Genomic DNA, 56929 nt, shown 5'->3' on the forward strand with positions numbered 1-56929 from the left:
ACTGGACGTGGGACTCCGAGGCCAAAGCCTACTACTGGCATCGTTTCTATCGCCACCAACCGGAGCTGAACTTCGAGAACCCCGAGGTGCAGTTGGAGATGATCAAGATTGTGGACTTCTGGATGAAGATCGGCGTGGATGGTTTCCGCCTTCCGTCTGTGCCCTTTCTCTTCGAAGAAGACGGCACCAGCTGCGAGAATCTTCCCCAGACCCACGTGTTTCTGAAACGCCTTCGGGCGCACATCGACAAACACTATAAAAACCGCATACTCATTGCCGAAGCCAACCTCTGGCCCGAAGACGCCGCCACTTATTTTGGCGACAACGACGAGTGCCACATGAACTTCCACTATCCGCTGATGCCACGCATGTTTCTGGCGCTGCGCACAGAAGATAGCTATCCTATCATCGACATCATTGAACAAACACCGGCAACCCCTGTGAGCAGTCAATGGGCGGTGTTTCTCCGGAACCACGACGAGCTTGGTTTGGAAATGGTGACGGAGGAAGAGAAGGATTATCTCTTCAAAGCCTACGCCAATGACGCAAACACAAAATTCAACGTAGGCATTCGCCGCAGGCTAGCGCCACTGCTGAACAACGACCGGCGCAAGTCGGAGCTGTTGCACTCGATACTCTTCTCGCTGCCGGGTACACCGGTGCTCTACTACGGCGACGAGATTGGAATGGGCGACAACGTGTATCTGGGCGACCGCTTTGGCGTGCGCACACCCATGCAGTGGAACATGAACCTGAATGCAGGCTTCTCCACAGCAAACCCGCAGCGTCTTTATCTCCCCATCATCACCGACCCGTCATACCGCCACGAATCGGTTAACGTGGCTACGCAGGAAGAAAATCCATCGTCGTTTTTGTGGTGGATGAAAAACATCATGGCCATGCGCAAGCGCCTGAACATTTTTGGCCGCGGCGAAATGAAATTTATCGAGAGCACCAACGCCAAAGTGCTTTCGTTTGTGCGCACCTTCGAAAAAAACAGGATCATCGTGGTGGCCAACCTCTCGCAGTTCTCGCAGGCCACAACGCTCAACCTGGGCGAATACAAAGGCTGCGACATCACCGAGGTGTTCAGTCAGAACCGTTTCATGAGTGTTGACGAAGGCGACTATTCCATCACCATCGGCCCCTATGGCTACTTCTGGTTTCAGGTGGACACTGCCGAGAAGAAAGAAAAATCGGAAGCCAGCGGTGAACTGCCATTGGTGAAAACCGAAGTGTCGTGGGAAAAACTTTTCGACAACTACAACGAAGTGCGGGTGCTGGAGCGCAAGATTCTGCCGCCGTTCATGAAGAAATGTCGCTGGTTTGGAGGCAAGGCCAAAGTGGTGAGCAAAGTGAGCATCAACAAAACCATTGCCCTGAAAGTGGAAGGCGACACACACTTCCTCACCGTGCTGGAAGTGCACTATGTGCAACGCCTGCCCGAGTTCTACTTCCTGCCGTTGACCTTCCTGCCATCCGACAGTATCCTGGAACGTGTGGAGTACACCGTGCAAAGTGTAGTGTGTCGTGCCGAAATTCAAGGCAAGGCCGGCTTCATCATGGACAGCAGCTACGACAAGGTGTTCCGCGACTTCCTGTTTGTGAGCATGGAGAAAGAAACCAAAGTGCGCGACGACGAAGGCGGAACGTTGGAATTCAATTCGAGCGTGTTTGCAAAAATCGATGTCAGCAAAGACGTTGACTCGAAGATCCTGAAGTCTGACCAGAGCAACACAGCCATCATTTATAACGACCAGTACTTCTTCAAATTCTATCGCAAGCTGGAGAAGGAAATGAATCCCGAGCTGGAAATTGTGCGCTTCCTTTCCGAGCACACCACCTTCCAGAATTCGCCGCGCTATGCGGGAAGCATTGAATATCACGACAGCGACAACAACGTGACGGTGTTTGGCCTGTTGCAGGAGAAAGTAGAAAACCAGGGTGAAGCGTGGACCATGTCCGTCGATTCGGTAGGACGTTTCTATGAACGTGTGATGGCCAAAGCCAAGTCGGTGAAATTGCCGAAGCTGGAAAATCGCTCGTCCATCAAGTTTGAAGAAGCACCGGAAGTGATACAGGAATTTATCGGCCGCGGATTCTACGAGCGCATCGTCCGTCTGGGACAACGCACGGCGGAGATGCACATTGCGCTGGCATCCGATCAATCGAACCCCGCCTTTGCACCCGAAACGTTCACACCCAACTATCAGCGTTCTATGTATTCGTCGCTGCGCAAGCTGGTGCGCGATCGTTTCAACCTGTTGGAAACAACACTGTCGAAACTGCCTCCCGAAGTGCAGGACATTGCTAAAAAGGTATTGGCGCTGGAAGACAAGATACTCGAGTGCTTCAGCGAAGTGTATCAGATAAAAATCAAAGCCATCAAAACCCGTATCCACGGCGACTTCCACATGGGGCAGGTGTTGTTCACCGGCAAAGATTTTGTGATCATCGACTTTGAAGGAGAGCCCGGATTTTCGTTTAGCGAACGTCGTCTCAAGAAGAACCCGTTGAAGGATGTGGCGGGCATGATGCGTTCCATACACTATGCCGCTTTTGGAAAAATATTGCTCAACGAAAACTACCGCGACCGCGACCTGGAGTTCCTCGAATCGTGGGCCGAGCAATGGCAGCACTATGTGGGCCGCTTCTACCTGGGCGCCTACATGGAGCGCATGGGCATGGGCACCACGCTGTCGCAGGAAGATGACGTGCTTATTCGTACCTTCCTGCTAGAGAAGGCGGTCTATGAACTGGGCTATGAGTTGAACGGCCGTCCCGACTGGACCATCATACCGCTGCGCGGAATTTATTATCACATGAAACGCTACCAGGAAGAGAAAGAAGAACGGAAGAAGAAAGGATAAAACAACCACCACGACGTCTGAACCCAACCCATCATGTCAAAAAAAACAAAGACCCCTGACCCTATACCCGCAAGCTTTTCACTGCTCACCGAGTTCGATGTGCACCTGTTTAAAACCGGCAAGCACTACAAGCTCTACGACAAGCTGGGCGCACATCGCGTCAGCCACGAAGGGCAGGAGGGAACCTACTTTGCCGTGTGGGCACCAAACGCCGTAGCCATCTCGGTCATCGGCAACTTCAACGCCTGGAAAGACGGACAACACAAATTGTTTGCACGTTGGGATGAGTCAGGCATTTGGGAAGGATTCTTCAGCGACATCAGTCACGGCGAGGCCTACAAGTATGCCATTCATTCCAACAGTGGCGAGTATCTGGAAAAGGCCGATCCCTTCGCCACGTTTGCCGAGATGCCACCCATGACGGCCAGCATTGTGTGGGCACCCAAGTTTGAGTGGAAAGACGAAACCTGGCTGAACGAACGCAAAGCCAGCGCAGGAAAACCAAAGCCTTATTCGGTCTATGAAGTTCACTATGGATCGTGGCGCCGAAAAATTGAAGAAGGCGACCGTTCGCTCACATACCCCGAGATGGCCATAGAACTGGTGAACTATGTGAAGGACATGCAATTCACACACGTTGAATTTCTGCCGTTGATGGAGCACCCGTTCTATGGCTCGTGGGGCTACCAACTGACGGGCTACTTCGCGCCAACGAGCCGCTATGGAAGCCCCGAAGATTTTATGTACCTCATTGACAGTTTTCACCGAGCCGACATCGGCGTGTTGCTCGACTGGGTACCCTCGCATTTTCCGGGCGACGCACACGGCCTTTTCAACTTCGACGGCACACACCTCTACGAACATGCCGATCCGCGCAAAGGCTTTCACCCCGATTGGAAGAGCTATATTTTTAACTATGGCCGCAGCGAAGTGCGTTCGTTTCTCATCAGCAACGCCGTGTACTGGCTCGACAAATTTCACATCGACGGTCTGCGTGTAGACGCCGTGGCGTCGATGCTTTACCTGGACTATTCGCGCAAAGCCGGCGAGTGGATCCCCAACGATCATGGTGGCAACGAAAACATTGAAGCCATCACGTTCCTGAAAGAAATGAACGAAGTGGTGTATGCCGCTTTCCCCGACGCTGTGACCATCGCCGAAGAATCGACCTCCTGGACCGGCGTGTCGCGTCCCACCTACATTGGCGGATTGGGCTTTGGCCAGAAGTGGATGATGGGCTGGATGCACGACACGTTGCAGTATTTCAAACACGAACCCATTCACCGGAAATATCACCAGAACGAGATCACGTTCAGCATCATGTATGCGTTCACCGAAAACTTTATGCTGCCCCTGTCGCACGACGAGGTGGTGCACGGCAAGGGATCGCTCATTGGCCGCATGCCCGGCGACGAATGGCAACGGTTTGCCAACCTGCGTCTGATGTTCACCTACATGTTTGCCCACCCGGGAACAAAGCTATTGTTCATGGGCGGCGAGTTCGCGCAATCGTCGGAATGGAATCACGAGAAAAGCCTCGACTGGCATTTACTGGCCTATGACGTGCACAAAGGAATCCAGCAATTGGTGCGCGATCTGAACCAGTTCTACCGAAACGAGCCGGCGCTCTACCAGCATCAATTCGAGCAAAAGGGATTTTCGTGGGTCGACTACGACGATCGCGAAAACAGCGTGATGGTGTTTCAACGGCAGGGCGAAGGCAAAGAAAACGTTCTCATTATCGTTTGCAATTTCACACCCGAGACACGCCGACACTATCGCGTAGGTGTTCCGTATCGCGGCAACTGGAAAGAAGTGTTTAATTCCGATCAGAAAAAGTATGCCGGTAGCGGAGTGCTCAACGAAGGTACATTGCTGACTTCTCCCGTAAAATATCATGGTAGGGATTATTCGATTTCATTAACTTTACCTCCGCTGGGAATTTCTATATTGCGATTGGAGAAAGAAATTTCAGAATTTGATCTGAACGATCTGGGAACCTAGCAGTCGTCCGTCTATACCAAATTTGAACCTGTTTGGAAAAGTATATATGCATCCATGGGCATTTCTATCAGCCGCCGCGCGAGAATGCCTGGCTTGAAGTAATTGAAGTTCAAGACTCGGCCCATCCGTATCACGATTGGAACGAGCGCATCACGGCCGAGTGTTATGCCCCCAACACGGCATCGCGCATTCTCAACGAGAAGGCCGTCATCAAGAACATCATCAACAACTACTCGCGGCTCAGTTTCAACTATGGCCCCACGCTGCTCTCGTGGATGCAAACCAGCGATCCGGAAACGTATGCGGCCATCATTGACGCCGACAAGGAGAGTGTAAAACATTTCAGTGGACACGGATCTGCCATCGCGCAAGTCTACAACCACATGATCCTGCCGCTCGCCAACACCCGCGACAAGGAAACACAAATCATCTGGGGCATCCGCGATTTTGAATATCGTTTTCACCGGAAACCCGAAGGCATGTGGCTGGCCGAAACAGCAGTCGACATCGAGTCGCTGGAACTGCTGGCCAAGCACGACATCAAATTCACCATCCTGGCCCCACGACAGGCAAAGGCCATCCGCAAAATAAAAGACGTTGAGTGGACTTCGGTCGACAACTCAACACTGGACACACGCCGTCCCTACAAATGCAATTTGCCCTCGGGAAAAAGCATCGCGCTGTTTTTCTACGACGGCGACATCGCCCAGGGCGTGGCCTTCAACGGCCTGCTGAACGACGGCAAAAAATTCGCACACCGCCTTCTCGACGGCTTCGATCAGGCCCCAGAAGAACCTCAGCTGGTGCACGTGGCCACCGACGGAGAAACCTATGGTCACCACCACAAGCATGGTGAAATGGCCCTGGCGTTTTGCCTCGACTACATTGAGCGCCACAAACATTCGCACCTCACTAACTATGCTGAATTCCTTGCGAAATTTCCGCCGACCTATGAGGCCGAGATTCACGAGAACAGTTCGTGGAGCTGTGTGCACGGCATCGAGCGCTGGCGCAACAACTGCGGTTGCAGCGGCGGCACACCCGATTGGCACCAGCAGTGGCGCAAGCCCCTTCGCGAAACACTCGACTGGCTTCGCGACGAGTTGGCCAAAGTATATGAAGCCGAAGCGTCCAAAATTCTGAAAGATCCCTGGAAGGCGCGGGAAGACTACATCGGCGTGATTCTCCGCCGCACCGACGACACGATTCTGAAATTTCTGAAAGACCATTGCATCCAGGATGTGGAGCACAATCGTGTGTTCCGCATGATGGAAGTGCAACGCAACGCCATGCTGATGTATACCAGCTGTGGTTGGTTCTTCGACGAGATATCGGGCATTGAAACGACGCAGATCATGCAGTACGCCTGTCGTGCCATGCAGCTGGTGAGCCAGATTGTGGAAGTGAATCTGGAAAAAGAATTTTTGCAACGCATGCAAGCTGCGCCCAGCAACCTGCCTGCGCTGGAGAATGGAGCGGAGGTCTATCGAAAGTTTGTGTTGCCCTCCAAAACCAACCTGCAACGCGTGGGCATGCACTATGCCGTGGCATCTATTTTTGAAGAAGATCCAGAGTCGTTTCCGGTATTTAACTACACCACGCACAACGACGTGTTTATCCGCAAGGAAGCGGGCGAGCAGAAACTTGTGCTGGGCATCACCAAAGTGCGCTCGAATGTGACGCGCTCGGAAAAGAAATTTGCCTTCGCCGTAATCTACATGGGCCAGCACAACATCATTGGCAACATCTCCATCGACATGGAAGAAGACAAGTTTGCCAGCATGCAGGTGCGCATGATCGATGCTTTTGAAGAAGCCCGCCTGGGCGACATCATTGGCTTGATGCAAACCTACTTTGGTCCCGACAAATACACCATCTGGCAACTCTTCCAGGACGAAAAACGCAAGGTGTTCAACCTCATCACGTATCAAAGCATGCGTGATCTTGAGAACTCCCTGCGACGCATCTACAACCGCGACTATCCGCTGGTGATGGCGCTGGCCAACAACGACGCGCCTATACCCAATGCCTATCGCACCACGTTTGAATACATCCTCAACGCCGACCTCACACGCAGCTTCGAATCCGAACGCATCAACGTGCGCCAGGTAGAGCGCATCATGAACGAGCTGGTGCAATGGAAACTTCACATCGAAGACACCGGAAAGGTGGAGCGTCTGGCGGGCGAGAGCGTGTTCAAGGAAGTGAAACGCATCAGCGCCGAGGGCGACAACTACAAACGCATCGAGAAGCTAAACCGGTTGTTCCCGCTCTTGCGGAAATTCGACCTCAAGCCCAACCTGTATAAGAGCCAGAACCTTTACTTCGAGATCTCCGTCCGCAATCGTGAACACGACGGGCATTCGGCAGAGTGGATCAAACAATTCAATTTGCTGGGCGAAAACCTCAGCGTGAAGCTGGAATAAGAAACCGCCGTCAAATCGGGGTGTCGGCGTAAACACAATCCAACATGGGAAACCCGCCGGAAAAAAGTGCACAACAAAAACGAAGCCTGGGCTTGGTTGTGCTGTTGCTGCTGGGCGTTCATGTGTTGCTTTCGGCTATCGCATTTTGGGGGCCACCATCGCTGGTCTATTCCAATCCTATCACATCACGCTATCGCCAATTGGTGGTGATCGGTCCGTTCTTCCGCACATCGGCTATCCAAACCTCGGCCCACCTGGCCGTGCGTTTCAAGACGGCAGGTACATGGTCGGCCTTCAAAGACTATTCAGGCGAAGCCCTCCTGGAATACAACCGTCATCCATGGCGCTACGACAAGCTGAAGCTCATGGACTATGAACACTATCTGCTCCGCAGCATCGGCAAAATCAACAACAGACAACTGACACCGGCGGCGGCCGCGTCCCGAGTATTTCAGGAGCTGAACCAGCTGGTGTTACAGGAATACATTCAACAGCCCATCGACTCGATTGAACTGGTGAACACCCAGGCCACATATCAACCCGAAACCAACACACACCTACGCGACACCATTTTTATGCACCGCTATAACCCCAACGCCGTTGCACGCCCTAAGAACTAAAATAGCGATCTGGGGCGAAGCGCTGACGGGAAGCATACGCGAGCCGAAAGCCACGATGTGGTTTGTGAAGTCACTGGTGGGCTATGCGCTTCTCAAACTCATTTTTCTCTGGCCCGCGGCAGCGGTCATGCTCCGCTATCACACGCTCACATTGCCACGGTCATGGGCGGGAAAGCTAATACTCGCTCCGGCGGTGGTGGCCAACCTAAACGTGCACGTGTTCTTTGCGTCGGTAATCGCCTTTCTGGCTGTGATGCTTTTTGTGCGGGTAAACTTCCGGCTCAACCTGGTGTTCTTCTGGCTCATGGTGAACCTCTATGTGGTGAACCTGCCCAGCGGCAACGGCTCCGACCTGGTGCTACTCATGCTGAGCTTCTGGTGCATCCTCATCGACGACCTGCGGCAGGGTAGAGGCGACGACGCGTTGGCCACTACCGCGCACAACGTCGGGCGTTTGCTTTGCCAGTTGCAAATCGTGATGCTCTACGCTGTTTCGGGGTGGGACAAACTGATGAGCGAAAGCTGGCGAACCGGCGAGGCCTGGGCCTACATCCGAAACCTGGATGTATTGGCCAACACATACCTGCACGGACTGCTGCAAGGGCCTACACTGAACGTTCTGTTTGCGTGGAGCACCATTGCCTTCGAATGCCTGTTCGTGGTGCTGGTGTGGTTTAAACGCACGCGCTTGCCCATGCTGTTTGTGGGCACGGTTATTCACCTCGGGATATGGATTCTCCTGAGCCTGCCCGACTTCGGGCTGGTGATGATTGTGAGTTACGTTGTCTTCTTAAAAGACGAAGATGTTGCCCGCTTGCGCGGATGGATCAGGCGATAGCTTCTTCGGTCAGCTGCGTGTTGTTGTGCGCGTTGTCGAGGTAGTTCCACACCAGGCTGCTGGCCCCAATGATGGGGGCGGCCTGATTCTGAAGTCCCGACGGGAGCACTTTCACTTTGCCTCTGAACAAGGGCATCAGGTTCGCCTCCATGTGTTTGATGGTAGGCTTAAAGATGAGGTCGCCGGCCAGTGACAAACCGCCAAACAGGAAGATGGCTTCCGGGTCGGTGTGCACTACGGTTTCGGCAAGTTTCATTCCGAGTATTCTTCCGGTGTATTCAAAAGCAGCCAGGGCAACAACGTCGCCACGAACAGCCGCTTCCGTAATCATTTTAGTAGTGAGGTTGTCGAAGCTGATGCCGCGCAGTTCGCTGGGCTCAAGGTGATCGGCCAACAGTTTATAGACGGTGCGCTTAATGCCGGTAGCCGACACGTAGGTTTCGAGACAGCCGCGTTTGCCACAGTTGCAGAAACGTCCGGCAGGGTTCACCGAGGTGTGACCCACTTCGCCGGCAATGCCGTGCTTGCCATTGAGCAATTGTCCATTGGCAACAAAGCCGCTGCCCAAACCGGTGCCCAGGGTGATCACCACAAAATCTTTCATGCCTTTGGCGGCGCCGTATACCATTTCGCCCACAGCCGCAGCGTTGGCGTCGTTGGTCACAATGGCGGGAAGATCAAATTCTTCACGGAACATATCGGCCAACGGAATGATGCCCTTCCACGGAAGGTTGGTGGCGCGTTCGATCGTGCCTTTATAGTAGTTGCCGTTCGCAGCGCCGACACCCACACCCAGCACTTTGTGTTCGCCGGGTATGGCCGCGATTTCTTTCCGCAGCGCTTCTGCAAGCCCGAGAAAATAGTCTTTGAATTCTTTATACTGTGTGGTGGAAATGCTTCCCTGGGAAATCACGTTTCCGGTTCTGTCCACGATACCGTATTTGGTGTTGGTTCCCCCGATATCGATGCCGATAGTAAGCTCTCTCATAAATAACTGTTTTAGAAGATAAAGAAACTATATGGAAAGAATTTTAGCGATGCGAAGCGACTCACTGTCGATTTCATGAATCTTCGACATGATGTCGTCAAACTTATTGTAGACGATCTTCCGGTCGCGTGTGCCCACCATCACATCGTTTTTGCCATTCAGCAATCCTTCAACAGCACCCACACCCATGTGTGAGGCGAGTACACGATCAAAGTAGGTTGGCGCTCCACCACGTTGCAGGTGGCCCAGCACAGTCACTTTGATGTCGAAGTAAGATGAACGCTCTTTCACGAGTTTTGCAAGCGTGTGCGCGTCGCCAATTTTCGATCCTTCTGCTACAACAACAAGATTTGATTTTTTATTCGTTTTGCCGCCTTCTTCGAGAAGCGCATAGAGCTCGTCGAAAGACGTTTCTTCTTCGGGGATGATAACCGCAGCAGCGCCGCCGGCAATGCCACTGTTGATGGCGATGTAGCCGGAATGTCGGCCCATCACTTCGATGAAGAAAAGACGGTTATGAGAGAGGGCTGTGTCGCGAATTCTGTCGATGGCTTCCACGGCGGTGTTGGTGGCCGTGTCGTAGCCAATCGTGTAGTCTGTGCCGGCCAAATCGTTGTCGATCGTGCCGGGGATGCAGATGGAAGGAACGCCAAACTCTTCAAAGAACTTGTGAAGACCGGTGAACGTACCATCTCCTCCAATGGCAATGAGCGCGTCAATGCCTTGTTTCTTTATCTGGTCGTAGGCCTTCTTTCTGCCTTCGGGAGTTCTGAATTCCTTGCTGCGTGCCGATTTGAGAATGGTGCCGCCGCGCTGAAGAATGTTTCCTACGGAGCGAGCGTCGAGTTTAATAAAATCTCCCTCAATCATCCCCTCATACCCGCGCATAACGCCCAGGCAACTCTTATTGTAATACGTACACGTTCTCACGACGGCACGGATGGCTGCATTCATACCTGGAGCATCGCCACCCGATGTAAACACTCCAATTTTCGAAATTTTATTCTCCATTCAAGTTTAAAATCCAACAAAAATAATGGACAGACTGTACTTTACAATCAACAATTTAATCAAATGGACTTCAACCGTTTGAAATAGTTAATTAGGCCGTTTGTGGATGAATCGTGCGACGTAATTTCTTCTTTCGCGGTGAGTTCCGGCAAAATTTTCTTGGCGAGTACTTTGCCAAGCTCCACACCCCACTGATCGAAACTGAAAATGTTCCAGATCACACCTTGTGTGAAGATCTTATGCTCATACATGGCAATGAGGCTTCCCAGGGTCCGTGGCGTGAGTTGTTTGAAGAGGATGGAATTGGTTGGACGGTTGCCATCAAACACCCTGAAGGGTGTGTGGAAGGCTATGGCGTCCTTGCTCTGGCCTGCTGCCGTGAGTTCTTTCACCACCTCTTCTTCCGTCTTTCCTTTCATGAGCGCTTCGGTCTGCGCAAAGAAGTTAGACAACAGCTTGTCGTGATGATCGCCCAGCGGATTGTGGCTGATGGCCGGCGCAATAAAGTCGCAAGGCACAATTTTAGTGCCCTGGTGAATGAGTTGATAGAACGCGTGCTGTCCGTTTGTGCCGGGCTCACCCCAGATGAGGGGACCGGTTTGATACGTCACCGGATCGCCATCGCGGTCAATCGACTTTCCGTTGCTCTCCATATTGCCTTGCTGGAAATAGGCCGCAAAGCGATGCAGGTATTGATCGTAGGGGAGAATTGCTTCGGAGGCAGCACCAAAGAAGTTGTTGTGCCACACGCCGATCAGGGCCAGCAACACCGGGATATTTTTTTCGAACGGTTCGTTCTTGAAGTGATTGTCCATGGCATGCGCGCCATCCAGCAATTGCTCAAAATTTTCGAAGCCTATGGTGCAGATGATCGACAGGCCGATGGAAGACCACAGCGAGTAACGTCCGCCAACCCAATCCCAGAACACAAACATGTTTTCGGGAGCAATACCGAATTTGGTTACTTCGGTTGTGTTGGTCGACACGGCCACAAAGTGTTTGGCCACTTCGCCCTTGCCACCTGTTTTGTCGAGGAACCATGCACGCGCCGACTCGGCGTTGGTCATGGTTTCTTGTGTGGTGAATGTTTTAGAAGCAATGATGAACAACGTCGTTTCCGGATTCAGATGCTTCACGGTTTCCGCGATGTGTGTACCGTCTACGTTGGATACGAAGTGTGGTGTGATGGATTTCCAATAGGGGCGGAGTGCTTCCGTTACCATATAAGGACCAAGGTCGGAACCGCCGATGCCGATGTTCACGATGTCAGTGATGACCTTGCCCGAAAAACCTTTCCATTGGCCGCTCAGCAATTTGTCTGAGAAGCCTTTCATTTGCTGCAGCACGCGGTTCACTTCCGGCATCACATCTTCGCCGTCTACTAACACTGGCTTATTCGAGCGGTTACGCAACGCCACGTGAAGCACCGAACGGTCTTCGGTCTGATTGATCTTGTCGCCCCGGAACATCGCGTCGATAGCGTCGCGCAGTTCCACTTCGTTGGCCAGTTCGATGAGATCTTTGATGGTCTCACCAATCACAAGATTTTTGGAATAGTCCACCAGGATGTCTTCAAACTTCGCGTGAAGCGTTTCGAATCGTTGGGGATCTTCGGCAAACAGTTCGCGCAGGTGAGAGGCCTGCAGGGTCATGAATTGCATTTCCAGTTTTTGCCAGGCGGATGTTTGTGTCGGGTTGTGTTTGGGTAGCATAAGCCAATGTGTTCGTAAGTACTGCGAAGATAAAAATAATTGGTCCCCTTGCGGGGACCTTTGTGTTTTACTTTTTGAATTTGCTCACCAGCATGGCCAGCTTTTCTTCCATGCTCAACTCAGGCTCCTTGTCTTTTGGTTTTGCCTGTGGCCGGTCGTTGCCGGGACTGTTCCGTTTTCCTTTCGGCGCCGAAGACGATCCCGACGCTTTGGGCGCAGGTTCAGGTTGGCCAAACGGATCGCTCTTCATCGACAAGCCGATGCGCTTGCGCGGAACATCCACTTCCACCACGGTCACCATCACTTTTTGCTGAACGGTCACCACTTCCTTCGGGTCCTTCACAAACTTGTCGGCCAGGTGGCTGATGTGCACAAGACCATCCTGGTGAACGCCCACGTCCACAAATGCGCCAAAGGCTGTCACGTTGGTGACGATGCCCGGCAGGCGCATGCCCAGTTTCAGATCGCCGATGGAATTTACGCCGTCGGTGAAGCTGAACACTTCAAACTCTTTGCGCGGATCGCGTCCGGGTTTCTCAAGTTCTTTAATGATGTCGGTGAGGGTAGGGAGGCCCACTTTGTCCGTCACATATTTCTGTAGATCAAGTTGCTTGCGCAGGGCAGCACTTGTCATGAGGTCTTTCACACCACAGCCCAGGTCGGTGGCCATTTGTTGCACGATGGCATAACTCTCCGGGTGAACCGCGCTGGCATCGAGTGGGTTCTCGGCTTGTTGAATGCGCAAGAAGCCCGCCGCTTGTTCATATACTTTTTCGCCCAGTCGCGACACCTTCAGCAACGACTCGCGATCTTTGAACGGGCCATTCTGGTTTCGGAACTCTACAATATTTTTGGCCAGCGAAGAACTCAATCCGGAAACATACGACAGCAGCTCTTTGCTGGCCGTGTTCACTTCCACACCCACGGAGTTCACGCAGCTCATCACGGTGTCGTCAAGTCCGTTCTTCAATTTAGTCTGATCTACGTCGTGCTGGTATTGGCCAACGCCGATCGACTTGGCGTCGATCTTCACCAGCTCGGCCAACGGGTCCATTAGGCGCCGCCCGATAGAAACCGCGCCACGCACGGTCACATCCTTGTCGGGAAATTCTTCCCGCGCCACATCGGAAGCCGAATACACCGAGGCACCGCTTTCGTTCACCATCACAATGAGAATCTTGTTGTTGAGCCCGATGCCTTTCACAAATGCTTCGGTCTCTCTTCCGGCCGTGCCGTTGCCAATGGAGATGGCTTCAATATCAAACTTTTCGCACAGCGACTTGATGAGCGCCGCCGACTTCGCGCTTTCGCGTTGGGGTTCGTGCGGGTAGATCACATCGTTGTGCAACAATTTTCCCTGACGATCGAGGCACACCACTTTACATCCCGTTCTGAAACCGGGGTCGAGTGCGAGCACATTTTTTTGTCCGAGCGGGGCAGCCAGCAAAAGTTCTTTCAGGTTGTCGGCAAACACACGGATCGCTTCTTCGTCGGCCTTCATCTTTGATTCCATCCGGATTTCGGTTTCCAGCGAGGGGCGAAGCAGTCGCTTGTAGCTGTCTTTAACGGCAAGCTTCATCTGTTCGCCGGCAGCATTCTCGCTCTTCACAAACTGACGTTCGATGGAGGCGATTGCCATTTCTTCTTCGGGGAAAATATCAAGCGCCAGAATGCCTTCCTTCTCGCCGCGGCGCATAGCCAGCAGGCGGTGGGAGGGAGTTTTGGCAATGGGCTCTTTCCATTCGAAATAGTCTTTGTATTTCTGTCCTTCGTTTTCCTTGCCTTTCAGCAGGCGCGACTCCACAACGCCTTCGCTCCAGAACAATTCGCGAACACGTTTCCGTGTATCAGGGTTTTCACTGACCCATTCTGCAATGATGTCGCGCGCGCCATCCAGGGCTTCCTGAAAATCGGCCACACCTTTCTCGCTGTCCACAAACGTCTTGGCAAACTCGCTGACGTCGAACTTGTCTTGCTCCAGAATTTTCTGGGCCAACGGTTCGAGTCCTTTTTCCTTCGCCACACTGGCGCGTGTTTTTCGTTTTGGTTTGAACGGCAGGTAAATATCTTCCAGCTCCGCCAGGGTTTCTGCCGCCACAATGGACTGCATCAACTCAATGGTGAGTTTGCCTTGTTTCTCAATAGAGCTGATGATGGCTTCGCGTCGCTTGTCAAGTTCCTGCAACTGCTCCATCCGGTCGCGCACGTTGGCGATCATCACTTCATCCATACTACCGGTCATTTCCTTACGGTAGCGGGAGATGAATGGGATGGTCGCGCCCTCTTGCAAAAGCGTGGCCAACGCTTTCACGTATTTAAATTCCAGGGAAAATTCCTTGGCAATTTGTTCAACCCATCGGGTTATATTTTCTTGCTCCATAATTTTAAAGACAGGGTGGCAAAAATAGGATAAGGTTTAGAACCTGCAATAGTGTATTTTTAGAAAGCGACGAAATCACATGAGTATAAAAAGTATCGCGCTGATCGCGCACGACAACCGGAAGAAAGAGCTGGTTGAATGGGTTAAACAATATAAAGAAAGTATGTTGAAGTGCGAGGTATTTGCCACAGGCACTACCGGCAAACTTCTGGCAGCTGAAGCGAATCTTGAAGTGAAAGCCCTCCAAAGCGGTCCACTCGGAGGCGATCAGCAGATCGGCGCGTTGATCGCCGAAAACCGGATCGACATGTTAATCTTTTTTTGGGATCCACTGGAGCCATTGCCTCACGATCAGGACATTAAAGCCTTGCTCAGACTTGCCGTGGTCTGGAACATTCCCGTGGCTTGCAACCGCGCCACAGCCGACTTCCTCTTCACCTCACCGCTGCTCTTCAGCACCTATGAACGCACCCACCCCGACTTCACCGACTATCGAAACCGAAAGATCTAGAGAATAGATTTCGGAACTGCTTGTGAAAATTGAATACAACTTGTAAGTTTGCGCTCCCAAATTTTAGAGAAGGCGCCCAAAACGCTGACTTTAAGAGCGGGACAATGGCGCGGTAGCTCAGGTGGTTAGAGCGTTGGATTCATATCCGCCAGCGGGCGGACGGGGGGCAGGGAAAACTAAAGTACGTTGACGAAAAGAAATAAGAAAAAGAAATAAGAAAATAGATGGCGCGGTAGCTCAGGTGGTTAGAGCGTTGGATTCATAACCCAAAGGTCGGGGGTTCAACTCCCCCCCGCGCTACGACATAGAATGGTGAACTTAACGGTTCACCATTTTTTTTGTCTTGACCTGACCAGTAGTTCTGGTGGTTAGGTGTTGAAGTCATATCCGCCAGTGGGCGGACGGGGGTTCAACTCCCCCCCGCGCTACGAGATAGAATGGTGAACTTAACGGTTCACCATTTTTTTTGTCTTGACCTGACCAGTAGTTCTGGTGGTTAGGTGTTGGAGTCATATCCGCCAGTGGGCGGACGGGGGTTCAACTCCCCCCGCGCTACGAGATAGAATGGTGAACTTAACGGTTCACCATTTTTTTGTCTTGACCTGAACGGTAGTTCTGGTGGTTAGGGTGTTGGAGTCATATCCGCCAGTGGGCGGACGGGGTTCAACTCCCCCCCGCGCTACGAGATAGAATGGTGAACTTAACGGTTCACCATTTTTTTTGCCCAAAACTCTGCTGTGCTAAAGTTGGTTAAGAGCGTTGAAATTCATATTCGACCCAGCATAAACTCCCTGTGCATCTCATCGGAATTCCTTTCTTTCAGCAAAACAAACGTCCCCAGACGCCCCATTCTGCCTTCTGATTTAATATTTGTCATAATCCCCAAAATGGTATAAATTCAATCGCACGAACGATTTATCATGGCAACCCTCAGCATGTCCAATAAAAAGTTATTCACGGCCGACTATGAGATACACGCCTCAATTAAGATGCTGTATCCCTACATTCAAACCGCCAGTGGATTATCGGAGTGGTTTGCCGATGATGTGACCATCAACAACGAAGACAAATCGTTCACCTTCTTCTGGGACAACGAAGCACACAAAGCAAAGCTCGCCGCTTTTCGCACCAACCACTTTGCACGCTTCGAGTTTCTACCCGAGAACAAAGACGATGAAAAAGATCCTTCCTATTTCGAGCTCCGCCTCGAGTTCAATGAACTGACCCAATCCGTTTACATTAAGATAATTGACTACTCCGACTTCGATGACCAGAAGGAACTTAACGACCTCTGGCATGGCCTGGTGGAAGCGCTGCGCAAAACCGTTGGCGGATAAGCGAACACCCCCGTAATTATTTTCAAATTCGTGCATGCCCTTCAACGGGTTGGCCTTATTTTTGACCCTGCATGAAGCGAAAACCGCGAGGCACGACATGAAAAAAATAGACAAACTCGTATTAGACGCATTCCTCGGTCCCTTTGTCATCACCTTCCTCGTCGTGGTCTTCATCCTGCTGAACATCAACATGCTGAAGTACTTCGACGACATCATCGGAAAGGGGCTCGACGGCCTTGTGCTGGGGCAGTTGTTCTTCTATTTCGCCGTCTTCACCGTGCCCACCGCCATGCCGTTGGCGGTGCTACTGTCGTCGCTCATCGCGTTCGGCAACCTGGGCGAACACTTCGAGCTCACGGCCATCAAGAGCGCCGGCATCTCGCTGGTGCGCGCCTTGCTGCCCATCTTTGCGTTTGTTATCCTGCTCACCGTCATCGCGTTCTACATCAACAACAACCTCGTTCCCAAAGCCGCCCTCGAAGCCTACAGTCTCCTCTACGACATCAAACAAAAGAAGCCCGCCCTCGAACTGCGCGAAGGTGTGTTCTATCACGGCATCGACAACATCAGCATCAAGGTGAACAAGAAATTTCCGAAAGACGATCAGGCCCTGAAAGAAGTGATTGTCTACGATCACCGGAAGAACGACGGCAACAAGGAAGTGATGATCGCCGACTCAGGCCGGATGTATACGATCCTGAACGAACGCTACCTGAAGTTCGAACTGTTCAACGGCTATCGCTACACCGAAGGCACCAGCAACGAACGCGAAATGACAGGGCAGCGCACCACCAATCCCGAAGCACTCACGCGAAGCAAATTCGCGAAGTCACAAGTGGTGTTCGACCTGTCGTCGTTTCAGCTTCAGAACACCGACAAAAAATGGTTTCAGGGAAACCGGATCATGCGCAATCTCACCGAGTTGGGTTCCGACATGGACTCCATCAACATCGAGATCCTGAACCAGCAACTCAACTACTACCAGAACAAGGTGTCCTTCTTTTCATACTATATGAAACGCGACTCCCTCATTCTGCCCGACGACATCTACGACTATAAAGTATATCGCGACTCCATCAACCGCATTCCCTACCTGAGCAAGGGCAGCCCCGCCAGCCTGCCGCTCGACACCGTGAAGAAAAAGATGCATCGCGACTCCACCAACTCGGAGACCGAAAAGCTGGAGCGCATCAAAGCCCGGAACGAAAAACGCCGCGCCCTGCTGGCCGCCAGCAAGAAGCGAAAAGACGACAGCAATCCGCCACCCACCATGGCCTCGTCCAGACTGCCGGCCATGAAGTTCGACTCTGCCGGCCTGGCCAAAATCGACAGCGTCTTCAACAAGGAAACCACCCGCGACGTCATTCAGGGCGCTACCAACATGGCCCGCCAGGTGAAAAGCCAGGTGCAGAACGCCAACTCCAGCATCGAGAACTACAAGAAAGAACTGAAGGAATTCGATATCCAGTGGCATAAGATCTTCTCCAGTTCGTTTGCCTGCATTGCCATGTTCCTGATCGGGGCACCGCTGGGCGCCATCATCAAAAGGGGAGGGCTGGGGGTGCCGTTTCTGGTGTCGATTCTGTTCTTCATTGTCTACTACGTGCTGAGCATGCAGGGCGAGAAATTGGCCAAGCAGGGAGCCATAGACGTGTGGGTAGGGGTGTGGATGGCCGATTTGGCCCTATTGGTGATTGGGGTGCTGTTTTTGCGGCAAGCACGGGCGGATGCACGCTTGTTTGAAGCTGATTTCTATTCAGTTGCTATCGACAAGGTGAAGCGATGGTTCGCCCAGCGCAGGCAACTTAAGATGGAAAAGGCCTGACATCTGTTTGGAATATTTTACCTAAATGTTGCAAAATTGAGCTGATTTGGCTTACCTTTGCCCCCTGAAATAAAGGAAAAAAAACATTTTTTGAAATGTATCTGACTACAGCAATTAAACAAGACCTGTTCGCGAAACACGGCTTCTCTAAGAAAAAGGAAGAAACTGGTTCTCCGGAATCACAGATTGCTCTCTTCACGCATAGAATCAACCACCTCACCGCGCACCTCAAGGAAAACAAGAAAGACTTTTCCACGCAGCAAGGCCTGATGAAACTGGTAGGTAAGCGCAAAAAGCTTCTGAACTACCTTCAAAGCACCAACATCGATAGATACCGCGCAATTCTGGCAGACTTAGATCTGAGAAAGTAATTGAACGACATTCCCCAAAGGGAACCCAACCAAAGGTTCCCTTTTTGCATTTTATATTGATGATAAGTCCGCTCCGGGCTTGAAAGACTCATCGCGAAGAGCCACGTAAATCTTACCGATAACCGGTTGATTACCTGGCTTTTCACGTGTGTCTCCAGACGTAAATAAACAACACATGAAACCTACTGCAATCACAAAAACCTGTAAGCTGCCCGATGGCCGCGAAATAACTGTTGAAACCGGAAAACTGGCCCGCCAGGCCGACGGATCGGTAGTGCTCAAAATGGGCAACACCATGATCCTGGCCTCTGTGGTGTCGTCGCAGACTGCCAAAGAAGGCACCGACTTCCTTCCTCTTTCGGTTGACTACCAGGAAAAATTCGCATCCACAGGTAAAGTGCCCGGTGGATTCTTGAAACGCGAAAGCAAACTCTCCGACTACGAAGTCCTCATCAGCCGCCTGGTTGACCGCGCCATCCGCCCGCTCTTCCCCAGCGACTATCACGCCGATACCCAGGTGATGCTCTACCTCATTTCGGGCGACGAGAACGCATTGCCCGATGCCCTGGCAGCGTTTGCCGCATCGGCAGCATTGTCGGTATCCGACATCCCTTTCCAAGGCCCCATTTCCGAAGTGCGAGTGGCCCGCGTGGAAGGTAAATTTGTGATTAACCCCACCATGGCGCAAAAGAAACTCGCCGACATCGACCTGATGGTGGGTGCCTCTATCGAAAATATTTTGATGGTGGAGGGTGAGATGAAAGAAGTGAGCGAAGACGATATGCTCGAAGCGCTGAAACTCGCCCACGAAGCCATCAAAGATCAGTGCCGCCTCCAGATTGAATTGACGCAAGCCGTTAACAAAACCGAGAAGCGTACCTATAGCCACGAAGACAAAGACGAAGCCCTCCGCGAAGAACTGTGGAAACTCATGTACGACAAAGCCTACGCTGCAGCGCGCAAGCTTATCGCCAACAAGAGCGAACGTTCCGAGGCCTTCTCGAGCATACTCGACGAATACCTGGAAGCGCTCCCCGAAGACTCTACCGTCAACAAGCTGTTGGTGAAGCAGTACTACAAAGAAATTCAGAAGAAAGCCGCCCGCGACCTCGTACTTAATGAAGGAGTTCGCCTGGATGGTCGTAAGACACGGGAAATCAGAGAGATATGGAGCGAGGTTGACTACCTTCCTTCTCCCCACGGATCGGCCGTGTTCACCCGTGGTGAAACACAGTCGCTTACCACCGTAACGCTTGGAACAAAGCTGGACGAGCAGATGATAGATGGCGCCATGATTGAAGGTTCCAGCAAGTTCATTCTGCACTACAACTTCCCCGGCTTCTCGACTGGCGAAGTGAAACCTAACCGTGGCCCTGGCCGCCGCGAAGTAGGACACGGCAACCTGGCGTTCCGCGCCCTGAAGCAAGTGCTTCCTCCCGATGAAAAAAATCCTTATACCATTCGCATCGTGTCCGACATTCTGGAATCCAATGGATCGTCTTCGATGGCGACCGTGTGCGCAGGCTCGCTTGCGCTGATGGATGCCGGCGTGCCCGTGAAGAGTTCTGTATCCGGCATTGCCATGGGTATGATCTCCGATCCCGTGACTGGTAAATATGCAATTCTCTCCGACATCCTGGGCGATGAAGATCACCTGGGTGACATGGACTTCAAAGTGACCGGAACCGAAAACGGAATCACGGCTTGCCAGATGGACTTGAAAGTGGATGGCCTGACCTACGACGTATTGCGCGAAGCGTTGCTTCAGGCAAAAGAAGGAAGACTTCACATCCTCAACGAGATGAAGAAAACCATCAGCCAGCCCAGACCAGATCTGAAGCCACAAACACCGAGAGCCGAAACCGTCATCATCGAAAAAGACATGATCGGCGCGGTAATCGGCCCAGGCGGAAAAGTAGTGCAAGACATTCAGAACACCACGGGTGCCACTGTCGTTATCGAAGAGGTTGGCAACAAAGGTGTGGTGAATGTGTTCGCCAGCAACAAGGATGTGATGGAAGCCGCCCTGCGCCGCATCAAGGGCATCGTAGCGATCCCCGAAGTGGGAGAGGTATACGACGGCAAAGTGAAATCGATCATGCCGTTTGGCGCGTTCGTAGAGTTCATGCCGGGCAAAGACGGTCTCTTGCACATCTCTGAAATCAAGTGGGAACGCCTCGAGAACATGGAAGGCGTGCTTGAAGTAGGCGAAGAAGTGAAAGTGAAACTGATCGAAGTAGACAAAAAGACGGGCAAATACCGTCTCTCCAGGAAAGTGCTTTTGCCGAGACCTCCACGTCCGGAAACCACACCCGCTTAATTATCGTTAAGAACTGGATTGACAGGAACTATAATTTGACCGTATATTGTTAAACAAACGAATTGGAATTAGCGCATGAGACAGCTTAAGATCAGTAAACAAATTACCAACCGCGAAAGCCAATCCCTGGATAAGTACCTCCAGGAAATTGGCAAGGTTGACCTGCTTACGCCCGACGAAGAAGTGGAGTTGGCTAAGCGTATCAAAGAAGGTGATCAAATAGCATTAGAAAAACTGACTAAAGCAAACCTCCGTTTCGTAGTGTCGGTAGCCAAGCAATATCAAAACCAGGGTCTTTCTCTGGGTGACCTTATCAACGAAGGAAACTTAGGCCTGATCAAAGCCGCACAACGTTTTGATGAAACCCGTGGTTTCAAATTCATTTCGTATGCCGTATGGTGGATCCGTCAATCGATTCTCCAGGCGTTGGCCGAGCAGTCGCGCATTGTGCGCTTGCCGCTGAACCGCGTAGGCTCGCTGAACAAAATCTCCAAAACATTTTCTGAACTGGAACAAAAGTATGAACGCGAGCCTTCTCCCGAAGAACTTGCCGAAGTGCTTGATGTGACCACGGCAGAAGTGGTGGACACGATGAAGATCTCTGGTCGTCACGTGTCAATGGATGCCCCCTTCGTGCAAGGTGAGGAGAACAGCCTGCTGGACGTGTTGGAAAACGATAGCGAAGAAACGCCTGACTCGGGACTGATGAACGACTCGTTGCGCCGCGAAGTGCAACGTGCCTTGTCTACCCTGACCCAGCGCGAAGCCGACGTGATCACGCTCTATTTCGGACTGAACGGCGAACACTCCATGACACTGGAAGAAATTGGCGAGAAGTTCAACCTGACCCGGGAACGCGTTCGCCAGATTAAAGAAAAGGCTATCAGACGGTTAAGACATACCTCCAGAAGCAAGGCTTTAAAGCCTTACCTCGGTTAAAAAAGGTTAATTTAAGATATTCAAAGGGTCTCGCATGCCGAGACCTTTTGTTTTCGTATACTTTATCATAAGACGTTAAGACGCTCATACACATGGCAAAAGAAGAAGTTAAAGTCCTCATCATCGGTTCAGGCCCCGCCGGATATACCGCCGCTATTTACGCCGCCCGTGCCGGCCTGAAGCCCGTTCTCTACACCGGTGGCCAGCCGGGAGGACAGCTGACCATTACTAACGACGTGGAGAATTTTCCAGGCTACCCCGACGGCGTGAACGGCCCCCAGATGATGATCGACCTGCAGAAGCAAGCCGAACGCTTCGGAACAAAAGTTCACTATGGCCTGGTGACCTCCGTTGACTTTTCCGGCTATCCTCACAAAGTGGTGGTGGACGAGAAAGACGAGATCATTGCACACAGCATCATCATTGCCACCGGAGCCTCGGCAAAATACCTTGGACTTCCGTCGGAGGCGAAATACAATAACAACGGGGTGTCTGCCTGCGCCGTGTGCGACGGATACTTCTACCGTGGCAAAGAAGTGGCCGTGGTGGGCGCCGGCGACTCGGCAGCGGAAGAAGCAACCTATCTCGCCAACCTTTGCACAAAGGTGCACCTCATTGTGCGCCGCGACGAAATGCGCGCCTCGAAGATCATGCAACAACGCGTGAAGAACACCGCCAACATCGAGATCCACTGGAACGCAGAGACCGAAGAAATTCTGGGTAACGAAACCGGTGTGACCGGCGTGCGACTGCTCGACAACAAGACTGGCGCCAAGAAGATATTAGACGTGCAGGGATTCTTTTTGGCCATTGGCCACAAACCCAACACCGACATCTTTAAAGGCTGGCTCGACATGGACGATACCGGCTACATTCAGGTACTGCCCGGCACAACCAAGACCAACATCGAAGGGGTGTTTGCCGTGGGCGACGCTGCCGACAGAATCTACCGCCAGGCCATCACGGCTGCAGGCACCGGATGTATGGGTGCACTGGATGCCGAGAAATTTCTGGTCGCCAAAGAGATGGAAGCCGTGCATTGAGCGGCTTCCGTAACCACTATCCACCACAATCACTATTCAAAAGTTGAAGCTCGATATACTTGTTCTTTCCGCGCATCCTGACGACGCCGAAATCAGCTCCGGGGGAACCATCGCCAAACACATTTCGCTAGGCTATAAGGTTGGCATTGTTGACTTTACACGGGGCGAACTGGGCACGCGCGGCACCCCCGAAACCCGCGCGCAGGAGGCTGCCGACGCGGCGGCCATCCAACGCGTTTCGGTGCGCGAAAACCTGGGGTTGAAAGACGGCTTTTTCCAAAACGACCCGGAGCATCAACTTAAGGTGGTGCGTGCCATCCGTAAATTCCGGCCCGACATCATCCTGGCAAATGCCACCTATGACCGTCACATCGACCACGGCAAGGGCGCATCGCTGGCCTATGACGCTTCCTTTCTGTCGGGCCTGGTCAAGATCCAGACCCACGACGAACAGGGGCAGGAACAGGCGCCATGGCGTCCGAAGGCCTTCTATCATTCCATTCAAAGCCTCTTCATCGAGCCCGATTTCATCGTCGATATTTCCGCGTTCTGGGACATCAAGCTGAGGGCGCTACAGGCCTTTAAAACACAGTTCTACGATCCCAACAGCAACGAGCCGGAAACGTATATCTCCAATCCACAATTCATGAAAATGATTGAGGCGCGGGCCACAGAATTTGGTCACGCCATTGGCACGAAGTATGGCGAAGGGTTCACCGTACGGCGGTATCCAGGGGTAAATTCATTGTTCGACTTGCTCTAGGGTGCGAGACGACGCACCTTCCAGGCGCCGTCTACTTTCACAAATTCCATGCGATCGTGCAGGCGGCTTTGCCGGCCTTGCCAGAATTCGATGAGCAACGGCTCAATCTGAAAACCACCCCATTGGTGGGGCTTGGGCAACACGGTTTGGCCTTCGAATTTTTTCTCCACCTGACGAACACGCTCTTCCAGTATTTCGCGATTCTCCAGCACCGAGCTCTGGGGTGACGACCATGCCCCGATCTGCGAGGCGCGTGGTCGGCTTTGAAAATATTCCTGCGCCTTACGTTCGTCTACACGGGTTGCTGTGCCTTCGATGCGCACCTGGCGTTCCAGCTCCGGCCAGAAGAATGTTGCCGCACAAGCGGGGTTATTTTCAAGTTCCCGGCCTTTGTCGCTTTGAAGATTGGTGTAGAAAACAAACTTGCCGTTGTCGATGCCCTTTAGCAAAACAATGCGCGACGACGGACGATGATCGGCGTTGACCGTAGCCAGACTCATGGCGTTTGGTTCCAGCACTTCGGCGCGCAACGCTTCGTTGAACCACTTCTCGAATTGCAGAATTGGGTTGGTCTCTAAAGACGAAACGTCGAGCGATTCCTTCGAATAGTCTTTGCGCAGGTCGGCGAGTGTATGCATAGGGTGAAATTTGACGTTACAAGTTTAGAAAGAAATAAAATTTGCACAGGTGCAAATGAAGTATTTTATTCAAGTATTGAAACCAGAAGGAGTGGGTGCGAAATTTCAACAACCTGAACATGTGGTATGGAGTTTTTTAAGTACAAAAATAAACTGAAGCCGGAAAAGGGAAGGTTGCTGATCTCTGAACCTTTTTTGCCCGATCCAAATTTCGAGCGCACCGTAGTGCTGTTGTGTGAACACAATGAAGAAGGATCGTTTGGCTTCGTGGTGAACAAGCCATCCATTTTGAAAATAAACGAGGTGATGGAAGATATTCGTATCTTGGACGACACGGTGTTTGTAGGCGGTCCCGTGCAGCAGGATACACTTCACTTTCTGCATCGAAACACCTCCATAGCCAACGCTGTTAAGATACGGAACGAGATCTATTGGGGCGGCGATTTTGAAAGCCTGCTCGCGCAGTTGGACACGGCCACGGTGAAGCCCACCGACATCCGGTTTTATCTGGGCTACAGCGGGTGGGGGCAAGGACAACTGGAGTCCGAACTTCAGGAAGACAGCTGGATCGTTTGCGACTTCGTGGATGACGAGCTGCTGTTTGACACGGACCCAACTGTGATCTGGAAAAAGGCGTTAGACAATATGGGTGGTCGTTTTTCGGTTTATTCCAACTATCCGGTCGACCCAAGGTTGAATTGAGGTGAATTGAGCAATTTTAGTAAATTTACGTTAAAGCGTAGCATCCGATACCGACTATGGAAATGGAAAGAGACAAAACCGAAGAGCAAGAGCATGTACATCCGGCAAACGTGACCGTGAACGGAAGTACATTACAGTCAGAAATTGATCTTTCCGATCGCGATGAATCGCACGACGATCATCACGAAGAAGAACATGTAGACTACAGTCACTTCACCAAGCAACAGTTTGCCGACCTCATCAAAGAACTGTCGAAGGACGAGAACTATAAAAAGGTTGACAACACCCTGCGCGAAATCAAGCCGCTCTACGACGAGATCCGCGATAAGGAAAGAGCCGAAGCCCTGCAACGCTTCACTGCCGGCGGCGGCGTAGAAGAAGACTTCGACTTCAAGGGCGACGAACACGACATGGTGTTTGAAGCCACCTACAAACTCATCCGCGACCGCAGGGCGCAATACTTCAAGCAACAGGAAGAACAAAAGGTAGACAACCTCAAGAAAAAGCAGGACATCCTGGAGAAACTTCGCGTGTTGTCCGACTCTCAAGACACGTCAGAACAATTCGACAGCTTCAAAACCTTGCAGAAGGAATGGAAGTCTATCGGCGCGGTGCCTGGCCCTCAGGCCAAAACACTGTGGGCAAACTATCACGCCCTGCTTGATCGCTTCTACGACAACCAGAGCATCTACTTCGAGCTGAAAGAACTTGACCGCCGGAAAAACCTGGAGGCCAAAATAGAATTGTGCGTGCGCGCAGAGAAGCTCGCCGAAGTGGAGATCATTAAAGATGCCATCCGCGAGCTAAACGAACTGCATCACGAATTCAAACACCTTGGCCCTGTGCCTAAGGAAGATAAAGAATCGGTATGGCAACGCTTCAAGGCTGCGTCAGACGCCGTGTATGCCAAACGGGATGCCTACCTGCAGAACCTGCAACAAGAGTTGCAAGTGAACCTGGGCGGCAAAGCGAACCTGAGCGACGAAGTGCAGCAGTTTATCACGTTCCAATCCGATCGCATCAAGGAGTGGAACCAGAAGACAAAAGAAATTCTGGATCTTCAAAAACGTTGGGAAGTGATTGGAGGCCTGCCCCGCGCCAAGGCCAAAGAAGTGAACAAGAAATTCTGGTCGGCCTTCAAGACCTTCTTCAATAACAAAAATGCATTCTTCAAAAAACTGGATGAAGAGCGTGAGCAAAATCTTCAGCTGAAAAACGACCTGGTGAAAAAAGCCCAGGAGCTGAAAGAAAGCAACGACTGGGAACGCACCTCCAACGAACTGAAAACACTTCAGCAAAAATGGAAAGACGTTGGTCCGGTGCCCGAGAAATTCAGAGAGAAGGTGTTCAAGGAATTTAAAGATGCCTGCGACCACTTCTTCGAACAACGCCGCACACAGCACGGCAAGGTAGAGAACGAGCAAGCCGAAAACCTGCGTCTGAAAGAAGACGTTTGCACGGATCTGGAAGCCCACATCGCCGCCAACACCGCCACGGAAGACATTCTGCACGAACTGCAGGCCAAGTTCAATTCCATCGGCTTTGTGCCCAAGAAAGACATCAACACGATCCGCACGCGCTACCACGAAGCCGTGGAGCGATTCATCAACACCATACCGGGCATCACCGAAGACGAGAAGGGAAAAATCTCGCTCGAAAACCAACTGAACGACCTGCGCAACGACCCCATGGCCGACCGTAAGATCTACCAGAAGGAGCAAGTGATCCGCAAAAAGATCAGCAAAGTGGAAAACGACATCGCTGTCTGGAAAAACAACCTCGAATTTTTTGGCCGCTCCAAAAACGCCGACAAATTCAAGGACGAGTTCAACGACAAAATCAAGGAAGCCACAGACCACCTGAAGCAACTAAAAGAGCAATTGAAACTCTTGAAAACGGTTTGATGCCCCAAAGGGCAGCCGCAGGAAAAAAAATTTGAAAAATGTTGAAGTAATTTTGAGCAAGTGTTTGCTAAAACCCATTCTTGCTCTATTTTTGCACCTCCATTTTGCCTCCTTAGCTCAGCTGGTAGAGCAACTGACTTGTAATCAGTAGGTCGTTGGTTCGATTCCGACAGGGGGCTCACAGAAAATAAGACCTCATCCGAAAAACGGGTGAGGTTTTTTTATGCCTTCTTAGCTCATCCGCCAACCGGCGGAAACTGACTTGTAATCAGTAGGTCGTTGGTTCGATTCCAACAGGGGCTCACAAAATGCAAGACATCATCCAGAAACGGTGAGGTTTTTTTATGCCTTCTTAGCTCATCTGCCAACCGGCGGAAACTGACTTGTGATCAGTAGGTCGTTGGTTCGGTTCCTATAGGGGGCTCATAGAAAGTCAGACCTCATTCGAAAAGCGGTTGAGTTTTTTTATGCCCTTCATCGTTCATCCGCTGTCTGGCGGAAACTGACTTGTAATCGGTAGGTCGTTGGTTCTATTCCGACAAGGGTTCATAGAAAAAAACAGACATCATCCGAAAAGCGGTTGAGTTTTTTTATGCCTTCATCGCCTCATTCTCTGGCTGGCAGAAAACTAAGCCGTTCTACCGTAAATAAATGTCATCGCAGGATGTGACGCTTCAAAATGTTGACGTCATCGTTTGAGTAAATCCTTAACCTTCTGTAGGGTTTCTTTCGATTTTTCAAGAAGACTATGATCGATCTGTTCTCCCAGTCGGTCCAGTCCCTCCAAAGCATCTATCAGCGATTGCACAATCGATATTTCATTTTCAAACACCTCAGGATTAGGTTGGCTTAAATTTTCTTCAGTGCCGTCAACTAAGCTCGTGAAATCATTTACCACGGGCGTGTAGTAGCGTTTTGCATTTTTCGTCTCACCGAGTTTCTCAAACTTAAGCGCCAAAGCATTCATGTCGGGGCCAACCGATTCCGGGTAGTGTGCCATGATCGCGCACGTTACCTTGGCCTTGAGAAACAAGACCTCCAATTCATTTCGGTCATTACTTTTTCTCTTAAAGTATTCAATTAGTTTGTCGGCGAGGCATCTTAGCTCAGCGCCATCCATCCAAACTTTTGCGTTAATTGGATTCTTGGGATAGCCGTTTGCCGATTCCTCAATGTGCACGGCGCCATTGCGGATACATTCCACTAATGTGGCCGCCAAGACCTCTTCAAAATGTGGCGCATTTCGAAAATTTTCCAGGCAAAGCAGCATCCGGAATAGCTCATTGAGTTCGCCGATGAAATCTCTATGAAAATCCAGGTTGTATACACGAGTGTATTCGTTCGGCTTTAACGTTCCTGTCAAACAAGCAAGTAAAATGTAGTAGGCAAAGCCTGCCGGACTGACCGAGTCTTTTTTTAGAAACCCAAAGAGGCGCCATCGTTGTTTTGGGGTACTGCGCTGTTGCTCAAGTATCAGCTCGAAATTGCCCGCGTTCAAGAGACGAAGGATATCTGGCTGTTTCGCTCCCTCCAGAATAGATGAATCGACCATGGCTCACTGCGTCACTTCTACCAGCTTCGCATTCAAATCAGGCTCTGCCATATTCTTATCAAACGGAAACATAGGACGTTCAATACGCTTGAACGTTAACCTTTCCAAATCCTGATCTACGCCACCGGGTGTCAACGCCATAATCCAATCGGCGCGCATGTCGTATAGTTCCGGCACTAAGTATCCGAGCTTCACCACAACGATATCTGTCTTGCGCGGGGCGAGTCCAAGGCGTGTGAAGTCGGCTTCGTGGTGATAGGGTTTGCGTTTCTTGGTCACGATCACGTTCACGCTGCCGATCTGAACAACTATTTCGGTTTCGGCATGTTCGTCTCCTTGCACGATCGCTTTCACGGTGCCACGAAGCAACACGGGAGGAGCATAACGACTATCGACTGCGGCCCCCGCTGTGCCTTCAACTTTTCCGCCGATACCAGCTTTGATCGCCTTGTCGACGAACTCGGGGCCGGGCAATGAAGCGTAGATGAGCGAAGGGCCTTTCTCGCTTTTGAACTCAGGGCGCTTTAGAATTTCGGTTAGCGTCCAGGTGACATCGCCTGCACCACCGGCCGTGGGGTTGTCGCCCATGTCGCTGATCATGAAGGGATGTTTGTCGCTCTTCACGGCTTTGTCCAGACTTTCTTTGAGTGTGCCCACGGGCGCTATGAACTCAAATTTATCGCGAACGTCCCAGAAGCTTTTGGCAAGTTGTTCGGCCGTGGCGATCACCTTGTCTTTGTCGTCGCCCACCGCCATCACCACCGCGTGGTTGCGGGGTTCGTCGGCCCAGGCATAACCGATCCAGATCGCGGCATCGACCACACCGGGTTGAATAGCTGCTGGTGCTACTTGCGCATACAAACTCTTGCCCGGATCTACACGGGTACTTGTCTTTTCGCCGGGCAACAATATCGGTACGGCTACATACGCTTTGAAAGGTGGCTTGCCTTTGCCCGTTTCGATGCGCGACAGCAGGTTGTCTACAGCGCGCTTGTCGGATTGCACAGCATCTTCGTGCGGGGCCATGCGATAGCACGTGATGAGGTCGCTGTTTTGCGCCAGTCGCCACGACACGTTGCCGTGCAAATCCATCGAGGTGGAGACGATGGTCTTCGGTCCGACCACCTGGCGTATTCTCACAATCATGTCGCCCTCCGGATCGTCGAGGCCCACCACGCTCATGGCGCCGTGGATGTCGAAGAAAAGGCCGTCGTAGGGAAGGTTGTTCTTGAGGCTGTCGAGCATTTTGGTCATCAGCGATTCATAGGCTTCGCGTGTCACAATCCCACCGGGTATTGCACGGCCAATCAATGCAGGGAACCAACGTGCCCTTTTGAAATCGACCGAGTCGGGCGAAAGAAATTCGTATGACGATAAAATGGCGTCACCGGTCTTTGCGTGAAAGGCTTCTTCGTTGGTTTGGGCTGGCGAAAAGGTGCTGGACTCAATGGCCAGTCCGGCGATCGCGATGCGGGGGAGCTCTTTTGAAGCCGTGTCCGTTTCTTTGGGTTTGCCACAGCCAGCAAGTATGATCGCCATAATGACCATGGCCAGGGAGGCGCGAAGTTTTAGCATGTTTGGTTCTTTGCATCAATTTAGGGATATCTTTAGTGATGCCACAATGTTTTTATGGGATATTCATCATGCTTCCCTGCAACTGTTTTAAAAACATGTCACTTTTTTTGTCTCTACGGCGCACAATATTTTCTACGCGACGTTCATGTTCTCCTTTATTCATTCTGCGTGAAGTGTACCCAAATCATATATATCGATTAATTTTACAGCATCATTCTATTACCTTTGCACCGTCAGGTCGGTGCTACCAACCTGGCACCGATGTATCTGTTGTGAAAGGCCCCGTTGGGCTCGTCCAAAAGAATCGGCATCTAGCGTTAGTTGTTTTTATTTTTTCGGACAGGTATTGGAATAATGTCAGAAATGAATTCAGTAAATTACGCAGATTAGATTTCAGCAAAATGGGTAGACCTAGATAAATGAAGCTAAGATTTACACCAACCCAAGCTATAAATATAATAGCGAGCATTGCATTGGCAGGATGCGGATATATTCATCCTTGTGACTTTGAGATTGACAGAGAATTCATCAAGACGTCTTGTGACTTCTCGAACGGTCTTGAAGTGGAGAAAATTAAAAATATTCGGGAATTCAGGGATGATGTTCCCGTCGCATACGATGTTGAGTTCAGTCTATGGTACTTTCAGAAACCATGGCAAAAAGATGAGCGTACGGTAATCTATTTTAAAAAAGAAATGAAGGATTACGAGTGGTATAATCTCACAAATGGACTGACTTCGAAAACGATGCCTTTTGATTTTGAAAAGGAACAGTGGTACATATTTGGTGGACTCTATGAACACGGAGCACCATCTGTACTTTTATATGTTTATGTGAACTCAGACAATTCATTAAGGGTACATAGAGTTGATAAGCCGACTAACTTTTAATGTTTATGATAGGTATTTCTGTTTTTCTGCTTTGCCATTGGCTGGGACTCTTGCCTAGTCGCCGGAAATTCGCGGCCGGTCGTTCCGAGTTTATGAAGGGTGGAGTATTTTTTGCGTGATTGCAACGGCGCCAACTAACGCCCAACAAATATTTAAAGACCTAAAGGTCACAAACACAATCACCGAAGCCATACGCGACATACAATCAGAACAGGACGACACTCACCACGAAAGCTCAAATTGGAGGATAGAAGATTAAGCGCGGCCTCACGTTCATGAGTGAAGCCGCGCTTTTCAATTGACAAAAATTCCTTCAACGGTTTACGCAACCCCAGCCTCAAACCTGAATTTCTCAATCAACCCATGTTCCCGGTCTGCGTTCACGAAGAAGCTTATTTCGCGTCCCGTCACAAACGCATCCGTTGCTGCGTCGAGAATGATGCCGTAGTCTGGTAAGCTCTTCGTTGCGCGGTATACTCTCACCGTTGCTGTGGTTCCGTTTCCAATTTGCAGTCCGATCTCTGTCGTTGTGTCGGATGCTTCCTGGTGGCGGATAAATTTGATCGGGCCTTTCACCCATGCGGGCACCAGAATGTTTATGGTGGCGATCACGGGTTTGTATCCGATCTTGCTCAGTGTGAGTTCGGCCGGGCCGCTGGTGAAGCCAGTGATACTGAGGGTGACATCGCCGGCGGCGTTTGTTGTGCCGGTGCGTTGCAAGGTTCCTTGTTGAATGTGTGCAAAAACTCCGGGCAATGGCAGACGGATGAAGATGACACGATGGTCGGTGTGGATCGGTAGCGGCTTGCGCACGTCCCATTCTGTGGGGATGGATGGGATCATGATTAACGGCGTGCGTGTCCACACGGGCATTTCAGGATCGCCCATCAGGTTTTGTGCATACACGACCCACTTGTTGTATAGACGCCAGAATCCCGTTCCTTCGTCTACCATGCTCACACGCGTGTCGTTGAGGTGACCGAGGTGGCGGGTGGTGGTCATGCGGTGAAAGAATGCGCGTTGGAAATTATCGCCGACACCGATCCACGAGAATCTTGAATTGCCAATGTAGGCTACCGCGCCGCCGTCGGGATGAAACAGGGAATGTTCACTCACGGCGTCGTTGTCGTCGAACTGATTGGTGAGGCACGAGTCGGCAAAAGCAATGTAGGTATGGCTGCCGTTGTTCGAAGCCGCTACAACCGCTGAGGAATAGCCACAGCATCCACCTGAGTTTCCGTGGCCCGACAAACTCACAAAGTGTTGCTTTCGGTTGATCGCGTTTTGGAGGGCGGTGGTACTCAACACTTCGGCAGGCGCTGCACCCAGGTCGGCGGGATTGAGATCAACCAGATCTTCATACAGTCTTGAAAACTCCGTGAGCAAAGGAAGCTCTGTGTCAACTTGTTTGCGCAGCGTTTCCTGGTCTTGCATCGAGCCATCGGCATCGCCGTGGTCGAGAATAAAATACGATGGTGTGAGTTCTGCGGCGGCTCCTCTCACGGCGATCCACGGAGAAGGAATAGGGAAGAAGTAGTGGAAGAAGAAAAAGTCGAACGCGATGCCGCTTGGCGTCAGATCGGCCGGGCCTTTGCAATAGTACCAGCCTCTTCCGCCGGTGTCGTTGTAGGGCATCGTTCTGACATCGGTGTCGGAAATAACGGCGAGCAGGTTGTAGTTAAAATTAAGCGCGAAGTCTGTTGAGGGAAGTTTGATGATGGTGTGTGCCTGACCGGCCGGGTGATTAAAGTTGAAATCGGGCGGCGGAAAAGCTGCACTGTTGTAAATGCCCCATCGTCCACCCCAGTTCGAAGAAACCAGCGCCATGCGGTGAAGCCACGTGGTGTCGAGCGCATTGCCTGCAGGGTCTCTCAATTGCTCGTAAGCAATTACTTTGTTCACAAACACGCGGGCCTGCTCTGCAGATGATGTCGGCGCACGGCCCACGCTCACGTCGGGGAAGTAGTTGATGCCGTCCATGTCGGCGTCGTTGGTGTGTTGTCCGTAGATTCCGTTGTCGAGCAAATCCCAGTCGTGACGGCCAGCGACGTCATAGTTTGGGCCCACCAGGCTGGAGTAGTAGAAGTCGGTGGGAATGGTGTTCCATTCATACAGCCATTGAAGCGTGGTATTCACCAGAGCCGCCGGTCCGTTCACGCGGACAAACTGTGTTCGTGTGGTGGTGCGTGTGGCGTACGTATTGTCGGTGCAGTAGAACCAGCCTGGCGTGGTGCCGCTTGATGTCCCGGCGGTATCGAGGGGAATGAGCGCGCCGGTGGTTGCATTCACCAGCAACGGTGCCCAGTTGCCGGGCCACCATGTGCCGGGATTGACCACGTTCATTTTCAGGAATGCACCGGTCCAGAAAGATTGATTGTTGTCGGGAGGGTTGTTGGCCGTTTGCACGCCGATGTGTCCTTCAGAGGCGCCGGGGGCATTGCGAACAGGAACAACGTTCACATCGCCGCCAAGCAATACCCACGACGTGTTCCATTGTGCCAGGGCCCACTTGAGAAAATTGCGAATCACTTCCTGCAGATCGCGTGCACCGGATGTGTGATTGCCATACCGGCCCCCAACAATGTCGGTGATGGTGATAACGATGGACGTGATGCCCCGCTTTTCCTTCCAGTCTGCCAGGCGATTGTAGTGCGCCACCTGATCGCCAATGAAAGCGCCACGGGTCATGGTCATGGCATTCCATGAATAGTTGTCGGTGATGACAACGTAGTTGTATTTGAAGAAGTAGGGTAGCAGGCTTCCCCAATCAATAATATCAACCGGGTTTATCACCGTAGCTTTCAGTTCATCCATGATCCTGTTGGCTTGCGTGGCGTTGCGCAGAAGTGCTTTGGTGTGGGTAGATTCCATTTTTTGTGCCGCGCGCGAATAGATGGCGACGTCGATGTCTGTGCACAGTTCGATCCCTCCATCTTTAGTATATCGAATGGGCTTCACTTCCAGTATCAGAACGCTGTTGGGACCGGCATGTTCTGTCTTGATGATCCGCACAACATCGTCGGGCGATTTGAAGGCCTTTGCATAAAGTTCGGTATTTGGCAGGTGCAGTTCGGGCACGGGGAAAGGTTCGACAGCATCGAATTTTTTCTCCATGTCGTCAATGCGTTTGCTGTCGCATTTCCGGTGGCGCTCCAACATAACCTGCTCTTGCTCGTCTGCTTTGAAGTGCAAGATCTTATCGTTTTCACCCTCTGGTTTCTGAGCCTTTGCCCCGGGTTGAGGTTTCTGCAGGGGTGCCACCAGCACAGGGCCTTCCTTTAGCACAACGGTCTTCTCAATCTTGACGTCGATGCGTTCGGCGTCGGTGAAAGGAGCAATAACAACGCGGATGATCTTGGCGGGAAATGCGGGGCTTCCGAGTTCGCCTGCCGGAAAGCCTTCGCGCATCATGAGACGCACACCAAACGGTGTGTTCTGAACAGAGATCTCATGTTTGTCGAACTGAACTTTAACGTGAGCAACGCTCAGGTTGTCTGATTGGTTTTGAAGTTTGTCGATTTTCATAATACTCGGGGGTATTGGTTAACGATGGAGGATATCGATACTGGGTGTACAGGGAACACCATTCGGGCGCAGACTCTCTGAGCAGAAGCTACGCCTTCATTGATGGAATAAAATTCGCAGTAACCTCAACAGGAAACAATACCCACTTTCACGGATTTTTAAGATGACTGATATTGATTTCATCAATCATAACAGGGAGAATAGCGGAAGTGAAATAGAAATGTGTGACGGATTTCAGTTCATCAAATGAGTTGTCGCTAACGGGGAATGCATACTATCGGTTGATGAAAAATAGCGCAAGACTGGCTTTGTGAAATAATGTAATACTGAACCTTCGCTGTACAATTATTATTATCAAGAATCTGTTTTTTGAAGAATGATAAAATTCCGACAGCTGTAAAAGTCGGTATCTGGAAGTGTGGGCAATGACAAAAAAAGAGTACCCGATTCATTGACGGGTTGGTTGTCCATCAGAAATTCACTGATTGTAATCTGATCGTTAAATTGAGCATAGTAACTGCGAAACCAATGAAGTCTGTTGGCTAATGTTTGCGATCGGATTCCGCTCTCAATGCGTTGGAAAAATTCCTTCGGAGGTGATACGGAATTTTTGCTGTTGGTTTTTGGCGTCAGACTTCCCAAGTAAGCTTTCCAAGTTGTGTCGCCGATTTTCCACTCCTCGGTTTCTACCTGTTGAAGCGTGTGTGGATCCTGACTGCCAGACATTGCCAGCAGAGGATGCAGGCTTCCCCTGGAAAAGTTTTGAAAGTTTCTTGCGACGGCATCTTCCAGTGTGGTGCCAACATCGCCAAAGGACTCGTAGATATGTTCCCCCTGTTGGGGGATGGCCAGGATGTCAAGTTGAGAGTTGACGGCCTGTCGCTCTTCGCGATAAACAATTCTTGTTTTGAATTTTGTCTTCCTGGGAAGGTCTGTATAAACAAACTCTTCATCTCTATGCACACCCACGCCGTGATGTTGCAGGAGGGAAGCGAGGTTTTCGTTTTGGCTTATTTCGAGCATACTATGAAGTACGGATCAAGTAAGAGTTGGATGCCTTCGCGCAAGGCTTAATCCAACAGTCCCTGTTCTTTTAAGAAATCAAAAATCAACCCATCCACTTCCGAAACTTTGTCTTTGTCGGAACACGATAGCCATCTCAGTTCTTCAATTTCCGAGGCAGCACTCAACCGGCCTGAATAATCACACGTGTAGCAAGTCATTTTCACAAAGGTATCAGCTGGATGGCCGTGCGCATGGGCTTGGAAGGTGCCGACAAACTTTATAGAATTCGTGTGAAGGTCTACGCTAAGCTCTTCTTTTATCTCGCGACACAGGGCTTGCTCATCCGTCTCTCCGCTCTCGCGTTTGCCACCGGGAATATAATACTTGTCTTTGCCACGCGTTCGTGTGGATAGAATTTTCCTTTGTTCTATTTCTATCCAGGCGAGTTTGTCGATCAGTTTCATTTATGCGTTGAGCGTTGAAGTTTCACCGAATTCTTTTGTTACGTTCACCTCACCACAATATCCCGATCTCCTGCCCACTGCCTCAAATCCTGCTTCTTTATTGCGGCCGCCATAAGGTCCGGAAACATATCCGGTGTGCAGGCAAAGACAGGAATGCCGTGCTTTGAAAACTGCGTAGCGTTGTTTGCATCATACGCCGGACTTCCCTGATCGTTCAGGGCCAGCAAGCAAATCACTTGCACACCCGAATCAACAAGTTCCTTTGCTCGCTTGTGCATCTCTTGTTCGTTGCCGCCTTCGTAGAGGTCGGTGACGAGCACCAGGATGGTATCGTCGGGCCGCGTCACTTGTTCCTGGCAATATTGTAGCGCGAGGTTGATGTCGGTGCCGCCGCCGAGTTGAACACCGAATAATAAATCAACGGGGTCTTTCAATTCTTCTGTGAGGTCTGCCACGGCGGTGTCGAACACTACCATGCGCGTGCGCACGTTGGGGAGCGAGGCCATCACGGCGCCGAAGATGCCCGAGTAGACCACGGATGTTCCCATCGAGCCGCTTTGGTCGAGGCAAAGAATGATGTCCTTCAGTGACTTTCTGGTTTTTCGCCCGTAGCCTATGCGCACTTCGGGGATAATCGTTTTATAGTCGGGTTGATAGTGTTTCAGGTTTTTGCGGATGGTGGCGTCCCAGTTCATCTCGTTGTGTTTGGGACGCAGGTTGCGTGTGGAACGGTTCAGTGCGCCGACGAGGGCGTTGATGGTTTTCTGTTCCAGCTTCTGCATCAGTTCGTCCACTACCTTTTGCACCACGCGGCGGGCGGTGTCTTTGGTTTTGGATGGAATGAGTTTGCCAAGCTCCATGAGCGTGGCCACGAGGTGCACATCGGCTTCGGCCTTTTCGAGGATTTCGGGCTCGAAGATCATTTTTTTCTTCAGCTCCGGATGACGCATGGCATCGTTCTGCAACACGTTCACCACCGACACCGGGAAATATTTACGGATGTCGCCAAGCCATCGCGCCACACCGGGGTTCGAACCTTCGGTGCCGCCTTTTCCTTTTTCCTTGTCGGCATCATAGTCAAACCGCTGCTTCCGATCGAAGTCATAGAGGGCCGTGAGGGCAGCATCTACCTGTTGCATTTCTCCGGAGAGCGAGCAACTTGTTCCGTCGGCCGGTCCGCCACCCAGAATGAGGCGCCAGCGTTCCAGTTGTATATCGTTCTTGGGTTCCATCGTTCGTTGTTTTTATTCTACACCTCCCAACAATTCTTTCAGCACAGGCAATATTTGTGCGGCGCGTTCGGCATCAAAACCTTCGCGTTCCGTTAAGCTCTGATGTGTTTCCACGGCACGACCTTTTCGCGCACGGACACCGATTTGCCGCCGTTCCCCATATTCAAATTTGGAGAACGATCGGCGGAGCAGGGCCAGTATCTGTGTGAACGTGTCGTCGGGCAAAGACTCCACCCACGAGTACATCAGGTTCCACAGGCGATTGTCATACAACAAGATCATTCCGTTGGAACCGAGAAATCCTTCCAGCCACGCCGCCACTTCAAACGGATCGTTGGCACTGGAGAGGGCGAACGAAATGCGGCGTTCCGTTTCTTCTTCCGACAGTTGTTGTGCATCGAGGAGCAGGCGGCACACGCAGCCGAGAATGATGTGGTTCACACCGTGCTTGTCGAGCAGGCGATGCAACGTGTCGTACCATTGTTGTTCGGTGTCTACGTTGTCGTAGAGGCGCACGCCGGTGTTCACGCGGGTGATGAGGCCGAACATGTTCTGCGAGTTGGCTTCGTCCAATCCATAGCAGGCGTTGGGCAGGCCTACAAATACTTTTGTAAGCAGCTGTTGCACTACGGTATTCAACACCGACAAATCCGAGCGACGCACATCGCCATAGCGACTGATGTCCACAAGTCGGGGTATGGCGTTCATCAGGTCCACGATGTCGGCGGAGATGGATGTGAGCTCGTTGATGCGGAAGAGCAGGTGGTCGAGGTTCTGATAGAGTTGGGCCGGGATGCTCAGTTGAATGAGCCGGGCCAGCTCGGTGATCTTGTCGGTTTCAGTGCCTTGCTTTCGCACCAGGGTTTCGGCTGCGGCTTCTATGGTGTTGCCCAGAAAGGCCTTGTCGATAAGCACAATCATCAGCTCTGGTTTCCACTCGGCCGTCCACGATTCCTTGAAGGTTCCCTTGGTGCGCGATGCCGTTCGGGAAAGCCAGGGAAGTTCTATGATTTCGAGGCGATGAAAAAAGACACTTCGTTCCAGGTCGCCTTCTTTGCGCAGGTCAAGGTCGTAGGTTTTTGGAACGGCGGTCAGTTTCAGGCGCAGGCTTTTGATGTGCTGTTCAAAGTCCTCTTGCAGGGGCACTTTGGGAATGTCGTCGGGCACGTGCCCCATGGAGTTGCCCACGATGAGTTGTTCGCGCACGAGGTTTAGCAGAATGCCATCGCCCATGCACATCACCGAAAGCGTGGCTTCGTTCAACTCGTCCAGCGCGATGAATGGCTTGTTTCGCAGCACGGCCAGGCTACGCGCCAGGCGATAGGTTTCGATGACGTGGGCCGTAGAAATATCCATCTGCTTTTCGCGGAACGTGGCTGCCACTTTCGCCAGCCAGCGAATCTCGGTTTGGTCGGTAATGTTCCATTGGTGCTCATACCACCCCGGCGAATAGATGCCGGCACCATAGCCCGACGCAATCGACAAACGCGAGTTGGTCCAGGGAATCCACGTGCAGGCCACTTTGATTTTTGATTTCGGGAGAGCCTTCAGAATTTTGGCGTCACTTTTGGCTGTGGCGTCGAGTTCCACCAGGGCGGGGCCATGCCATGCACCACACACCACGGCGATGCGTTCATACATTTCGTTCTGCGCCTGGCGGATGATGGTGCGCATGTAGGCTTCGCGGTCTATGTTTTCGCGATCGAGGCCCGACACCACACCTTCGGCACGCAGCGAGTCCATGGCGTGGTGCACAGCCTCGAAGTGGTCGGTGTTGGTTAGTGTAGATTCAAAATGATGATCCCACCAGTCATCACTGTTCCGGAAACCGGCGGCTTCGGAAAGGTGGGAGAGAGGGTCGCGATGGTAAACCGGGATGGGTGCTTCCTGCAGGGCAGCTTCATCTTCGCCTGGAATTTCTTTTGCGGCTTCTTCCGCATCGCGCTTCACAAAACTCACTGCGGCCGGAAGGTCCATGGCGCGCACGGGTATTTTATTTTGATTGGCATAGCGCACGGCCGTCCACTCGGGACTGTATTCGGCAAAGGGATAGAATGACGATTGTTTTGGATTCTCCTGGTTATAGACCATGATGGCCACCGGTGGTGTGAGGCCTTCTTTGCCCACCAGCGAAAGCACCTCCGTCATTTCGGGGGCGCCTTCCACCAGCAGCATGTCGGGCTTGAATTGTTCAAGCTGGCGCAGCACGTTTCGCGCCGATCCCACACCATGATGCCGTATGCCTAAAATCTGAATCGCCATGTGTTAGTTCAGGTTGATCAGTTGATCGATGTCGGCCATCACTTCAGAATAAAAAACTTTGGGCACGTTTTTTATCTTCACCACATCGTTCCAGTCTTTGCCCTGAAAGATGATTTCATAGACGGTGGCCGGTGTGTTTCCACCCTGATAGAATGCCGCCGGTCCTTCAATGCTGGCATAGGCTTTCAAACGTTCACTAAAGGTTTTGGTGAACTCCGAACGTCCGCCGTCGCCCGAGCCTTTGTGCCAGTTTTGTTTCACCAGGAATGTATTCACAAAGTCGGCTCCTTTGGGCACGGCCTTTTTGAAAAAACGTTTTGATACGTTCAATTCCTTTTCTTCTTCCAGCACACTGAACACCGGTCGATCAAGAATCGGGAACACGGTGGTCAATGGCAAGTTGTAGGCTTTGTCTTTCCATTGGCTCAGTTGCTCTTCGGTGAGGTGAAGCGGATGGAGAATGCCGATGCGATGACTGTCGTCTACGGTGATTTCCTCATCGTTCACGTCGTTCAGCGTGGTGTCTTCTGTGCAATAGAAAACCTGCACCAGGTTCCCCTCAGCGTCGTAGGCTCCCCAGATAAGCTTCATGGCATAGACAAACAGGATGGGGTGGTTGAGGTATACGTGCTCCCATTGTTCGCGCGACCAGCGGCGTTCATCGAGCATACATTTCTCGAGACGGCCGGGCTGGGTTTTCACTACGTCGTTGATTTCTTTTTCAATCTCCTTGAACTCCGTCTTTAATTCTTTCGGTGCATTGGCCGGAAGAGATTTTTTGAGCTTATTGTCTTCGTTGAAGTAGTTCAGCTTGAAGTCGTGGTTGATGAACGCGCGGAACGATTCGCCTTCGATGGTGAAGGGTTTATACAGACCGTCGAAGTCGAACGTGGGCACAATGCGGTCACCCAGTTCATCGAGGGTAATGTTGAGTTCTTGTGCAGCGGCGTCCAGGGCTTCTTTGGCGGCTTCACTAAGGACCGGCTTCTTGTTGGCAAATTTGCGATAGATCGATTCCACGATGCGCAACGCTTTGTCCGAGCCCACCATGGCCAGTGCGCCGATCACATACTCCGCCATCTTCACGCGTTTGTCGGTCACGCTCTTTTTGAAAAGCATGTGCAGGTTATACATCATCTCGTCGTCGCCCAGCAGGCCGCCAAGAATGAGATAATATTTCAGCTTGCTATCGGCATTGCTTTGTTGAAAAGCCGCCACTAAAGCTTTGGCAAAGGGACCGCTCCGGGTGGTGTCGATGTGGTGAATCACCTGCCGGGCTTCGATGTCGGAGTTGGTGCCTTTCGAACGCTTCATGCGATAGAACAGGAAGCGTATTTCTTTCTCCGTGAGTTGTGCGCCGTCTTTCCAATAGAGCGCGGGCAAGTCTTCTTCCACCAAAAGTTTCTCGCTCCACTTGGCCATCTTTTTCCGGGTGTCGGCCAGTTGAATCATGTGCTTCACCTGGGCAAGGTCCAGCGCATGGGCGAAGCGTTGGTCTTGCAGGGTTTCAAGCATGATGTCTCGGGTATCGTCGTTCACTTCACGGTCCACGCCATCGTTCAGCACGTTCGTCACTTCGGGCGTGGGCACTGTAGAAAGGAGGAGCGCAGCCATCTCGCGTTGTGCTGTGGTTTTCTCTGCCAGCAGCAACACGGCACGCGGCACCATCTGTTCCTGAAAACGGGACAGGGTCTTTGCCAACATCACGCGCGATTTTTTGTCGGCCATCGTCACACCAAATTCGATGAGCTTGTCCATGTAAGCCAGCAGGTCGTACTTGTCCAGAATGGCCAGAATCACCTTGGCATATTCGCGCTCGTTCGAAGGCATCTTCTGGTAATCTTTGAAGAGCACGGTCATCAGCAACGGGATCACACGTTCTCCAAGCTTCCGGTTCAGGTAGTGAAAGTAGTAGGCGGGGAGGAATGTCGATTCGGCAATCAACCGTTCGATACGCGATGTTGCGTCTGCCTCATTTTTGTTCCACAAGTATTCTGTATACGCTTCCGTAAAAGAACCCTGGTCTGTGCCGGGGTCGCTAAAGTAGCGTTCATTCGAGGCATCGGTGAGGAAGAATGCCAAATGACTTTCGCCCAGGGCCGTGATTTGTTCATCGTATTTGCCGGGCAACCCCTTGTCGAGCTTCAGGTATACCGACATCTTTTTTTCGATGGCGGCGTTCGATTCATCCAAAGCCTGCAACGCAAGCGTTTCGTATTTAACAGGATTGAGATTGAGCAGCCAATACAATACCTGAACATCCATAACCTGGCGGCCATATTCCGTGCTCAACAGGTATTCGCGTTCCGATCCTTCAAGACCTTCCGGAAAATAGTCGGCCAGAAATTGAAGGTAGTTTATTTTGTAGCCGCGGTTAAATTCCTGCGTCCGGTACAGATCGTCGATATAGGTTTTCAATCCGCTCTCCTTGCCCAGGCCGAGGAAACCTTTCTTCGGCGCCAGTTTGGGCAGCAGATATTTTCCAAACGATGAAATTTTTCGTTCGTCGGTTTCAGTGTTGTTGCGGTAGCGCGAGCGTCCTATATAGAACGGATCATACTCCAGGCCACACATGGTGCGCACCAATATTTCGTCGGTGAAGCCACGGCGGTAGAGGTCGGCCACCAACGATTCCTGGTCCTCGGTTTCATCAAACAACGCAACAATGTATTGTTTGATGATGGAATAGCTAAACGAGTCTTCCGGTTCCAGCCACCGGGCCTGTATGAGTTGATTCACCACAGGGTGATCGAGTGGCCAACGCGGATGGGCATCTTTGGAATAGGCGCGGTTCGGATCGTTGATCACCTTGTGCACAAAGTCGGCCACACCATAATAGTTCGACAACTTCTTGAGGTTGCTCACCAACGCTTCCGTGACCACGATCTCTCCCAAAAGCACACGTTCCCATTGACGGATGAGGTCCGTGAGTTGCTGTGCGTTGTCATAACGATTCATCTCAACACTATTGACAGCGCTCTGTGCGCACGTCGTAATATGATTCTTCAAACGTTCTTCCATAGGGCTTTACATCAAAATGAAATTTCCTTGCAGGCACGGTAAATGTCTTTCCATTCTTCACGCGTTTTCACCACGTTCTCCAAATATTCTTTCCACACCACGGCATCCTGCACAGGGTCTTTCACAATGGCGCCAACCAGGCCCGATGCCACATCGTGTGCGTTCAGCTTGCCGTTGCCAAAGTGTGCTGCCAGCGCCAGGCCGCTGTTCACCACCGAGATGGCTTCGGCTGTGCTCACGGTGCCCGTGGGTGATTTTATTTTTGTGCGGCCGTCTTCCGTCACGCCGTTGCGCAGCTCGCGGAAGATGCGGACGATGCGTTGTATCTCCTGAAGGGTGGGCAGTTGCGCGGGCAACTCCAGTGTTTTGATGGAGCTGGCCACACGGGTCTGCACAATGTTCACTTCTTCTTCGGCGGTGGCGGGCACGGGAAGGATCACGGTGTTGAACCGGCGTTTGAGAGCCGACGAAAGTTCGTTCACGCCTTTGTCGCGGTTGTTGGCCGTAGCAATCACGTTGAATCCTTTTTCGGCTTGTATCTCTGTGTTGAGTTCAGGCACGGGCAATGTTTTTTCGGAGAGGATGGTGATGAGCGTGTCTTGCACGTCGGCCGAGATGCGCGTCAGTTCTTCGATGCGCACGAGGCGGCCCGTTTGCATGCCCTTCATCATGGGCGTGACTACCAGCGCTGCTTGCGATGGTCCTTCAGACAATAGCTTGGCATAGTTCCATCCGTAGCGAATGGCTTCTTCGCCGGTGCCGGCTGTGCCCTGAATCAACAGCGTGGAGTCGCCCGTGATGGCGGCCGCTATGTGCTCCGACACCCACGACTTGGCCGTTCCCGGAATGCCATAGAGCAGCAGGGCCCTGTCGGTGGTGAGGGTAGCCACCGCGATTTCCATGAGCCGCTGGTTGCCGATGTATTTGGGGGTGATCACAAAACCGTTGGATAGCTTTCCACCCATCAGGTAGGTAACGACCGCCGACGGTGACAGGTCCCAGTTTGGCGGACGTGCTCCCGTGTCCAGTTTTTTCAAAGCCTCCAGCTCTTCGTGGAATTGGATTTCGGCGTGTTGACGTAATACATTCATGATGCGTTCAGTTTATAGTCATCGATACGGATTCTTATTTCAAGGGCGTGATGCGCGGGTTCGAAGATGACCCGGTTCCAGAGGTCGTAGGCATTCGATCCTTTTATTTTTTCGTGATACCGAAGCAGATCGCCGTGCACTTTCTTGTCGGCAAACTGGGCAATCACTTTTCCCAGCATGGCATTGGGGAACGATTGTGTGGCCTGGTGATAGGCTTTCTCCACAACCTTCTGCGAGAACAGCAGCGTCCACGACAACTCCGGTCCGTATGGTCCGCTGGCCAGCACATCGGCATCGCCATAGTAGCCATACTTTTCGATCAGCGCTTCAAAGTCGTCGGGGTGCATGTATTTGAAATAGTCAAGCATTTCGGTCACGGGCATGTCCCACAGCAGAGGCCTGGCCAGCGTTGTGTCGCGATGGGTTTGCAGGTTGCCCAGGAGCGCTTGTTTATAAATCGATTCCTTGCGGCCCGAAATGGTGACGCGGAAGGTTTCGCGTTCCAGAAAGTATTGGACCCAATCGGCGGTGTTGTTGTTGAAGAATGTGATCCAGAAATCGCGGGGAATAAATTCGAGGAAGTGGCTCATCCAGAACAAGGATGGGTATTGAAACCAGGCGCTGTCGATTCCCTTCACATCTAGCCCAAAAGTTTCGTCCATGTGTTTGGCATTCCAGAAGGCATCGTCCTGCTCGGGCAGCGTGAGCGTCACTTTTTGTTTTCCACTCACCCAACCGGTCAGTCCCTTCTTTTCCATTGCGAAGTAGGGGGTGAGTTGTGCCGTGGTAGTTTGATAGAGCGCCGACACGGGATATTTCAGCAGCAGCGACGCCAATAGCTTGCGGCATTCCTTTTCGGTTTTCTTTTCCTTGGCAGTATGTGCAAACTCGCCGGCCATCAACGCTTCGGCAAACGGAATGTCGGCGGCCGACGATGTTTCGAGCACCACGTCGAGGAAGCTACGCTTGTTCACGATCGACTCGGTGGCCCAGGTGCTCTGAAGCAATTCCATGGCCTTGCCGGGATCGGTTCTGCGCAGTCCCGTAAAAAGATTCTTGCGTTCCTGCGACGTGCCTTCGTGCCACAGGGAAAGATCGAGCGTTTGTTTTTTATAGTTATACTCCGGCGTGAGCGACAGCGCCCACTGGCCCTTGTTGCCAATCACAGAGAGAATCTTGTCTTTGGTTTGAATAGCCAGCCCGCTGCCTTCGGTGAGCAGTTGTGTGACGCGGTCGGAGTTGATGATCTGATCTTTTTTGATGAGCACGTCGAGCCAGAGGTTCAACAGTTTTTCGCGGATCTGGTAGTCGGTGAGTTGGATGCGTCCGAACAGGGCCAGGTATTCTTCGGGGGCCACAGCTTTTGTCTCTTCAATGATGGCGTCGTTCCATTCGCCTTCAAATTTTGGCGGCAACTTTCCCGATGTTTCATAGAAGTAGGTGAGGGCCGCTGCTTCCAGCAGCTTCAGTTCTGGCGACTGGGCATGGCGCAGTTCCAGAAACTCGGCAATACCTTCGGGTAGCACGCGCACGTCGAGTGTTTTTTTGTCCGTTCCCAGCAGGGCGATGTCGATCAGGTTCTTCCAGCTCATGCTACAGGAGATAGTAGGTGTTTTCTTTAATCACGCCGAGGGGAATCACGTGGTTGTCGCGGATCACCAGGGCCATGTCGAGGGCTTCGTTGCCGGTGATGCTGAGCCAGCGCACGGGCTTTTTCAGGTCAAGGTCTTTCACCACCGGAAACACATGCCGCAACGCATCGGCTACCAGCCACACGCCGTCGTTGTTGATCATGCGTGCCTGCTGAAGCACCACCACCAGATCGTTTGCCCAGGGATATTTTTGCAGCGCGGCCACCTTGTGGGTCTGCACAGCAAGCCACGACTCAAAAGCAACAGGTTTGCCCGGCAGCTGATTCGTGACGCGACGCTGCCGCTTCAGGACGGCACGTTCGGGAAGGATGGCCGGAAAGAACGCCAGCTCCGCCTCAAGCACACTGCCGGGCAACACGTTGTTTTCAAGCGCCGAAAACCGCGTGCCGAAGTTCAGGATGAGGGCGGTCCGTTGAGTGCGAATGCCCACCAGCCAATTGCGTTGCACAGTAATTTCGTCGTCGGTGACCAGCACTTCCTGGCCCACGGCCAGCCATTCGTCTTTCACCGCTTCGGCTTCTTCGTTGGCCAACAGCTCCTTGGTGGACTGGCTCCAGCCCGAAAGGTTGCGCAGTGTTTGTTGCCACAGGGGCGTGAGGTTGTCGTAGTTTTTGAGGCCGCGGAGCAGGAGGAAGAGCTTGGCGGAAATGGCGAGTGCTTCGGGTTGCCACTGGTCGGGCTGCCCATAGTTCAGGGTCGAGAAGGCTTTGACCCACCCGGCAAGACCGGGTGCCTTGGCATCGACCATGCGGGCGGCCACCTTTTGAAACTCGCTTTGCGGCTTGTTGGGCAGGTCCAGCATGCCCATGCGCACAAGGTCGCACAGCCACAGTTCCAGTTCGGCCACGCCGGCCTGCACGCCCGAGAGGCGGGAGGCTTGTGTTTTTTCGCGTGACTTGCTCAGCTGTTCTTCCTCTTCTTCGGTACGCTCTTTGGGTTCGGCGGGCTTCTGTTCCACTTTCGAGGCGCGTTTGTCAACCCATTCCTTCACCCATTCGGGCTCTTCGGCCACGGCGAACATGCTGCCGTTCTGAATGTGGAGCAGCAGCAAGGCGATGGCGTGTTTACAGGGAAACTGCCGCGACGGGCAGGTGCATTTATAAGCGATGTTCACAGCATCGATCTGTGTGAGATAGGGCGACTTGCCGCTTCCTTTAATGGCTCCCCAGAGGGACCGGTCGCTTTTGGCGAAGCTCTCCCAGCTTTCTTTATTCGATAACTTCTTACCAGCAACGAAGGCAGCAGAATTCGGCGATAGCGCTTCGACCTGTTGTTCGGATAGATTCAAGTTTCTGAAAATAATTACGAACAATAATAGCAAAAATCAGAAACTATAACCGTGTTTTTTCCGGGCATGGCACCGGGTTTTTGGATGACTAAATTGCGGACAGGGCCAACCTTTTGCCATTGAGGATTGGTGACCCGCAGGGGGCTTGCATTCAGCAACCGACCCAAGTCTGACAAACGGATGAACAAGGGCTGCACAACGCCTTCGGTATACGCCAATTTTTGCCATTGAAAGACCTGACGATTAGCGCCCTGGTTGGAACACCTGAAGGGCCTGAGAACACCTCCGGTTTAGATGGGGACATACCTAGAACAGGCGACCAACGAACGTATCCGTGCCCAGTAAATGGCGCAAAATACACAGCTACGGGGCAGCCCAAGGAGTTTTAAGCTAATTTTAAGGTCGATCCCCCATTCAACCAGTACCGATATCGTTAGAACAGGGCCACTTCAACCGATTGTTCCCTGTGCGCGACACGGGTGAACAGCCATGTAAGAATCGAGACAGTTTAAGTGTGAAATAAAATCCCCAAAAGCCACCGTTTACATACTTTTATTCTATTATTTCGCATCGCTTTTAGTTGGAAATTTTTTATCTATGCGGTTCTTATACTTCCTGACTTTTCTAAGCCTGTTAGCCACTTCGTCGCTACTCGCCCAAGACATTCAAACCGGTGAAACCAAAAAGAAGAAGCTCCATGGCGAGTTTTTCTTTGAATGGGGCTATCACCGCGACGCCTACACCAACAGCACCATCCACTTCGAAGATCGCGTCACAGGCAACTACAGCTTCACGCTGCACAACGCCGTGGCTGAAGACAAACCGGACTGGGATAACTTCTTCAAGACACCCCTCACCGTGCCCCAATACGTGATGAGCGGCGGCTACTTCTTCAACGACAAACACGACCTCGGCATCGAACTTTGCTGGAACCACCTTAAGTATGTGGTGAGCGACTACCAGACGTTGCACCTCACGGGCGACATCGAAGGCGTTCGCTACGACCTCGACACACTGGTGACACCCGACTTCGTGCACTTTGAACACACCAACGGCAACAACTACCTTATGCTGAGCTTACTGAAACGTTTTCAGTTTCTGCAATCCAAAAACCTGAAGCACAGGCTTAGCGCCAACATCCGCTTTGGCGGTGGAGCACTGGTGCCCAAGACCGATTCCTACATCATGGGCAAACACAACGATGGACCTTTCCGTGTGTCGGGCTACGTGATTGGGGTAGGCGGCGCGTTGCGCTATGATGCCTTCCGCTATTTGTTTCTGCAGTTTGGTGTGAAGGGATCGTTTGCCAACTACACCGATGCCAAACTCTATTTGCAAGGGCGCGCCCAACACAGCTTCTTTTCGGCGCAATACATTCTGTCGGCAGGGTTCAATATCCCCACAAAAGGCTATAAAGCCCGGCCCACAATCTTCTAGAAAAAGACATTTTCCCAATAGGAAGACCATGCCCACCCGCACGGTCTTTTTTTGTTTAAACGCGTTGACGTCTATATTGCATAACGCGTAGATGCAACACGATATGCCGACGCTACATTGACAATCCCATGATGAACATCACACTCAAAACACTTGTGTTCGCCTTGCTAAGTGCAACGGCATGGAGCCAGCCCTCCATCAGTTTCACCTTCGACGACGGCGTCACACACGACATGCCAGGTTATACTTTCGAACAGTGGAACGCCATGTTGCTGAAGCATCTCCGCGACGGCGGCGTGAAAACCATCTTCTTTGTTACCGGCGCCAACAAACGCAACAACAAGGGAAAATACCTCCTTACCCAATGGAGCAACGCTGGCCATCGCCTGGGCAACCACACCTTCTCGCACATCAACTATGGCAGCAGCAAGGTTACGTTCGAAGCCTTCCGGAATGAATTCCTGCGCACAGACTCCATCATCCGAAAGTATGACGGCTACATTCCCATGTTTCGGTTTCCATACCTCAAGGAAGGAGACACCCGCCAGAAGATAGACGCGTTCCGGGACCTGCTGCGCGAACATCATTATCGCAATGGCGCCGTCACCATCGATGCGTCGGACTGGTATGTAGACAGCAGGCTGGTGAAACGGCTACGCGAAAATCCGAAAGCAGACGTGGCGGGCTTCCGGGCGTTTTACCTCCAACATCTTTTGGACCGGGCGCAGTATTATGAATCGCTATCGTTTCAGTTGACCGGCCGTCACATCAAACACACGCTATTGCTGCATCACAACCTCGCGGCCGCGCTATTTGCTGGCGACCTCATCAGCATGTTCAAGGAAAAAGGATGGCAGGTGGTGGACGCCGACAAGGCCTTCGACGATCCGATCTTTCAATCCGTTACCACCCCCGTGCCCGCTGGCGAAGGCCTGGTGTGGGCGCTGGCAAAACAATCGGGCAAATTCGAACTCCGCTATCCGGCCGAAGACGGCGACTACGAGAAAGCCGAGATGGATCGGCTGGGCCTGTAAGTACCAAACAAGTTGTTGAACAGATGTTGATGGATGTGCCGGGAGGTGTTATCTTCGGGAAAGGCAAACGCCTGTCCCTGATGTTACACCTTAACCCAGAACAACCATGATCTCGAGGAGAAGTTTCATGCAACGCGCCGCTGCCGGAGCGGCCGGCATTGCCTTCACGCAAAGTGCGTTTTCCAACATCATCATCCCGCAAAAGAAGGAACGACTGGGCGTTGCCCTGGTGGGCCTGGGCTACTACAGCACCGACCTGCTGGCACCGGCCCTGCAAAAAACCAAGCACTGCTATCTCGCCGGCATCGTGACGGGCACACCCGCCAAAGCCGAGAAATGGAAACAACAATTCAACATCCCCGACAAAAACATCTACAGCTACACCAACTTCGATGAGCTGGCCAACAACCCCGACATCGACGTGGTGTATGTGGTGTTGCCGCCTTCCATGCACGCCGAATATTCCATTCGCGCCGCCAAGGCCGGGAAACATGTGTGGTGCGAAAAGCCCATGGCCATGACGGTGACCGAATGCCAAAGCATGATCGATGCGTGCAAGAGCAACAAGGTGAAGCTCAGCATCGGCTATCGCGTGCATCACGATCCCAACACCCAGCAGATCATTAAATACAGGAAAGATCTCACCTATGGTAAAGTGACCCGTGTGGAAGCGGCCGCCGGCTACTTCGATCCACGCACCGACCACTGGAAACAAAAGAAAAGCCTCGGCGGCGGTGCCATGTACGACATGGGCGTGTATCCTCTCAACGCCACCCGCTACAGCACAGGACTTGAACCCATCGCCGTGACCGCGCAGGCATCGACCACACGACCTGAGATCTATAAGGAGGTGGAAGAGACCATGAACTTTCAACTTGAGTTTCCGGGCGGCGCCACGGCGCAATGCGAAACCAGCTTTGGCAAAGGCATGAACACGTTAGTAGTGACGTGCGCAAAGGGCTGGTATAAACTCGTTCCCTTTCAAGGCTACAACGGCCTGAACGGCATGACCAGCGACGGCAAGGTGATCAACTTCCCCATCGACAATCAACAGGCAAAACAAATGGACGATGACGCGCTGGCCATCTTCAACAGCACAGCTTTGTTAGCACCCGGCGAAGAAGGATTAAAAGACATTCGCGTGGTGGAAGCAGTCTACAAATCAGTCGCAGCAAAGAAGCGTGTGACGATTTGATATGGGTTCCCGATTTAGATGTTGACGGATGACGATTTCATGCTCAGGCACTTGTGAGCGCTGACTTACTTCGTCAGGTAAATCAATTTCTTTTGCGCGGCCGACTCTTTTGCGGCTTGCAAAATTTCAACCACAAGAAGATTGTTTTCCAGCGACGACAAGTCTGTTGCGCTCACGTTCACTTCGCCACGCACCACGGCGGCCAGGTAAGCGAAAGGATCGTTATAGGGTTTGGCGAGGTCGGGGCTTTTCACATACTCTTCGGGTTTGTCTTGTGCCGAGCGGATTTTTGAACCTTGCTTGTCGGCAATCACATAGCCGGTTTCGCCATAGATCTCCATGTCTTTCCGGCCAAAGGGCCAGTTCCATGAAGCTTGTATGATGCCTTGTCCGTCGGGATAGGTGAGCACGATGGTAGCCTCGTCGTCAACTTTGGGATAGATGGCGGGCTTCAGTTGTTGCGTCACGGCAAAGACGGCGAGGGGACGTTGGCCGTTCATGAGCCAGGTGAGAAGATTGGCGCCATAGCAACCAAAGTCCATCACGGCGCCGCCACCGTTCTTCACGGGATCGGTGAGCCAATTGAGAAATTCGGGGCCGACGTGGATTTCTTTCGGACCCTGGTGGCCATCGTGCACCACCACCTTGCGGATTTTACCAAAGGGATGGGCTGCGATAAACAGGTCGCGCACATTGGTGTTGCTGCCGTACCATGTGGTTTCATAGTTTGTGAGCACATGGATTTTGTGTTTTGCCGCGAGGGCTTTTATCTGCGAGGCATGATCGTTGCTCACGGCAAGCGGCTTTTCCACCATCACGTGGATGTTGCGCGGGGCACAGGCTTTCACGGTTTCAAGGTGTTCGAAGGTACTATTGAATCCGGTCACGGCTTCCGGTTTTGTTTTGTCAAGCATTTCCGTGAGCGATGCATACCATAACGTCATCGGCAGTTTGTAGCGCGTCAGGTATTGTTCGGCCAGTGCGCGGTCGGGTTCGGCAATGCCCACAATTTCGATGTCGCCGTCGTGGGCGCGATTCAGAATTCCCCCAACATGGCCGTGGGTGAGACCGGCCACCCCGATGCGAAAAGGTTTTGAAGTGGATTGGGCCAACGCGAAGGTGACAGAACACAGTATGAGAATTGACGGAAGTAAAATGATTCGCAGCATGGATAGGGTGGTGAAGATGATATAAAACAAGTTTAACGTATCCCGCACAAAACTGCAACCCGATTGCTATGGACGGTTGTCAACAATCTTGTGTCTGTCAAAAATAGATCTGCATGCGAACCGCTGGTAAACGTAGTACTCCGGCCGCGCATCCTGAGGGACCTGGGGCACGGTTGAAAATGCCGCTGCGATATCGTATCTAGCATTAGGTCGGCAGTGCCCAAGACAACCGACATCCGGAATGTCTTGAACCTTTCCGGCTATCGAAACCTAAACTTAAGAAACCATGAAGCCCTTGCTGACGCGCAGATTGTTTGCTGTATTCGTATTGCTTGTAACGACAACGGGCTTGCTTTCCGTGGCAACAGCGTTCAAACCCAAACCAGCGTTTCGCGTGCTCGCCATGCTCTCGGGACACGAAGATCATATCAAGATGATGACGGCCGCCAAACCGTTTCTGAAAAAGATCGCCGACAAAAACAACTTCGCCATCGACATCACCGCCGACACCAGCGTTCTCAACGACGCAAACCTCAATCAATACCAGGTCATCGTGCAGTTGCAACTTGCTCCGTTCGACATGACCCGCGCCCAACAGGATGCCACCGAAAAATTTATCCGTCAGGGAAAAGGATGGGTGGGCATTCACGCCGCTGGCCTCACCGGCAAAAGCTTCCTGAAACCGGGCACACACTATTGGCAATGGTTTGAAGAACTGATGGGCGACGTGGTCTATTCGCCACATCCCGCCTTTCAAAAAGGCACCGTGGTGGTGGAAGACCGGAGTCATCCCGTCACCAAAAACCTGCCGGAAAAATTCGACGTGTCAGACGAATGGTATGAGTTCGACAAGAGCCCTCGCACCAATGTGCACGTGCTGGCCACGGCCGACGAAGCGACCTACACCCAAACCAAACCCATGGGCGATCACCCCATCATCTGGACCAACCCACACTATCACCGCGCCGTCTACATCGGCATTGGTCACGATGCTTCGTTGTGCAGCAATGTGAATTTTGAAAAGCTGGTTTCGAATGCTATTGTGTGGGCTTCGGAAGTTCGGTGACGTGGCCAGTAAAAATAAGTTTGAAACAACGGATAACCTTTTCCATTTTAAAATTCCCTTACGATTCGCGATCCTGAAAAATGCCCATCACGTTTCCCGAGGGGTCGCTGAACCGCGCCGTGATTTCGGGAGCATCCAAACCCAGCGGCTGCACAATGACGCCGCCGTTGGCGAGAATGAGGGCAATGGTGTTGTGAATGTCTTCTACCATAATATAAGTGAGTATGCCCGGATGGTTGGACGGTGGCCGGTGCGTTACCCACGTGCCGCTCACCTCGTTCACGCCGTCGTCGAACGCGACAGCACCGTCCATGCGCGTGCGGATGCGCCAGCCAAACACAGCCCTGTAGAAATTGGCGGATTGTGCCTGGTTCAAGGTTGGAATTTCGAGGTAAGCAATCTTGCCATTGCCGTATGTAGGTTGCGTTTCTTCCATGGGGATGAAGGTAGGGATTTTGAATTTTTCGCGTTACTTTGCTTCACTCAAAGACAATGACCCGCCCCATTTTCGTTCTGCTTTTCTGCCTTTCACTTTTTCATTGCACGTCACCCAAGTCACCCGCCGTAGCTTTCTATTATTGGCGAACCACGTTCGATCTTTCGCCCGAAGAACAATGGACGCTGAAAGAAAACAACGTGTCGCATCTGTATGTCCGCTATTTTGATGTGGTCCTGAAGAACGGTGTGCCCATGCCGTTGTCTGCCGTCGCGTTCCGTTCGGCGCCCGGCGCACTCAACATTGTTCCGGTTGTGTATCTGAAGAACGAGGTGATGCTGGCAAAGGATGTTGACGTTAACGATCTGGCCAAGAAAATTCTATCGCTTATTCTTCAAGTAAACAAACAACAGAACATCACCACTTCCGAAGTGCAGATCGATTGCGACTGGACCCTGACCAGCAAAGATACCTACTTCAGTTTCCTGGAAGCCCTGAAGAAAGCCGGTGCCAAAAAATTGTCGGCCACCATTCGCCTCCATCAGGTGAAATATTTCAAACGCACCGGCGTGCCCGCCGTGGACCGCGGGGTGCTGATGTATTACAACATGGGTCACATCGCCGCCGACTCGTCCAATTCCATTTATGACCGACGCACAGCAACACGCTACACCGAAAGCCTGAAGCACTATCCCTTGCCCCTCGACGTGGCCCTTCCGGTGTTTTCGTGGGGATTGCACATTCGGGGCAACAAGGTGATTGCCCTCCTGAACAAGGTGGATGTGAACACCTTTGCGGGCGACACCAGTTTCAGAAAACAAGAAGGCATCCCGTTCTTTGAAGTGACGCATAATGTGCTTAAACTCGACCACTTTTTCGAGGCCGGCGACCGGATCAAAATCGAAAGCATTGCGGCAGCAGACCTGACCGAAATGGCCAACGATCTGACGGGCGTCCTGGCCCAACCTCCCGCCGAGGTTATTTTTTATGATTTGGATACTTTTAATCTGAAACACTATCGCGATGAAGACAACCTCTATCAAAACACTGGCCGCGCTTTTTAGCCTGGGCTTGCTCGGACTCTATGGCGTGATTGTGGCGTGCGCCGACATGGACTGGGGCTACGACTACGACACCAACTTCACTCCCGAAGTGTATGTTGACAAATCGTATGCACCGCTGTTTTTCGCTCCCTACGAAGTGTTCTACGACATCGTGTTCGAAGACAAATACGTGACCCGTTTCAACGACGACATCACCGCCGACTGGAAAACATATCTCGAAGGCAAAGTGCCCGACACACAACTTTCGTCAATGCTTCTGAACGACGCAAAGGCCACCGGCATCAACGACCTTTACACCGCCGTGCAAAAAAAGCAACCTCTGCCGGCTGCCTACAGCGCACTGAATGCGCAGGATGAAAAGGTGAGGAGCTTCATCGAATTTTTATACTACGCCAAGGCTATCGAAACCGCCAGCACCACAGCATTAGGATGGGACTACGACGGCCAGCAGTCGAACCCCGCCAACGCACTGGTAACCGCGCAGGTTGAAAAGCGCTATGCCGAAACCAAAGACACCTTCCTGAAAAACCGCTACTGGTTCCAAACCATGAAAGGATATTTCTATGGCATCGACAAACAAAAAGCCGTAACCTTCTTCGACAAAACCAAAGCATCGGTAACCCAAAACGTGCTCTACTATCGCGCCCTTGGCTATGTGGCCGGCGCCTACTATCGCCGCAAGGACTACGCCACCAGCAACTACCTCTTCAGCATCGTGTTCGACAAATGTGCTCCGTTACGCACTGTCACCGCCTACAACTTTCACCCCCAGGAACAAAAAGACTTCAACGCCTCACTCGCCCTCGCCAAAACACCCGACGAGAAGGCCGCCCTCTGGGCCTTGCTGGGCTTCTATGCCGACGAGAAAACCGCCATCCGCGAAATCTATAAACTCAATCCCGCCAGCCCGCACCTCGACTACCTCGCCACACGCCTCGTGAACAAAGCCGAAGTGAAACTGAACCAGGAAGAGTTTAAATCGGCCACCGACTATCGCCGCATGCTGAAAGAAAAAGCAGACAACGACGCCCTGCAACTCGCCACCACGCTGGCCAACGAAGGCAAGACCGCGAAGCCCTATCTCTGGAATCTTACAGCAGGCTATCTGAACGTGCTCGCCGCCAACAACGCCGCCGCCACAACCTTCTTCGACAAAGCCGAGAAGACCGCACCAAAGTCGACCCTGGCCTCGCAGCAACTGCGCCTCCTGAAATTCATCAACACGCTGAGCGCCCTCGAACGCGTGGATGCCTCAACCGAAACCAAGCTGCTGGCCGACATCGAGTGGCTCTGCATCACACTGCCCAAAGGCGAGCAAGGTGCTTTCCGCTATCACCACGCGCTCAGCTGGAGCCGCCGCTACCTGTCGTCGCTCTACCGCACACAAGCCAACACCGTGATGGCCGAAGTCTTCCAACGAGACGCACGCTACTACCAAACCGGCGCCAACCTCGACGCCATGCGCAACTTCCTAACCAAGCCCGACAAATCGCCCTGGGAGCGAATGACCGCGAACCTCTATGACGTGACCCTTTCAGACATCTATGAATACCAAGGCGTGACCAGCGCCTACGCCGGCAAGATGGACGCCGCCATCGCCTTCCTCGAACAGTCCGACAAAGGCAAAGACGTGCTGCTGCTGGGAAACCCCTTCAACGGAAAAATCAAAGACTGCCACGACTGCGATCACAACGCCACACAAAAAGTAAAATACACCAAGCTCACCTTCCTGAAAAAGCTGAAGGAGATGCTGACCTACATCGAAATGAACCAGGATGTATACAACAACAGCATGCTGGTGGCCAACGCCTACTACAACATGTCGTTCTTCGGCAACGCCCGCGTGTTCTACTATGGAAACATCGGCAACCAATACGGCAACACCATCGATCCCTTCTATCAATCACAACTGCTGGGCAACGGCCTGGCCAGACAATACTATCAGAAAGCCCTCGACGCCTCGACCACGCCCGAGCAAAAAGCGAAATGTGTTTATATGCTGACCAAGTGCGAACGCAACGACTTCTATACAGCACGCTACCACTCGAAGCCCGATTTTTATGGCGACACGGATGTTGACTTCAAAGCGTGGGAGGGATTCAGAAAGTTGAAGGGAGAATATTCCAATACGGCGTATTATAAGGATGTGATTAAGGAGTGTGGGTATTTCAGAAAGTATCTGAAGATGGAGTAGGGGAGTGTCAGAAACAGGAAGAAGGGTTGCTATCGTTGCTCCCGGTTCTAAAGGTTAAGAAAATTTCTTCTGGATTTTAATAAAATGGCTAGGCAAAAGATTATACCGGCCAAAGCGCGCAATTTTTATTCCCGTGATGTCTTTATGAGTGGCCGCCCTAACGAGCATACATACAAGTCTGACCTAAGGGCATACGCCTAGTTTATCATATAATCTTTAAAAAGCGCGAGCAAATAGAATATCAAACGACACCCCATTTACTTTTCACTCTGTTTAGCAAGTCCTCCAAAAGATGCCTGTAAACAAAAAAATACAACAGGAAATGCAGCCCCAAAACAAGCACTACCAATATGACTCCTAAAACAAAAAGCGCGCTGTTTGTAAAGCCTGAAGCAAAGACCATGGGCTATTGACGGGTTAACGTTTAACAAAGCTGAAAGATATACGTTAACTGTAATAGCTAGTACTTGATCTGACAGTTGAGCTAGGGATTCCTTCCTACTAGGCAAAGGTAGCCACCGCTCCAAATAAGTCAAGGGCTTCGCGAGTGGCCGCGCAGAATCCTTCGCACGCCC

The 56929-nt window shown here is 51.9% G+C and carries 40 protein-coding genes and 4 tRNA genes (1 of these 44 cut by a window edge); 26 read left to right on the forward strand and 18 right to left on the reverse strand.

All coding sequences use genetic code 11. The annotated features are described in order from the left end of the window. The 5 genes in view from treS to JI741_RS20645 are tightly spaced (at most 44 nt apart) and all read left to right on the forward strand, a layout consistent with a single transcriptional unit that may run on beyond the window. On the forward strand, positions 1–2870 hold the 3' portion of the coding sequence (treS, locus tag JI741_RS20625; RefSeq protein ID WP_202013008.1) for a maltose alpha-D-glucosyltransferase. Its footprint begins 469 nt before the window's first position; only the last 2870 of its 3339 coding nucleotides appear in the window; its start codon lies beyond the left edge, outside the window; its stop codon occupies positions 2868–2870. A 33-nt stretch (positions 2871–2903) separates the two neighbouring features. Then, a complete protein-coding gene (gene glgB, locus JI741_RS20630) occupies positions 2904–4874 on the forward strand; it encodes a 1,4-alpha-glucan branching protein GlgB (RefSeq protein WP_202013009.1) in 1971 nt (656 codons plus the stop codon). Between the two features lie 32 nt (positions 4875–4906). Further along, positions 4907–7300, forward strand: coding sequence for a DUF3536 domain-containing protein (locus JI741_RS20635; RefSeq protein WP_202013011.1), 2394 nt, complete (start codon positions 4907–4909; stop codon positions 7298–7300). Between the two features lie 44 nt (positions 7301–7344). Continuing rightward, complete coding sequence (locus JI741_RS20640; protein WP_202013012.1) at positions 7345–7920, forward strand: hypothetical protein; 576 nt, start codon at positions 7345–7347, stop codon at positions 7918–7920. Beyond that, positions 7901–8758, forward strand: a complete 858-nt coding sequence (locus tag JI741_RS20645; RefSeq protein WP_202013013.1) for an HTTM domain-containing protein — start codon at positions 7901–7903, stop codon at positions 8756–8758. The genes JI741_RS20640 and JI741_RS20645 overlap by 20 nt, the downstream gene beginning before the upstream one ends. Here the strand turns inward: JI741_RS20645 and JI741_RS20650 are convergent. The 4 genes from JI741_RS20650 to JI741_RS20665 form a co-directional block, all read right to left on the reverse strand. After that, a complete protein-coding gene (locus tag JI741_RS20650) occupies positions 8748–9746 on the reverse strand; it encodes an ROK family protein (protein WP_202013015.1) in 999 nt (332 codons plus the stop codon). The genes JI741_RS20645 and JI741_RS20650 overlap by 11 nt on opposite strands. Positions 9747–9773: 27 nt before the next feature. Continuing rightward, positions 9774–10757, reverse strand: a complete 984-nt coding sequence (gene pfkA, locus JI741_RS20655) for a 6-phosphofructokinase (RefSeq protein ID WP_202013017.1) — start codon at positions 10755–10757, stop codon at positions 9774–9776. 59 nt (positions 10758–10816) lie between these two features. Then, a complete protein-coding gene (gene pgi, locus JI741_RS20660) occupies positions 10817–12469 on the reverse strand; it encodes a glucose-6-phosphate isomerase (protein ID WP_202013019.1) in 1653 nt (550 codons plus the stop codon). 67 nt (positions 12470–12536) lie between these two features. Next, positions 12537–14849 (reverse strand): Tex family protein, encoded by a 2313-nt coding sequence (locus JI741_RS20665; RefSeq protein WP_202013020.1) that lies wholly within the window; start codon positions 14847–14849, stop codon positions 12537–12539. Positions 14850–14928: 79 nt separating this feature from the next. Between JI741_RS20665 and JI741_RS20670 the strand changes: the two genes are divergently transcribed. From JI741_RS20670 to bshB1, 9 genes are all read left to right on the forward strand, one after another. Then, entirely contained in the window at positions 14929–15360 is a 432-nt protein-coding gene (locus JI741_RS20670; protein ID WP_202013022.1) for a methylglyoxal synthase, read from the forward strand. A gap of 226 nt (positions 15361–15586) precedes the next feature. Then, positions 15587–15660, forward strand: a tRNA-Met gene (locus JI741_RS20675). 620 nt (positions 15661–16280) lie between these two features. After that, positions 16281–16697 (forward strand): START-like domain-containing protein, encoded by a 417-nt coding sequence (locus JI741_RS20680; protein WP_236676194.1) that lies wholly within the window; start codon positions 16281–16283, stop codon positions 16695–16697. Positions 16698–16794: 97 nt separating this feature from the next. Then, positions 16795–18522, forward strand: a complete 1728-nt coding sequence (locus JI741_RS20685; protein ID WP_202013023.1) for an LptF/LptG family permease — start codon at positions 16795–16797, stop codon at positions 18520–18522. Between the two features lie 95 nt (positions 18523–18617). Beyond that, the gene (rpsO, locus tag JI741_RS20690; RefSeq protein ID WP_202013025.1) at positions 18618–18893 is read left to right on the forward strand and encodes a 30S ribosomal protein S15; all 276 of its coding nucleotides are present in this window, start codon (positions 18618–18620) and stop codon (positions 18891–18893) included. A 175-nt stretch (positions 18894–19068) separates the two neighbouring features. Then, complete coding sequence (gene pnp / locus JI741_RS20695) at positions 19069–21213, forward strand: polyribonucleotide nucleotidyltransferase (RefSeq protein WP_202013026.1); 2145 nt, start codon at positions 19069–19071, stop codon at positions 21211–21213. A 75-nt stretch (positions 21214–21288) separates the two neighbouring features. Then, complete coding sequence (locus JI741_RS20700; RefSeq protein WP_073130761.1) at positions 21289–22152, forward strand: sigma-70 family RNA polymerase sigma factor; 864 nt, start codon at positions 21289–21291, stop codon at positions 22150–22152. A 92-nt stretch (positions 22153–22244) separates the two neighbouring features. Further along, a complete protein-coding gene (gene trxB / locus JI741_RS20705) occupies positions 22245–23195 on the forward strand; it encodes a thioredoxin-disulfide reductase (RefSeq protein ID WP_202013027.1) in 951 nt (316 codons plus the stop codon). 43 nt (positions 23196–23238) lie between these two features. Beyond that, positions 23239–23958, forward strand: a complete 720-nt coding sequence (bshB1, locus tag JI741_RS20710; protein WP_202013028.1) for a bacillithiol biosynthesis deacetylase BshB1 — start codon at positions 23239–23241, stop codon at positions 23956–23958. On the opposite strand, the gene pdxH is transcribed toward bshB1, so the two are convergent. Then, the gene (pdxH, locus tag JI741_RS20715; RefSeq protein WP_202013030.1) at positions 23955–24596 is read right to left on the reverse strand and encodes a pyridoxamine 5'-phosphate oxidase; all 642 of its coding nucleotides are present in this window, start codon (positions 24594–24596) and stop codon (positions 23955–23957) included. The genes bshB1 and pdxH overlap by 4 nt on opposite strands. 126 nt (positions 24597–24722) lie before the next feature. On the opposite strand from pdxH, the gene JI741_RS20720 reads away from it, so the two are divergent. The 5 genes from JI741_RS20720 to JI741_RS20740 all read left to right on the forward strand — a co-directional run bounded on the left by JI741_RS20720 (position 24723) and on the right by JI741_RS20740 (position 27626). Continuing rightward, positions 24723–25298, forward strand: a complete 576-nt coding sequence (locus JI741_RS20720) for a YqgE/AlgH family protein (protein ID WP_202013031.1) — start codon at positions 24723–24725, stop codon at positions 25296–25298. 56 nt (positions 25299–25354) lie between these two features. Next, a complete protein-coding gene (locus JI741_RS20725) occupies positions 25355–27202 on the forward strand; it encodes a DUF349 domain-containing protein (protein WP_202013032.1) in 1848 nt (615 codons plus the stop codon). Positions 27203–27308: 106 nt separating this feature from the next. Beyond that, a tRNA-Thr gene (locus JI741_RS20730) sits at positions 27309–27381 on the forward strand. 46 nt (positions 27382–27427) lie between these two features. Continuing rightward, a tRNA-OTHER gene (locus JI741_RS20735) sits at positions 27428–27504 on the forward strand. 44 nt (positions 27505–27548) lie between these two features. Beyond that, positions 27549–27626, forward strand: a tRNA-Pro gene (locus JI741_RS20740). A 264-nt stretch (positions 27627–27890) separates the two neighbouring features. On the opposite strand, the gene JI741_RS20745 is transcribed toward JI741_RS20740, so the two are convergent. Together JI741_RS20745 and JI741_RS20750 are read right to left on the reverse strand one after the other, a co-directional pair. Then, positions 27891–28754 carry a hypothetical protein gene (locus tag JI741_RS20745; RefSeq protein ID WP_202013033.1) on the reverse strand — a complete coding sequence of 288 codons (864 nt, stop codon included), beginning with the start codon at positions 28752–28754 and terminating at the stop codon, positions 27891–27893. Positions 28755–28757: 3 nt separating this feature from the next. Next, positions 28758–30293 (reverse strand): M81 family metallopeptidase, encoded by a 1536-nt coding sequence (locus JI741_RS20750; RefSeq protein ID WP_236676205.1) that lies wholly within the window; start codon positions 30291–30293, stop codon positions 28758–28760. A 455-nt stretch (positions 30294–30748) separates the two neighbouring features. Between JI741_RS20750 and JI741_RS20755 the strand changes: the two genes are divergently transcribed. Further along, positions 30749–31219 carry a hypothetical protein gene (locus tag JI741_RS20755; RefSeq protein ID WP_202013036.1) on the forward strand — a complete coding sequence of 157 codons (471 nt, stop codon included), beginning with the start codon at positions 30749–30751 and terminating at the stop codon, positions 31217–31219. A gap of 321 nt (positions 31220–31540) precedes the next feature. Here the strand turns inward: JI741_RS20755 and JI741_RS20760 are convergent, their stop codons facing one another. From JI741_RS20760 to JI741_RS20800, 9 genes are all read right to left on the reverse strand, one after another. Next, positions 31541–34744, reverse strand: coding sequence for a C25 family cysteine peptidase (locus tag JI741_RS20760; RefSeq protein WP_202013037.1), 3204 nt, complete (start codon positions 34742–34744; stop codon positions 31541–31543). Between the two features lie 354 nt (positions 34745–35098). Continuing rightward, positions 35099–35767 carry a DUF6348 family protein gene (locus JI741_RS20765; RefSeq protein WP_202013039.1) on the reverse strand — a complete coding sequence of 223 codons (669 nt, stop codon included), beginning with the start codon at positions 35765–35767 and terminating at the stop codon, positions 35099–35101. Between the two features lie 47 nt (positions 35768–35814). Continuing rightward, the gene (locus tag JI741_RS20770; RefSeq protein ID WP_202013040.1) at positions 35815–36213 is read right to left on the reverse strand and encodes an NUDIX hydrolase; all 399 of its coding nucleotides are present in this window, start codon (positions 36211–36213) and stop codon (positions 35815–35817) included. Between the two features lie 44 nt (positions 36214–36257). Further along, positions 36258–37445: a VWA domain-containing protein gene (locus tag JI741_RS20775; protein ID WP_202013042.1), complete on the reverse strand. Its 1188-nt coding sequence runs from the start codon at positions 37443–37445 to the stop codon at positions 36258–36260. A 12-nt stretch (positions 37446–37457) separates the two neighbouring features. Then, on the reverse strand, positions 37458–39707 hold the full coding sequence (locus JI741_RS20780) for a DUF5682 family protein (RefSeq protein ID WP_202013044.1): 2250 nt from the start codon (positions 39705–39707) through the stop codon (positions 37458–37460). A 3-nt stretch (positions 39708–39710) separates the two neighbouring features. Then, the gene (locus tag JI741_RS20785; RefSeq protein ID WP_236676195.1) at positions 39711–42728 is read right to left on the reverse strand and encodes a DUF4132 domain-containing protein; all 3018 of its coding nucleotides are present in this window, start codon (positions 42726–42728) and stop codon (positions 39711–39713) included. 11 nt (positions 42729–42739) lie between these two features. Further along, positions 42740–43819, reverse strand: coding sequence for an ATP-binding protein (locus tag JI741_RS20790; RefSeq protein ID WP_236676196.1), 1080 nt, complete (start codon positions 43817–43819; stop codon positions 42740–42742). Next, a complete protein-coding gene (locus tag JI741_RS20795; RefSeq protein WP_202013048.1) occupies positions 43816–45411 on the reverse strand; it encodes a DUF5691 domain-containing protein in 1596 nt (531 codons plus the stop codon). The genes JI741_RS20790 and JI741_RS20795 overlap by 4 nt, the downstream gene beginning before the upstream one ends. A 1-nt stretch (position 45412) precedes the next feature. Next, on the reverse strand, positions 45413–46759 hold the full coding sequence (locus JI741_RS20800) for an SWIM zinc finger family protein (protein ID WP_202013050.1): 1347 nt from the start codon (positions 46757–46759) through the stop codon (positions 45413–45415). 597 nt (positions 46760–47356) lie between these two features. Between JI741_RS20800 and JI741_RS20805 the strand changes: the two genes are divergently transcribed. The 3 genes from JI741_RS20805 (at position 47357) to JI741_RS20815 (ending at position 50425) form a co-directional block, all read left to right on the forward strand. Continuing rightward, the gene (locus JI741_RS20805) at positions 47357–48196 is read left to right on the forward strand and encodes a hypothetical protein (protein ID WP_236676197.1); all 840 of its coding nucleotides are present in this window, start codon (positions 47357–47359) and stop codon (positions 48194–48196) included. A 128-nt stretch (positions 48197–48324) separates the two neighbouring features. Beyond that, positions 48325–49230 (forward strand): polysaccharide deacetylase family protein, encoded by a 906-nt coding sequence (locus tag JI741_RS20810; protein WP_202013052.1) that lies wholly within the window; start codon positions 48325–48327, stop codon positions 49228–49230. Between the two features lie 106 nt (positions 49231–49336). After that, positions 49337–50425 carry a Gfo/Idh/MocA family protein gene (locus JI741_RS20815; RefSeq protein ID WP_202013053.1) on the forward strand — a complete coding sequence of 363 codons (1089 nt, stop codon included), beginning with the start codon at positions 49337–49339 and terminating at the stop codon, positions 50423–50425. 65 nt (positions 50426–50490) lie between these two features. Here JI741_RS20815 and JI741_RS20820 read toward each other — a convergent pair whose 3' ends face one another. Next, complete coding sequence (locus tag JI741_RS20820) at positions 50491–51594, reverse strand: Gfo/Idh/MocA family protein (RefSeq protein ID WP_202013055.1); 1104 nt, start codon at positions 51592–51594, stop codon at positions 50491–50493. 286 nt (positions 51595–51880) lie between these two features. Between JI741_RS20820 and JI741_RS20825 the strand changes: the two genes are divergently transcribed. Beyond that, positions 51881–52660 carry a ThuA domain-containing protein gene (locus JI741_RS20825; protein ID WP_202013056.1) on the forward strand — a complete coding sequence of 260 codons (780 nt, stop codon included), beginning with the start codon at positions 51881–51883 and terminating at the stop codon, positions 52658–52660. A gap of 58 nt (positions 52661–52718) precedes the next feature. Here the strand turns inward: JI741_RS20825 and JI741_RS20830 are convergent, their stop codons facing one another. Continuing rightward, positions 52719–53096 carry a VOC family protein gene (locus JI741_RS20830; RefSeq protein ID WP_202013058.1) on the reverse strand — a complete coding sequence of 126 codons (378 nt, stop codon included), beginning with the start codon at positions 53094–53096 and terminating at the stop codon, positions 52719–52721. A gap of 56 nt (positions 53097–53152) precedes the next feature. On the opposite strand from JI741_RS20830, the gene JI741_RS20835 reads away from it, so the two are divergent. Next, positions 53153–54160 (forward strand): hypothetical protein, encoded by a 1008-nt coding sequence (locus tag JI741_RS20835; RefSeq protein ID WP_202013060.1) that lies wholly within the window; start codon positions 53153–53155, stop codon positions 54158–54160. Continuing rightward, positions 54120–56354: a hypothetical protein gene (locus tag JI741_RS20840; RefSeq protein WP_202013061.1), complete on the forward strand. Its 2235-nt coding sequence runs from the start codon at positions 54120–54122 to the stop codon at positions 56352–56354. The genes JI741_RS20835 and JI741_RS20840 overlap by 41 nt, the downstream gene beginning before the upstream one ends. Positions 56355–56929: the final 575 nt, after the last annotated feature.

Origin of the sequence: Chryseolinea lacunae (assembly GCF_016735595.1) — a bacterium.
Lineage (GTDB): Bacteria > Bacteroidota > Bacteroidia > Cytophagales > Cyclobacteriaceae > Chryseolinea > Chryseolinea lacunae.

What these genes read in the sequence shown, in the direction of transcription:
- glgB (WP_202013009.1), top strand. Translation starts at nt 2,904, where the DNA reads ATGTCAAAAAAAACAAAGACCCCTGACCCTATACCCGCAAGCTTTTCA.
- JI741_RS20640 (WP_202013012.1), top strand. Translation starts at nt 7,345, where the DNA reads ATGGGAAACCCGCCGGAAAAAAGTGCACAACAAAAACGAAGCCTGGGC.
- JI741_RS20650 (WP_202013015.1), bottom strand. Translation starts at nt 9,746, where the DNA reads ATGAGAGAGCTTACTATCGGCATCGATATCGGGGGAACCAACACCAAA.
- pfkA (WP_202013017.1), bottom strand. Translation starts at nt 10,757, where the DNA reads ATGGAGAATAAAATTTCGAAAATTGGAGTGTTTACATCGGGTGGCGAT.
- pgi (WP_202013019.1), bottom strand. Translation starts at nt 12,469, where the DNA reads ATGCTACCCAAACACAACCCGACACAAACATCCGCCTGGCAAAAACTG.
- JI741_RS20665 (WP_202013020.1), bottom strand. Translation starts at nt 14,849, where the DNA reads ATGGAGCAAGAAAATATAACCCGATGGGTTGAACAAATTGCCAAGGAA.
- JI741_RS20670 (WP_202013022.1), top strand. Translation starts at nt 14,929, where the DNA reads ATGAGTATAAAAAGTATCGCGCTGATCGCGCACGACAACCGGAAGAAA.
- JI741_RS20680 (WP_236676194.1), top strand. Translation starts at nt 16,281, where the DNA reads ATGGCAACCCTCAGCATGTCCAATAAAAAGTTATTCACGGCCGACTAT.
- JI741_RS20685 (WP_202013023.1), top strand. Translation starts at nt 16,795, where the DNA reads ATGAAAAAAATAGACAAACTCGTATTAGACGCATTCCTCGGTCCCTTT.
- rpsO (WP_202013025.1), top strand. Translation starts at nt 18,618, where the DNA reads ATGTATCTGACTACAGCAATTAAACAAGACCTGTTCGCGAAACACGGC.
- pnp (WP_202013026.1), top strand. Translation starts at nt 19,069, where the DNA reads ATGAAACCTACTGCAATCACAAAAACCTGTAAGCTGCCCGATGGCCGC.
- JI741_RS20700 (WP_073130761.1), top strand. Translation starts at nt 21,289, where the DNA reads ATGAGACAGCTTAAGATCAGTAAACAAATTACCAACCGCGAAAGCCAA.
- trxB (WP_202013027.1), top strand. Translation starts at nt 22,245, where the DNA reads ATGGCAAAAGAAGAAGTTAAAGTCCTCATCATCGGTTCAGGCCCCGCC.
- pdxH (WP_202013030.1), bottom strand. Translation starts at nt 24,596, where the DNA reads ATGCATACACTCGCCGACCTGCGCAAAGACTATTCGAAGGAATCGCTC.
- JI741_RS20720 (WP_202013031.1), top strand. Translation starts at nt 24,723, where the DNA reads ATGGAGTTTTTTAAGTACAAAAATAAACTGAAGCCGGAAAAGGGAAGG.
- JI741_RS20725 (WP_202013032.1), top strand. Translation starts at nt 25,355, where the DNA reads ATGGAAATGGAAAGAGACAAAACCGAAGAGCAAGAGCATGTACATCCG.
- JI741_RS20745 (WP_202013033.1), bottom strand. Translation starts at nt 28,754, where the DNA reads ATGGTCGATTCATCTATTCTGGAGGGAGCGAAACAGCCAGATATCCTT.
- JI741_RS20750 (WP_236676205.1), bottom strand. Translation starts at nt 30,293, where the DNA reads ATGGCGATCATACTTGCTGGCTGTGGCAAACCCAAAGAAACGGACACG.
- JI741_RS20755 (WP_202013036.1), top strand. Translation starts at nt 30,749, where the DNA reads ATGAAGCTAAGATTTACACCAACCCAAGCTATAAATATAATAGCGAGC.
- JI741_RS20760 (WP_202013037.1), bottom strand. Translation starts at nt 34,744, where the DNA reads ATGAAAATCGACAAACTTCAAAACCAATCAGACAACCTGAGCGTTGCT.
- JI741_RS20765 (WP_202013039.1), bottom strand. Translation starts at nt 35,767, where the DNA reads ATGCTCGAAATAAGCCAAAACGAAAACCTCGCTTCCCTCCTGCAACAT.
- JI741_RS20770 (WP_202013040.1), bottom strand. Translation starts at nt 36,213, where the DNA reads ATGAAACTGATCGACAAACTCGCCTGGATAGAAATAGAACAAAGGAAA.
- JI741_RS20775 (WP_202013042.1), bottom strand. Translation starts at nt 37,445, where the DNA reads ATGGAACCCAAGAACGATATACAACTGGAACGCTGGCGCCTCATTCTG.
- JI741_RS20780 (WP_202013044.1), bottom strand. Translation starts at nt 39,707, where the DNA reads ATGGCGATTCAGATTTTAGGCATACGGCATCATGGTGTGGGATCGGCG.
- JI741_RS20785 (WP_236676195.1), bottom strand. Translation starts at nt 42,728, where the DNA reads ATGGAAGAACGTTTGAAGAATCATATTACGACGTGCGCACAGAGCGCT.
- JI741_RS20790 (WP_236676196.1), bottom strand. Translation starts at nt 43,819, where the DNA reads ATGAATGTATTACGTCAACACGCCGAAATCCAATTCCACGAAGAGCTG.
- JI741_RS20795 (WP_202013048.1), bottom strand. Translation starts at nt 45,411, where the DNA reads ATGAGCTGGAAGAACCTGATCGACATCGCCCTGCTGGGAACGGACAAA.
- JI741_RS20805 (WP_236676197.1), top strand. Translation starts at nt 47,357, where the DNA reads ATGCGGTTCTTATACTTCCTGACTTTTCTAAGCCTGTTAGCCACTTCG.
- JI741_RS20810 (WP_202013052.1), top strand. Translation starts at nt 48,325, where the DNA reads ATGATGAACATCACACTCAAAACACTTGTGTTCGCCTTGCTAAGTGCA.
- JI741_RS20815 (WP_202013053.1), top strand. Translation starts at nt 49,337, where the DNA reads ATGATCTCGAGGAGAAGTTTCATGCAACGCGCCGCTGCCGGAGCGGCC.
- JI741_RS20820 (WP_202013055.1), bottom strand. Translation starts at nt 51,594, where the DNA reads ATGCTGCGAATCATTTTACTTCCGTCAATTCTCATACTGTGTTCTGTC.
- JI741_RS20825 (WP_202013056.1), top strand. Translation starts at nt 51,881, where the DNA reads ATGAAGCCCTTGCTGACGCGCAGATTGTTTGCTGTATTCGTATTGCTT.
- JI741_RS20830 (WP_202013058.1), bottom strand. Translation starts at nt 53,096, where the DNA reads ATGGAAGAAACGCAACCTACATACGGCAATGGCAAGATTGCTTACCTC.
- JI741_RS20835 (WP_202013060.1), top strand. Translation starts at nt 53,153, where the DNA reads ATGACCCGCCCCATTTTCGTTCTGCTTTTCTGCCTTTCACTTTTTCAT.
- JI741_RS20840 (WP_202013061.1), top strand. Translation starts at nt 54,120, where the DNA reads ATGAAGACAACCTCTATCAAAACACTGGCCGCGCTTTTTAGCCTGGGC.